Here is a 55,834-nt window from a genome sequence, read left to right on the forward strand (position 1 = left end):
GCCTTCCACGACGTTGCAGCGTGGTACCGGCATCCCCGCCCGTCTCGGGAATGCGTCTGCCTGTTGTTATGCGGCGGTGACCTGCCGTCGCTCGATGGCGGCCAATACCTCCCACGTGCGCGGGTCCACCTCGCTCCCCCGAGCGACATCGACAGATACGCGTCGATGGCATCGATAAAGCCCTTCACGAAGGCCTGCGGATACGCGTGTTCCGAGAAGTACGTGAGCTGCTCGCGCAGCATGCCGGGCCGACACTGACCGTGCGTGCGCATATCGGTGCGCGTGCGGCACAGAAACGCGCGTGCCGAGATCGCGCCGTCCAGATAGAGGCGGTTGTTGGTCAAAGACATGCGGCACCTCCCCGTTGCGTGGGATGCATGCAGCGCCAAGGTGGAGGGGAAGGATAAGACGCGGGGCGATGCCCGCTGAGTGCGGTAGCCATGTGGCCTCCTGGAGTGGATTGGAGGAGACCCGGTCCTCGCTGCGAACGAGGGTGGCGGGCCTGACGACAGGGTTCGCAGACCGGCCCACTCCAGCTCGCCGGCAGACCCGAAGGTCTCCCGCCCGGCCCGCCGCAAAAAACATAGGCGTGCGCAAGCACCGGACATGAAAACGCCGCTCGGAAGCGGCTGTCCGTCTGGAGGGAAATGGGCTGCGAAACCCGGTCACCGCAAAGGCGGTGACGGTGGGGATTATAGGTGCCGAAGTTCAACTGTGGCGCCCCAAAGCGTCCAGTCGAGGCCGATTCCTATAGTGACCGTCTACAGCAGCGGCTAAGTTCATGTCCGATTTCTGCTCGGCTGGCCTATGGAGATTGGAATGACTAAAACGCGATTCAAGAGCGACGCATCTGAGGCTATTTACAGCACAGCATCCGATTTACATCGCGCCGGTCTCATCGATGGAAAGACCCTGCGCGAATACCATGAGCTGTGTGTCGGGCCCGTACGGAAGCCCACTGACAATGCGGATGACTCGTCACCGCCGGACTGCGAAACCCCCGCTAAGAGCGATTGATTTTGCAAATCCGGTTTCGGAGAATGTGTGCGATTTCTCTTTGGCGTTTCAATAGAGTTCCCCCCACCAAAAGCGGCACGATGCTGAAAGCAATCTGGACAATGCTGCCCCGCAAGCGGGTTACGACAACGGCCGAAGCACCGGAGAACAACCATGTTCGGCACGTGGCAGCGGCCTTCCATAACCGCGAGGAATTTCAGCGACGGGCTGCGGCGGCCGCATTGGTACTTGGCAGCAATACGATTGACACGCTCGTTGGTCTATTGCGCAGTGAACATACGCCCCCTGATGCACTGGCACCTCAATTCGCTGGGCTTGGTGCTTGGCTAACCGCGCGTCAGTTCGCCATCTTCGAGGTTTTCTACCACTTCGGTGCGCCTGCCGTTCCTACCCTGCTGAGTGTTATCCGCGGGGGGTACGACTGGACGCAGGGCAACGCCATCGAAATACTGTGCAGGCTCTATGCAAAGGGCGCTGCACCGGCATCAGCGTTTGAATTGCTGAAGGAAACGATTCCGTCGATGCGCGAGGAGGCGTTGATTTATGCCGCCGGCCCGCTGCACATGCTCCGGCAGCAGGACACAACGCTCAGCGACGTTCTGGAAGAGCTTTGGAGATACCCCAGTTTTCCGACGCGTACCAATACAGGGTGACGGGCACGTGGCCATCGGCTGAGTAGCACCAAAAAACAAAACCCGCCAACCGGCGGGGTCCCCAAATCCTTTTGAGCCTGCAAGCAATCAGCCTGCGGCGCTGCCCCATCTTTCGGAGCGGCCTCGGCGCCATCAGCCTTGGCTTCGTCCTTCTTTTCCAGCATCTCTTCCAGCGCGCCCGCGCCCTTGAAACCGGCAACGGCGGCGACAGCCTTGGTCAGCAGGCCGGCATCCGGATCGACTTTCTCGGCGGCTTCAACGGCGGCGACGGCGCCGGCGATCTTGCCCACTTCATCCAACAGTCCCATGGTCACCTCCGCGTGATTGAACGGGAGAGCCATCTTGCTCCCGGCACGGGGCGCAAGTGCAAGCAAAGTTAAAAATTTTCTGCGGGCGTTCGTTTGCGTACGCCGTGCATCACTCCGCTTCTGCGCCGGCAGGGGCTGCGGTGAGCGCAGCCAGGCGCTGGCGAGCGCTGTCGGTAATCGGACTCGACTGGCGCGTCGCCACGTCGATCTGCACGATCACCGATTGCGATGTCGCGGCGCATTGGCCGTTCTGGAAGATGGCCTGCTCGAGCTTGACCGAGCTGCGCCCGACGCTCGCCACACGCGTGCCGATCTGCACGGAGCCCGGCCAGAGAATTTCGTTGCGGAAGTCGAGCACGAGCTGCGCGATGACGAACTCGCAGCCGGGCGCGGCCAGCGGGTTGTCGGGCGTGAAGAGCATTTCCACGCGGCCGGTCTCCAGATACGTGGCGAAGACGGCGTTGTTGATGTGGCCCTGGCGGTCGGTGTCGCCGTAGCGAAGCTTGTCGGTCGAGTGCAGGGGGTAATCGGAAAGGGATGGCGTGATCGTCATGTGGGGCGCGCAGTCTGGATCAATCTGCGCATTCTGCCTGCCTTCCTGTGCAGGTGCTGACAGCGCGACCGCACCATGGCGTTTCCGTTGACTCGTATCAACGCGCAGGTTTCAGCAGCGCTTACGGTGGAAGCAGATACCGGCCGCGCACAACGTGCGGCCGCAGACATGGCAAGGAGGCCACATGAAGACCCTGGTACTGGCGACGGACGGATCGACCTATTCCGATGCGGCAGCGCGGTGCATTGCCGACAAGACCCTCTTCGGCAGCGATGTGACGGTGCACGTTGTGCATTGCATGCCGGACCTGTCTGGCGACATCAAGTCGCTCGTCGGCAAGGCAGAGGTGGACGCGTGGTACGCAGAAGAAAGCACCGGCGCCATGGCGTCGGTCTGTTCGATCCTGGGTGCCGCCGGCGTGCCGTTCGAGCAGCACGCACTGGTGGGTTTTCCACCGGATCGCATCGTGCACCACGCGCAAAGTGCGGGGGCGGCGGCCATCGTCATGGGCTCGCACGGGCGCGGCGTATTCGTCGAGGCGTTGATGGGCTGGTGGCAGGCCGGGTGCTTGCCCATGCCGAATGCCCCGTGGTGCTGGTGAAGGCGCCCAAGGCTTGATGGTGGCGGGGCGGCTGCAGCGACGCTCCGCTGCCCGCCGCTACCCCAGGGCCCGCACCGACGTGCTGATGGCCCGCGCGCATTGCAGCGCGGGGCCCAGCTTCGCTTCCATCTCTTCCGCCGTCCATCGGCCGGTGGGCGCAACAAGGTGGATGGCGCCCAGCGGCCGCCCATTGCTGCTGACGACCGGCGCGGCAATCGTCATGTCGCCGAGGAACAGTTCTTCGCAGTTGGTGGCGTAGCCGCGCTGGCGCGCCTGGCGCAGCGTTTCCATGATGTCCGCCACGTCGGTGCGCGTGTGCATGGTGTGCGCCACGCGCTGCGAACTTTCGACGATGGCCTGCGCTTCGGGCATCGGCAACGCGCTCAGGTAAGCGCGGCCAGACGCGGTGCAATACATCGGGATGCGGGCGCCGATGGGCATGTGCACCGGCACGAAATGCGCGCTCACGAAGCGTGCGACATACACCATCTCGTCCTGATCGGGCTCCGTTAGGCACGAGGTTTCGGTGGTCATCTTGGTGAGTTCGGCCAGGAACGGATTGGCCACGTCGATCAGCGTGTCGGCGGCCAGGTAATTGAAGCCGATCTTCATCACCGCGGGGTGAGCTGGTAGCGCCGCGTCTGGGGATGCTTGCGCAGGTAACCGAGCTGCTCCAGCGTGTAGACCATACGCTGCGCCGAGCTTTTGTTGATGCCGGCGGCGGCGGCCACGTCGGCAATCGTCATCGTGCGGCGCTGCGCGTTGAAGGCGCCGAGCACGGCCAGCCCTTTCTCCAGCGACTGGTTGAACAGCAGGTCGGGGGCGTCGGCAGGTTCAGCGGCGTCGGTCATGACAAGTGGCGGCTCGGTGGCAAATCAACGAACAAAGAATCGCATATCGATTCATCTGCGTCGATTAGTGGTTTTCCATAGTTATTTATCGATTCGTTACGTTCGAATATTGGCACAACCATTGCATTACGTTGAGCCAGTCCCCGTGCATGCGCGTTCGGGGTGCGTCTTTTTCCGTTGCCTGGAGGATTGCCATGTCTGTTGTCACCACCTTCCGTCGCGCTGCACTGGCGTTGTGCATGCTCGGCACCGCATCGTTTGCCTGGGCGCAGGGTGCGCCGGCCACCTACAACGTCGGCGCCACGGCCACGGGCGTGCCGTTCACGTTTCTGGACGTCAAGACAAATTCCATCCAGGGGATGATGGTCGACACCGTGACGGCCGTGGGCAAGGCCGGCGGCTTCAACGTGAACGTGCAGCAGACGGTGTTCTCGGCGCTGATTCCGTCGCTCACGTCGAACAAGATCGACATCATCTCGGCGGCGATGCTCAAGACGCCGGCCCGTGCGCAGGTGGTGGATTTTTCCGACCCGGTCTACTCGTACGGCGAAGGCCTGATCGTCAAGGCTGACGATGCCAAGAACTACGCCACGCTTGATGATCTGAAAGGCGAGGTGGTGGGCGCGCAGGTCGGCACGGTGTTCCTCGACATGCTCAACAAGAAGGGCATCTTCAAGGAAGTGCGCAGCTACGACTCGGTGGCCGACATGACGCGCGACCTGGCGCTGGGCCGCATCAAGGCCGGCCTGGGCGACCAGCCGATCATCGCGTATCAGATTCGCCAGAACGCCTTCCAGGGCGTGAAGCTGGCTGCCGGCTACAAACCCGCCAACGTGGGCGATGTATGCCTGGTGGTGCGCAAGGGCGATACCGAAACGCTCAACCGCCTCAACAAGGCCATCGCCAAGATCAAGGCCGACGGCACGCTCGATGCCATCGTGAAGAAGTGGGGCATCTGATTCCCGACGGGTGATGCGCCATGAGTGTTGCAACGTTTCTTGAGAACGCGCAGGACTTCCTGCCGATCCTGCTGAAGGGGCGGTGGTCACGGTGGAGGTGACCGTGCTGTCGTTCCTGCTTAGCAGCGTGATCGGGCTGGGGCTCGCGCTGATGCGCCTGTCGCCCGTCAAGGCCGTGTCTGCGGCCGGGGCGACGATCGTCAACATCATTCGCGGGCTGCCGATCATCGTGCAGCTCTTCTACATCTACTTCGTGTTGCCGGACATCGGCATTCAGCTCACCGCGTTTCAGGCGGGCGTGATCGGGCTGGGCATTGCGTATTCGGCGTATCAGGCCGAGAACTTCCGCGCCGGCATCGAAGCGGTCGACCCCGGCCAGCGTGAAGCGGCGCAGGCCATGGGCATGCGCGGCGCGCTGATCATGCGGCGCGTGATCCTGCCGCAGGCGTTTCGCATTGCGCTGCCGCCGTACGGCAACACGCTGGTGATGATGCTCAAGGATTCGTCGCTGGTTTCCACCATCACGGTGGCGGAAATGACGCGCGCGGGGCAGCTCATCGCCTCGTCCACGTTCCAGAACATGACGGTCTACACGCTGGTCGCGCTGCTCTATCTGGTGATGAGCCTGCCGCTGGTGTTCGGCCTGCGCAAGCTCGAACACCGCATGGGCGCGGGGAGGGCCAAACGATGAGCATGATCGAAATCCGCGATCTGCAGAAACACTTTGGCGACCATCACGTGCTGCGCGGCGTGAGCCTGCACGTGAACAAGGGCGAGGTCGTCTGCCTGATCGGCCCGTCGGGCTCGGGCAAATCGACGGTCCTGCGCTGCATCAACGGGCTGGAGTCGTACGACGGCGGCGAGATCCGCGCCTTTGGCGAACGCGTCGATCAACACAGCAAAACCATCCACACACTGCGCAGCCGCATGGGTATGGTGTTCCAGCGCTTCAACCTGTTCCCGCATCGCAGCGTGCTCGAAAACGTGATGGAAGGCCCCGTCTACGTAAAGGGAGAACGCCCCGAAGCCGCACGTGCCAAGGCGATGGCGCTGCTGGAAAAAGTGGGCCTGGCCGCCAAGGCAGAGGCGTATCCGGCGCAGCTTTCCGGCGGCCAGCAGCAGCGCGTGGCGATTGCCCGCGCGCTGGCGATGGAGCCCGAGGCGATGCTGTTTGACGAGCCCACGTCTGCGCTCGACCCGGAACTCGTCGGCGACGTACTGGAGGTGATGCGCGCCCTCGCCCGCGAAGGCATGACGATGATCGTCGTCACGCACGAGATGGGTTTTGCGCGCGAGGTGGCCGACCGCGTGTGCTTTCTGCACAGCGGCACCATCGTCGAAGAAGGCCCAGCCGCGCAGGTCCTGGGTGCCCCGCGACAACCGCGTACGCAGGACTTTCTACGCCGCGTGCTGCACAAGCCCGCCGATGCTCCCGCCGGAGACCTCGCGCCATGACGCAGCCGCAACTCGACATGGCTGCAAGCGGCGAGCCGCTGCCGCCGCCACGGCGCCTGCTGCACCGCCTACACCTGCGTTGATGGAATCGATCACCACCGATGTGCTCGTCATCGGCGGCGGTTACACCGGGCTGTCCACCGCGCTGCATCTGGCCGAACGCGGCACGCAGGTCACCGTGCTCGAAGCCAACGATCCGGGCTGGGGCGCTTCCGGGCGCAACGGCGGGCAGGTCAACCCGACGCTCAAGCACGACCCCGATGAACTGGTGAGCCTGCTGGGCGCCGCGCGCGCCGAACCGTTGATCGACACCGTCTCGCGCTCCGCCGATCTGGTGTTCGACCTGATCGACCGGCACCGCATCGACTGCCAGCCCGTGCGTGCCGGGTGGCTGCAGCTTTCCTATTCGGACAAGGCTGTGCCCGCGCTGCACGCCCGCGCACGGCAATGGGAAAAGCGCGGCGTGCCGGTGGAAATGCTGGACCGCGCCGCCGTCGCACAACGTGTCGGCACCGAGGCGTTTGCCGGCGCATGGCTCGACGGCCGCGCAGGCGCCATCCAGCCGATGGCGTATGCACGTGGCATGGCGCGTGCCGCGCAAAACGCTGGCGCCTCCGTGCATGGCCGCACCGCCGTCACCGCACTCGAGCGACAGGGCACGCAGTGGATCGCCACCACCAGCACGGGCGCAACGGTGCGTGCGCAGCGCGTGGTGATCGCCACGAACGGCTACACCGGCCCGCTGTGGCCCGGCCTGGCGCAGACGGTGCTTTCGGCCAACAGCTTCATCGTCGCCACCAAGCCGCTCAAGACGGCTGAAGCCGAGCGCATTCTGGCGCGCGGCGAAACGGCTTCCACATCGCAACGGCTGCTGCTGTATTTCCGCAAAGACGCAGCCGGGCGCCTGCTGATGGGTGGACGCGGCTTCTTTCCGAGCCGCGTGACGCGCAGGATTTTGCACACCTCGAACGCTCACTGGAGCTGCTCTTTCCACAACTCGGCCCGCTGGAATACGAATACCGCTGGGCCGGCCGCATCGCCATCACGCGCGATTTCATGCCGCACATTCACGAGCCGGCACCGGGCATCACGATGGCGCTGGGTTGCAATGGGCGCGGCATCGCGTTGTGTACGAGCCTCGGCCAGCACATTGCCGCGCGGCTGGCGGGCAGTGGCGAGGCGTTTCCGTACCCCGTATCGCCCATCACGCCGATCCCGCTGCATGGCCTGCAGCGCTTCTACATTGCGGCGGGCGTGGCGTGGTACAGCCTGCTCGACAAGCTGGGCGGCTGAGCAGGCAGCGGCACCGCAGGCCGGTGCGGCATGGTCTAGGATGAAGACTCCTTTTCGTCACATCCTGGGGGATCCATGTCGCATCGCCGCCGTCTTGCGCTCGCTTTTGCGGGCGCCGCGCTGTTTGCTGCCGCCACGCCGTCGTTCGCCTATTTCCGCAACGTACTGGCCAGCACCATCATCGGCTCGATGAGCCCGACGGAGTTGAAGTCGTTCACCAAGGCCATCGGCGATGCGCTCAAGAGCACCGCCGACAACACGCCGGCGCAATGGACCTCGCCGGCCAGAGGCAAGCAGGCCGCCGTCGACGCGACCATCACCCCGCTGGAAACCAAGACCGACGCCGGCCAGCCGTGCCGCCGCCTGCAGAGCGAACTCACGCGCGGCAGCAGCAAGGAACAGTGGACGGCGTGGCTGTGCAAGCAGCCGAGCGGGGAATGGAAGTTGCGGCAGCTGGCGCAGTAAGGCAACGGCCACCGGGCGGTTTGTAGCGGGAGCGAGCCGCCCAGATCCAGCGGCTCGCCCGGCGGCGGCGCTCAGCGGATCGCCCGAAACGCCACCGCCAACCCCAGCAAAATCATCGCCATGCCCGCCATCGCAACAAGCGCCAAGCGATGCCCCAGCACAAGCTCATCCAGCAGCGCCGTCACCACCGGCACGAGGTAGAACAGGCTCGTCACGTTGACGAGGTTGCCGCGCTGCATAAGCCGGTAGAACAGCAACTGCGCTCCCACCGATATCACCACGCCCATCCACAACAAGGCGGCGATGCCGGGCAGGCTTGGCGCGCGCGCCAGCGATTGCGCAGGCAGCGCGAAAGCAAACCCCGCACACAGCACAAGGCTCACCGCGTTCTGCAGCGGCAGCGTATCGATGGGCGACTGGTTCAGCCGCTTCTGGCCGATGGCGCCGACCGTCATGCACAACAGCGTGGCCAGCGCATAGCCGAGACCGGCCATCGGCACTTGATGCGCATCGGCGCCGCCCACCACCAGCGAAAGGCCGCCCAGCGCGAGGACGAGGCCGGCCATCCGCGGTGCGGACCAGGTACGTTCAGTCACGAGCAGCGTCAGCAGCGGCTGCACGCCGAGCACCGTGGCCAACAGCCCGGGCGTGAGGCCGCGGTCCAGCGCGAGCAGATAGCAGATCGAATAGCCGCCGGTCAGCAAGGCACCGGTGGCGGCGACCTTCAGCCGTGAGCCCCGCGCCGGCCACCACCGCCCGCGCCGCAGGCCGAGGCCCGCCAGCACCAAAGACGCGAGCGCAAAGCGCCCGACCAGAAACGCGAATGCCGGGACATGCTGCACCCCGATCTCCGCAAAGATTGCACCGCTGCTCCACAGCAGCACGAATAGAACCGTCGCGCCGGACCCTGCCAGCGCGGCTTGCATGGAACGCATTCCACTCACCTGTCGAAAAGAGATGTCGGGTTCCGACGCGCAGGCAAGCGCCTGCCTCGGGCGTGTGCCCGAGCCTGGTTCAGGTCAACCGGAAACGAAGCGGCTGGAAATCAGCCGAGAGCGGGCGGAGGCGGCGGCGGCTGTGCAGCGACCGCGTCGTAGCCCAGGAGACGACAGGAGGCGGGAAAGGCCCAGGCTGCACGCACACGTCATCCACGCGGGCGCGATGGCCGGCGGCGAGGAGGGTGGCGTGAAGTCGGGACATGAAGACGAAGATTCAGAGAATCAAAGAGGCGATAAATCGGAATTGGCCGATGGCGTCTGAGCAGACTATCGGGATCGCGCTGGGCGCAAGGGCGGCGCGTTACGGTTACTTCAGGTACGACTTGATCACCTGCATCACCGCATCGAGGTCTTCCTGACGTTGCGCCTCGGCAGGTTCCTTCACGACGTGATCGGTCAAGTGACCCTCGATGACCGCTGCCATCAGTCCGTTGACCGCACCGCGAATCGCCGCGATCTGCTGCAGGACGGCCGTGCAATCGCCCTCGTCGGCGAGTTGTTTTTCCAGCGCAGCGGCCTGCCCCTGGATGCGCCGCACGCGCGCCAGCAGCTTGGCTTTGTCGCGGATGGTATGAGCCATGGGTCGGGTATCGAGGTGAGGTGAACGACGCGCGAGAGTAGCATCACTATACTCGGGGGAGTATATTTCGCGTACCCCAAATTCACTGCCTTCCCCATGACCGCGTTCACCACCCTGCTGCAGCAAGGCAACGCCTGGCTGTTCGTTCCCAGCGCGATCCTGCTCGGTGCGCTGCATGGCCTGGAGCCCGGGCATTCCAAGACGATGATGGCGGCGTTCATCGTTGCGATCCGCGGCACGCTCACGCAGGCGGTGTTGCTTGGGCTGTCGGCCACGGTGTCGCATACGGCGGTGGTGTGGGCGGTGGCCATGGCCGGCCTCTACTTCGGCCGCAACTGGAACGCAGAAACGACCGAGCCGTATTTTCAGATGGTGTCGGCCGTGCTGATCGTGGCCGTGGCAGCGTGGATGATGTGGCGCACCTGGCGCAGCACGCACGCGGCGCACGACCACGATCATCATCACCACGATCACGGCCATGACGAGATCCAGCGCATCGACACCGGCCACGGCGTCGTGCAACTCGCCATCTTCGAAGATGGCGTGCCGCCGCGCTTCCGGCTGACGCGCGAGGGCACGCGCGGCACCGCATGGTCGGCCGATCAGGTGCAAGTCGTGACCGAGCGGCCCGACGGCAGTCGGCAAACCTTCCGCTTCGTCCAGCGCGACGGCTTTCTGGAATCGGAGCACGTCATTCCCGAGCCGCATGCTTTCGTAGCGCGCCTGTCGCTCGGGCACGAACACCATCGGCATGACTATGACGTCACGTTCACCGAGCATGACCATGATCACGACCATCATCACCACCCCGGGCTCGATGTGTCGTCTGCCGAATACCAGGACGCCCACGAACGCGCGCACGCCAACGACATCCGCCGCCGCTTCACCAACCGTGAAGTCACCACCGGCCAGATCATCGTATTCGGGCTCACGGGCGGGCTGATTCCGTGCCCGGCGTCGATCACCGTGTTGTTGCTTTGCCTGCAGCTCAAGAAGATCACCCTGGGCGCGGCGCTCGTGCTGTGCTTCAGCATCGGGCTGGCCCTCACGCTGGTGGCCTCCGGCGCGCTCGCCGCGCTGAGCGTGAAGCACGTCTCCCGGCGCTGGGGCGGCTTTGGTGAATTTGCACGCAAGGCGCCGTACCTGTCAGGCGTGCTGATTGCCCTCGTGGGGTTGTACGTGGGGTGGCAGGGCGTGCACGGGTTGATGCAACTGCCGTAGCAACGTCTGCGTGTTTGGTGTGACAAGGCTGCATCCATTGCCGCGCGGCCTGCGTATCTGCAGGTACAGGCTGAGGCTGGTGCGGCATGTTTTTCGTCGATGCAGTGTCAGGTTTGCATGCGCACCGCGACCAACCTGTGGGATCCGGCGGCCACGCGCCGCTAGCGATCCAATGGATGCCGCCTCCGGCGGCACGTTCACCGCACGAGGAGTTCATCATGCACACCCGCCGCCTTACCCTGGCCTTGCTTGCTACGCTTTCCGCTTCCGCCGCGCTGTTCATCGCCCAACCGGCTTCGGCCGCGCAGGCCAAGTACGACCCGTACACGCAAGGTGCCGTGGACAAGACGGACCCGTTCACGCAGGGCGCTGACCGCCAGGCCGACACCTATGGCTATCTGTCGTGGAAGTACGATCGTTTCGACCCGTATGCGCAAGGTTCGGATCGTCAAGCCAGCGCACACGACGTGCTGGCGTGGCGCGGAGATACGAGCTACCCGGGCAGCACGGACGGCGCACGCGCGTGAAGGGCCGGCATGGCGTGAGAGGGACCGTGTAAGCGCGGCCCTCCACGCGAGCCTCACTTCACCGAGGTTGCCCCGTCGACGATCCGGTCATACAGCGCACGCGCTGCAGGCGACAGCTGCGCTGCCTTGCGCGTGACGAGCACCAGCGTGCGCGACACTTCGGGCTCGACCAGCTCCACCGTACGAATCATCGGATACGCGTTCTTCTGCATCGCCAGCCGCGGCACCACCGCTGCGCCCAGGCCTTCGGCCACCAGCCCGAGCGCCGTTGAACTGCGCTGCACTTCATAGAACGAATGCAGCGTCACGCCGCTTGCCTTGAGTGCGCCGTCGAGCAGGCTGCGGTTGCCGCTCACCTCGCCGGCAAAGATGAGCGGGTGGGGCTGCAGGGCCTGCCACCGGATGCGGCGGCGCTTGGCGAGCGGATGATCGTCGCGGCAGACGAGGACGTACGGATCGCTGGTCAGCGGCACGCTCACGAGTTCCGGATGCTGGTCGCCCGCAATGCTGATACCGAACTCGGCCTCACGACGCAGCACCGCCTGCAGCACCGACGCCGAGGCGTGGTCGAGAATCTTCACCCGATCGTGCGGGCGGTGCTCGGAGAACGCGCGCAGGATGCGCGGCAGGTAGTGCACGCCCACCGTCGGCACGCAGGCGATCGTGATGTCGCCGCGCTGGCTCAGGCCGGTCTCGCGTATCTCCGTGAGCGCATCGGACAACTCATTGAGCAGCCGACGCGCCTGCGGCAGAAAGCGCTGACCGATTTCCGTTAGCTCGGTCCGGCGCGTGGTGCGCTCCACCAGCGCGACGCCAAGAAACGCCTCCAGCTTGCGCAGGCGCTGCGTGATGGCGGTCTGCGTCACGTGCAGCGTATCGGCGGCTTGCGTAAAGCTGCCGCTCTCCGCAATCGCCACGAATGCCTGCACGCCGAGCGTATCGATTTTCATCAGATAAATGAATGAATTCCAGCAATGAATTCATTTTACTGATCTCCCGCCGCGCCACAGAATGCCCGTGTTCGATCGCAACCCCGGCAAGGAGAACCAGCATGACCACGCAGCACGATTGGAGCGCAGATCAGTACGTCCGGTTTGAAGAAGAACGCACGCGGCCTGCCCGGGACTTGCTGGCCGCCGTGCCGCAAACGGCCATCCGCAGTGCCGTCGACATCGGCTGCGGGCCAGGCAATTCCACCGAGGCACTGATGGCGCGCGCGCCCGGCGCGGCCGCCCGCGGGTTCGATACTTCGGCCGACATGATCGAGGCCGCGCGCAAGCGCCTGCCGCACGTGGATTTCGAGATCGCCGACGTTGCCACGTGGAACCCGCCCGAACCGTTCGATCTGATCCTGGCCAACGCCGTGCTGCAATGGTTGCCCGATCACGGCACGCTGTTCCCGAAATTGATCGGCAAACTGACGCAGGGCGGCCACCTGGCGGTACAGATGCCCGACAACCTGGATGAGCCGACGCACCGCCTGATGCGCGAGGTGGCTGCCGACGGCCCGTGGGCCGGCAAGCTCAAGGGCGTCGAACGCACGGAGCGGTTTGACCCACGCCGCTACTACGCCATGCTGTCACCACTGTGCAGTCGGGTGGACGTATGGCGCACCACGTATTACCACCCTCTGCGCGGTGGCGCGGATGCGGTGGTGGAATGGCTGAAGGGAACCGGCCTGCGCCCCTTCCTCGCAGCGTTGAACGAAGCCGAACAGCCCGCATTTCTCGCGCGCTACCGCGATGCCATCGCCGCCGCCTATCCGGCACTCGACGACGGCACGGTGCTGCTGCCGTTTCCGCGCCTGTTCATCGTGGCGACGCGCAAGTAGGCGCAATCGCAGAAGCAGAAGCGCCGCCATGAAAAAAGCCCGACGGCAAATACCGGCGGGCTTTTTTATCCGACCTCTGCGTCGCTTAACGCGACGGGTTCAGGGTCAGGTTCATGTGACGGTTCACATCCTTGTACAGCAGGTAACGGAAGCGGCCAGGGCCACCCGAATAGCACGCCTGCGGACAGAACGCGCGCAGCCACATGAAGTCGCCGGCTTCCACTTCGACCCAGTCCTGATTGAGGCGATAGACGGCCTTGCCTTCGAGCACGTACAGGCCGTGTTCCATCACGTGGGTTTCGGCGAACGGAATCACGCCGCCTGGCTCGAACGTGACGATGTTGACGTGCATGTCGTGGCGCATGTCGCTCATGTCGACAAAGCGCGTCGTCACCCACGCGCCATTGGTGCCCGGCATCGGGATCGGCTCGACGTCCTGCTCGTTCGTCACGAAGGCTTCCGGCAGGGGAATGCCATCGACGACCTGGTAGTGCTTGCGGATCCAGTGGAAGCGCACCGCGGCATCGCTGACGTTGTGCAGCGTCCAGTCGGCGCCCGGCGGAATGAACGCGTAGCCGCCCGGCGTGAGCGTGTGCTTCTTGCCCTGCAGCGTCAGCTCGGCTTCGCCTTCAACGACGAACAGCACGGCCTCGGCGTTCTTGTCCTGCTCGGGCTTGTCGCTGCCGCCGCCCGGGTTCACTTCAACGATGTACTGCGAGAAGGTCTCGGCAAAACCCGACAGCGGGCGGGCGATCACCCACAGGCGCGTCTGGGTCCAGAACGGCAGCCAGCTCGTGACGATGTCGCGCATCACCCCCTTGGGGATCACCGCGTACGCCTCGGTGAACATCGCACGATCGGTCAGCAGATCCGTCTGCGGCGGATGGCCGCCATGCGGCGCGTAATACGTGGTCTTAGACATGTTGCATTCAGGCAATGGGTTGGTCCGGCCCCGAGCGCAAACAGCAACAGGCGGTTCGTACGCGGGCGGCGTTGACGATAGCGAAGTCGCCCACAATCGACCAATTAAATGTTCCGATAACTTCCATTCGATTTCCCACTACCGCGCCAGCATCAGATCAAGGTTCTGGACCGCCGCGCCTGAAGCGCCTTTGCCGAGGTTGTCGAACACCGCGGTGAGCAGGACCTGGCCGTGGTCATTGGCGAACACGCCCAGCCGCATGTCGTTGGTGCCGTTGAGCGCCTGCGGGTCGAGATGCGGCACGGCGGACGGCGCCTGCAGCGGCATCACGTCCACATGCTGCGCGCCGGCGTAGTGGTCAGCCAGACATGCATGCAGCGCAGCTGCGTCAACGCCGGCGTTGAGCAGACGCAGCTCCAGCGGCACCGTCAGCACAATGCCCTGGCGATACGCGCCGTAGGCCGGGACGAACATCGGCCGCTGCGTGAGCCCGGCATGCAGCTGGATCTCCGGCGTGTGCTTGTGCGCCAGACCCAGCCCGTACACCTGGAACGGCAGGGCGTTTGCCACCTCCGGCCCCTCGTAGGTTTCCACCGCGGCGCGGCCGCCGCCCGAATAGCCGGACACGGCATGAATGCTGATCGGGTAATCCGCCGGCACAAGGCCCGCCTGCACGAGCGGGCGCAGCAGCCCGATCGCGCCGGTCGGGTAGCAGCCCGGGTTGGTCACGCGCGACGCGCCCGCAACACGTTGAGCTTGCTCCTCGCTCATCTCCGGAAAGCCGTAGACCCAGCCCGGCGTGGTGCGATGCGCGGAGCTGGCGTCGATCACGCGCACGCCCGCGTTGACGATGGCCGCGACCGCCTCGCGCGCGGCCGCGTCAGGCAGGCACAGGATGGCGATATCGCAGGCGTTGATGGCCTCGGCACGGCGTTGCGCGTCCTTGCGGGCGTCGGCGGGAAGCGTCAGCAGTTTCAGGTCTTGCCGCTCAACGCGGCCGCGCAGACGCTCGTGGATTTGCAGGCCGGTGGTGCCTTGGTCGCCGTCGATGAAGACGAGGGGCGTGGACATGGCGGGGCGCTCCAATGGAAAGAAGATGGTGGTGAATGCAAGCCCCCATCTTCGAGCGCGACCTAGAATATGAAAAGTTGAATTTCACAACCGTCACATTCAGCTTTTCTGAATCATGCGAGAGATTAGCCTGGACCGCCTGCGCACGCTCGTCGAAGTTGCCCAGCGCGGTTCGTTTGCCGACGCGGCGCGGGCGCTGCATCTGGCGGCGCCCACCGTCAGCCTGCACATTGCCGAACTGGAAGATCGCGTGGGCGCGCAGTTGCTCTCTCGCAAGCGCGGGCAGGTGCAGCCCACCGCCATCGGCGAGGTGATGGTGGAGCGCGCGCGCAAGCTGCTCGCCGATGCCGAGCAGGCGCTGGACGACATCCAACGGCAGGTGCAAGGCCTGAGCGGGCGCGTACGGCTGGGCGCCTCCACCGGCGCCATCGCCCACTTGCCGCCGCAGGCGCTGGAGGTGCTGCGGCAAGACCACCCCGGCATCGACGTGCAGGTGGCGGTGCTCACGTCGCAGGAAACGCTGGCGGGGCTCGCCGATGGCGCGCTCGACATTGGCCTCGGCGCTGCCGCAATCGCAGGTGGCCGGCCTCGCCATCAAGCCGTGGCGGCGCGATCCGGTGATGGCGTTCCTGCCGGCGCACTGGACGAGCCCAGCGCGCATCACGCCGGCTTGGCTGAGCGCGCAGCCGTTGATCCTCAACGACGCCACCACGCGTCTGTCGCGCCAGACGACAGAGTGGTTCGCCACGGACGGTTATCACCCCGTGCCGCGCATCCAGCTCAACTACAACGATGCCATCAAAAGCCTCGTTGCCGCCGGTTATGGCGCCACGCTGCTCCCGCACGAGGCGTCCGCCGCGCCGTCCGACGCGCGCATCACCATGCGACCGCTGCGGCCTGCGTTGTGGCGCGAACTTGGCATCGCGCACCGGGCCGGCCACGTCGAGCGATCGACCCAGCATGTGCTCGACGTGCTTTGGATGCTGCGCGCGAAATAGCGCATTGCGCGCCTTGGCACCGTGACGAGGCGGAGAATCCGCTGAATAAGGTTTGACTTCTTGTGTCGCGACAACTATCGTAAGATATGTTTTTCGACACAACCCGGCGCGCTTGGCTGCCCCTTCCGAGCCGCGCGCGCCGCCCCCTCCCTTTCTTTCTTCGCCCTCATGCCTCTACTTGATCCCTCGCGCGAGCGCAGGTTGCTCTGGCTGCTCGCGCTCACGCAGTTCACCGTCATCATGGATTTCATGGTGATGATGCCGCTTGGTCCGCAGATCATGCATACGTTTGGCATCGGGCCGGCGGCGTTCGCCACGGCCGTGTCGGTGTATTCACTGTGCTCGGGTGCCTCCGGCCTGCTGGCCGCCACCTATATCGACCGCTTTGACCGGCGCCGGCTGCTGCTGGCCGTCTACGGCCTTTTCACGCTCGCCAACCTGGCCTGCGCGCTATCGGGCAGCTACGGCATGCTGCTGTTTGCACGCGCGTTTGCGGGCGTTACGGGCGGCGTGCTGGGGTCGATCATCATGGCTGTCTTGTCGGACGTGGTTCCGCCTGCGCGGCGCGGCGCGGCCACCGGCGTGGTGATGTCGTCATTTGCGCTCGCGGCCATGGCCGGCGTGCCGGTCGGCATTGCCATTGGCGCGCACTTCGGCTGGTCGGCGCCGTTCTTCCTGCTGACGGCGCTCACGGTGCTGATCTGGCTGGGCGCGCGGCAAACGGTTCCGCCGCTGGCCGAGCATCTGGCCGGCAATCGTAGCCAGACGCTGGGCGAGGTGCTCTCCGGCCTGTGGCGGTTGCTCACCAACCCGCGCCATCTGCGTGCCTTCGTGCTGACCTTCGTGATGATGGGTTCGCACATGCTGGTGATTCCGTTCATCTCGCCGGTGCTGGTGGCCAACCACGGCGTGGCGCCTGAAAACCTCTCGTGGCTGTATGTGGCGGGCGGTGCGGCGTCGTTCTTCAGCTCGCGCGCCGTGGGCAAGCTGGCCGACCGCTACGGCCGTCGCCGCGTGTTCGTGGGCGCGGCACTGCTGGCGTTCATTCCGGTGCTGCTCATGACGCATCTGCCCGACTGGCCCTTCATCGGCATGCTGCTGTTCTTCCCGTTCTTCATGGTGATCCTCTCCAGCCGCATGGTCCCGATGCAGGCATTGATGACGACGGTGCCCGCCCCGCAGGTGCGTGGCGCGTTCCTGTCGGCCAACAGCGCGGTGATGTCGGTGGGGACCGGCGTGGGTGCGTGGCTGGGCGGGCTGCTGCTGTCCAGCGGTGCCGGCGGCCGCATCGAGGGCTATGGCCTCAACGGCTGGCTGGCCGTGGCGGCGGGGCTGTTCTGCGTGTTCTGGGTGAGCCAGGTGAAAGGCTCGGATGCGCAAGGCGATCCGTCGCTGGCGGCATCGCCTGCAGCACCGGCATCTGGTGCACCTGCCGGCGCGTCGGGTCCGCAAACGGTGCCGCAAGCACCGCGGGCGGAAAAGGCCTGAGCGGTTATTCGGCTTCCAGCACCGTCTTCAGCTTCACCAGGTCGCGCTGCACCCATTCGGCATCGGCGTCGAACTGCGCATCGTCCATGTTCGGCTGCTGAAACAGCGTGAGGGAGACGGTGGTGCCGGCGCCGTTGCGCACCACGCGCAGCGGCACGTACACGATCGATCCGTCCGGCAGGCGCACCCAGTGATCGGCGATGCCAAATTCATTCGGCGGGCTGAAGCGGATGAACACGGTGCCTTCGTCGCTGTTGGGCGCGGCCTTGGCGATCCACTCGTCGGGTGCGGCGCCCGAACCCTGCGTACCGGGCGCGAGCCCTTCCGACAGGCCGGTCGCCCAGATCGGAAAGTTCAGCGGCTCGGCCAGGAACATGGCCACGTCATCGAAGTGACGCTCGACATTCACGCTCAGGGTGCGGACGTTGTGCAGCATGGGGCCTCCGTGTGCGGCGTTCGCCGTGCGAGGCAGTATATGCGGCGCTCAGGCGGGCAGCTTGCGAAAGCTGATGGCCAGGCGGTTCCACGTGTTGATGGTGCTCACCAGCAGCGTCAGGTCGACCAGCTCGGCATCGGAGAACTGCGCGCGCACGGCCTGCCAGACCTCGTCGGGCACGTGCGTTTCTGCGACGAGGGTGACGGCTTCCGTCCAGGCCAGCGCGGCGCGTTCGCGGTCGGTGAAGAAGGGCGTTTCATGCCAGACCGAGACGGTGGCCAAGCGGCGGTCGTCTTCGCCGCCCTTGCGTGCATCGGCGGTGTGCAGGTCGACGCAATAGGCACAGCCGTTGATTTGCGAGGCGCGCAGACGCACGAGTTCAGTCAGCGGTTTTTCCAGCGTGCTTTTGCCCAGCGCTTTTTCGAGGCCCATGACCGCCTGGATGGCGGCGGGGTTGCTTTGATAGAAGTCGAGGCGGGGTTCCATGAGAGGCTCCTGTATTCGCTGTATTGAAAACTGGAGCCAGTCTAGGCGTGCAGGTGGCACCTTGAAATTGCCAATCCCCGCGAATATCAGGTAGCCACCTTGGCCAGCGCCTCCGCGAGCTTGTCGAGGCCCGCGTCGATCTCGGCAACGTTCACGTGGCCGTAGCCGATCAGCAGTCCGGGCTGCGGCGGCCGCGCCACATACATCCGGGCGGTGCCGTACAGCCCGACGCCCACGCTTTCCGCCAGCTTCACCAGCTCGGCTTCGGGCAACGGCGCGTGCACCTGCGCTGCCATATGAATGCCCGCCGCCGACGGCACGGGCGCCAACCACGGCGCAAGCGGGCCACGCAGATGCCGCAGCAGCGCATTGCGGCGCGCTGCGTATTCCTTGTGCATGCGGCGCAGATACTTGGCGAAATCGCCGTCGAGCATGAACTTGGCCAGCGCCGCCTGCATGAGCGATTCACTGTGCCAGTCGGCCACCTGCTTGGCGTGCCGCAGCGGCGCCACGAGCGAGGCCGGCGGCACCACGTAGCCGATGCGCAGCTCCGGAAAGATCGTCTTGGAAAACGTACCCACATAAGCGACGCAACCCGCAGCGTCCAGGCTCTTGAGCGATTCCATCGGGCGGCCGTCGAAGCGGAATTCGCTGTCGTAATCGTCTTCGATGATGAGCGCGTCATGACGTTGCGCCCAGTCGAGCAGTTGCGCGCGGCGCGCGAGGCTCATCGGCATGCCGAGCGGAAACTGGTGCGACGGTGTCACGTAGACGAGCTTGGCGTGCTCGGGCAGCGCATCGACGACGAGGCCTTCGGCATCGACCGGCACCGGCACGACATTCGCGCCGAGGGCCTGCAGCGCAATGCGCGCGGGCGGATAGCCAGGATCTTCGATGGCGACGGTGTCGCCCGGGCGCACCAGCACACGCGCAATCAGGTCGATGGCCTGCTGCGCGCCATGCGTGACGACAATATCGGCCCAGGCACACACCACCGCGCGGCTGAACGCGAGATAGCGCGAGATGGCCAGGCGCAGCGCCTGGTCGCCCGCCGGATCGTGATAGCCGCTGCGCCCGCGCGCCTGCTGGCGCAACGCGTGCGCAACACAGCGGCGCCACACCTCAAACGGGAACAAACGCTTCTCGGTCACGCCTCCCACAAAGTCGTAAACGATATTCGCGCGCGGCATGGGGAGCACCGCCGGCATGTTGTTCCAGGGTGTGTCGAAAGTGCGTGCGACCGGCGCAGGCGACGCCAATTGCGCCGCGGGCGAGGCCGTCGGCGTGCGTGCGCGCAATCCTCCGGTGGCCTCAGCGACGAAGGTGCCGGAACCGGCGCGTGGTCGCAGATAGCCCTCGGCGATGAGGCGTTCGAACACGTCAAGCGTGGTCTTGCGCGACACACCAATCTGCAGCGCCAGGTCCCGCGTGGAAGGCAGACGCTCGCCCGGCACGAGCCGGCCATCCAGGATGGCGGTGCGGAGTTGTCGATAGAGCTGGCCGGCAAGGTCATGCCGGCCGTGGATCGTCAAATGGACATCCATCGTGGGCGCAGTGTGCAGAGGGGCTGCGCCATTCTACGGAAGCTGCCGGCCAGGACGAACGGCCGACGCTGAAGCTCAGCCCTCCCGGCCGTCGGCGCGCGGCGCCATCAGCCAAGGCGTGTAGCGCCACAGGTACGCCACGAACGCCGCCACCCACAGCACGCTCGCCCCGCCGATCCACACCTCGCGCGGCAGCAGCGCGGGGCCTGCCACGCGCACGACTGCAGCCAGCGCGATGGCGGCGTAGGCGAAATTCTCTGCCCGCCCCGTGCGCAGCATCCGGCCGGTGTGGCCGAGCGCGGTGCGCGTGATCATCGCGATGATGGCGCCGCCGATGGCTCCGGCCGTGAGCGCATGCAGCGCGGTGGAACGGTCGCCCCAGCCGAGTGCAGCCGCTGCCAACATGGCAAAGCCGACGGGCAGGAAGGCATACGCCACATGCAGGATGGAGACGATGGGCGTGCGCAGCGTGCGGCGTGTGTCCCAGCCTGCCCAGCGGACAGCCTGCACGACTGCTGCCGCCGCAAACACGGTGGCAGGAACGATGCCTTGCAGCGGCGTCGCCAACATGACGACTGCGAGCGCCGTTGCCGGCACGATTGCGCGCTCGGCCCAAACCACACGGCGGACATGCACGCCCGGAACCGCGTTGGACGTGAACATCGGGATGACGCGCCCGCCGATGACCGTGACGAACAGGCAGACCAGCCCGGCGGCCGCATCCAGGCAACGCAGTGCGGCCAGCGGCGCCTCCAGCGCCAACGCGGCATGGAACGCTGCGTTGACGGCACCGAGCACCAGCAGCGCGATCGCCAAGCCATAGTTGCGTGCGCTCTTCGCGCGCCGCAAGACGCGCAGGAACGCCACGCCGCACGCCGGCAGGAACGCCACGTCCGCAGCCACAGCCAGCGGCACGGGCCCGCCCCACATCAGCACACGTGCCGCCAACCACAGCGCAGCCAGCGCCGCGAGCTGCGTGCCTTGCGGCGTCTGCAGGCCGGTCCAGTTCTTTCCCGCTGTGAAAAGGAAACCGACCACCACCGCCGCCGCAAAACCGAACACCATCTCGTGCGCGTGCCAGAACAGCGGCGCCATCGTGGCCGGACCTTGGGCCGAGGGCAGGACACCCAGCAGCAACGCCGCCCACAACGCCATGCCCAGCGCGGCAAACGCTGCAGCGAGAAGGTAGAACGGCCGGAAGCCGAGCGCGAAGACGGCCCGCCCCGCGTAAGGCACGCGGCTTGCCGGGTCGGGCTTGCCGATGGTGAGCAACGGGGCTTGGCGGGGCATGGTGATTTCCGTGGTTCAGGTCAGAGAGTCAGAGAATGTCGTCCAGCAGGTCGGGGCCGAACACTTCGCGGTGGATACGCTCCGACGGCACGCCGCTGGCGAGCAGCGCAGCACGCTGTGCCTGCATGAACGGCAGCGGGCCGCAGAGATAGAAGTCCGCTTCCGTCGCGTTGTCGCGGACGAACGTGTCCACCGTCATCCGGCCGGGCCGCGCGGGGCGCGATGCGAACTCAGCGGCTTCGCCCGATTCCAGGAACACATGCGCCTCGAATGCCGGCAGCGCCTGAGCCGCACGCTCCAGATCGTCGACGTGGGCAACATGTGAGGCGGCGCGCGCGGCGTGGCTGAACACGATCTTGCGTGCGCTGTTCTCCTGCGCGAGCGTGTTGAGCGCCGAGATCATGGGCGTGATGCCAACACCCGCCGACATCAGCACGATCGGGTTGTCGGTCGCCAGTTGCGGCACAAAGTCGCCGTAGGGCTGGCTGACCAGCAGGACGTCGCCTTCGCGCGCATTGGCATGCAGCCAGCTCGACACGGTGCCCGCCGGGCGGTCAACGTCACCCGCATCACGCTTGACCGAGATGCGCCACGTGCGGCCATTCGGCGCGTCCGACAGGCTGTACTGGCGCTGCTGCAGCGCGCCCGGCGCCAGCTCCACCTGCACCGAGATGTATTGACCCGGCAGGAAATCGGCCAGCGGCGCATCACCCACGGCTTCCAGCGTGAGCGACACCACGTCTTCGGCCTGCTGACGACGGCTCACAATGCGCACCGGCTGACGATGGTCGGGGCCGCTGCCGGTGTGCTGGTACAGGCGCGCTTCAGCGGCGATCAGCTCGGCGGCGAGCAGCCAGTAGGCTTCGTCCCAGGCGGCAAGCAGGTCGGGCGTGGCAGCATCGCCCAGCACTTCGGCAATGGCACCCAGCAGGTGGCGCGCGACGATCGGATAGTGGCTCGGCTTGATACCGACAGCGGCGTGCTTATGCACGATACGGTTGACCACAGGTGCCAGCGCCGCGTTGTTGCCATGGTTGGCGGCATACGCAAACACCGCCGAAGCCAGCGACTGCTGCTGCGACCCGTTGGCCTGATTGCCCATGTTGAACACGTTCGTCAGCTCGGGGTGGCTGGCGAACATGTTGCGATAGAAGGTCTGCGTGATGGTCAAGCCATGCTCGCGCAGCACGGGAACGCTGGCATCGATATAGGGCTTGGACTTGTCGGACAGCATGCTGGACTCCAAATATGCGTGAAATATGCAACAAATAAGACGGGGGGCGCCGTCACGCTTTGTTTTGGATGGCCTGGTGCTCAGGCAACCGCTTGCATTGGATTCTATTAAACGTATATTTGCGATGCAACAAATTGACCTGCGGCAAACCGGCGCATCTTGTGCGCAACTTCCCGATAAGATGTGCCTCTTATGAATGTTTCTACCTGCGGCAACGCCGCACGCCCGCCATGCGACTGACCGACTACACCGACTACGCCCTGCGCACGCTGATCTACGTGGCCGTGCACCCGGACGAGCTCGTCACGATCCAGCGCATTGCGGATGCCTTCGACATTCCCAAGAACCACCTCATCAAGATCGTCCAGCAGCTTGGCCAGGACGGCTTCCTGCATACCGTGCGAGGGCGCTCGGGCGGCATCACGCTGGGCCGCCCGGCGGCCGAAATCAACCTCGGCGACGTGGTGCGCGCCACCGAACCCGACTTCCGCATGGTCGAGTGCTTCCACGGCGACGACAACCATTGCGTCATCACGCGCGTGCGGCCTGCGCGGCGTTCTGCACGCGGCGTTGCGGGCGTACTTCGAGGTGCTCGATGGCTACACGCTGCAGGATCTGGTCGACAAACCCAACGCGGTCAGTCGCGCATTGGGGGAGGCGCCGCTGCCAATGCCGCGTGCGGCCCGGCGCAAAAGCGTTGCAGCCTAGGCGCTCGCCAGAGTTGCCGTAGCACGCACTGAAGCAGGATGTCGGGCCTACGTAACTAAGCTGTCGCCCACTCACTCCGCTCCCCCGACCACCGCCCGCAGGCATGTTCGCTGCTGCAAAACGGTCGTGGGCCGCGCCATTTCCGGCAGCGGCCCGATTAACCCGACCAGCGGAGGTGTCATGAAACCCACTCGCGACAAGAGCAAGCACGCGTCGCATTCGAAATCGACGTCGCAGAGCAAACGCAGCAGCGCATCGGCCAAGGAGCGTGGCGGACACGCCAGCCAGGGCAGCGCAGGCAAGTCGTCCGAACGTGCCGGTGCCAAGTCGCACGAGCGCGGCGCGCATGGCGGGGCAGCAGCGGCGAACACGCAACGCATTCGCCGATCGGCATCCAGAAGGCCCTGAAGGGCGCGTCGTACCCCGCCAAGAAGCAAGAGCTGCTGAAAACCGCGCAGGCCAACGGCGCGGATGACAGCACGCTGAAAACGTTGCGCGACATGCCCGACGACGAGTACGACACGCCGGCCGCGGTTTCGAAGGCCGTCAGCAACGAAAAGTGATGCGCACTCGCGCAGGAGGATCACCCATGAACAGATCGACACAGCATATCGGTGCACGGCGCGTCGCCGCGTTGTTCTTGGCAGGGGCGCTGGGCTTTGGCGGAGCGATCGGCGTGGCACGGGCAGCAGCGGACAAGTCCGACACGACGTTCGTTACCAAGGCCGCGGCCTCGGGCATGCTCGAAGTGCAGGCCAGCCAGGTTGCGATTACGCGCGCGAGCAACCCCGACGTGCGCGCCTTCGCACAACGGATGGTGAAGGACCACACCACCGCAGGCGACGAACTCAAGACCCTGGCCGGCAAGAAGGGCATTACGGTGCCCGATAGCCTGCCCGCAGACGAACGCGCCAAGGTCGACAAGCTCAGTGCGCTTGAAGGCGCGAAGTTCGACAAGGCCTACGCCGACGAGGTGGGGGTGAAGGCGCACAAGGAGGCAGTTTCCTTGTTCGACAAGGCCTCGAAGGATGCGAAGGACCCCGACATCAAGGCGTTCTTCTCACACAACCTGCCGGCGCTGCGCGAGCACTTGCAGATGGCGGAACAGCTGAAACCCGCGGTGAAATAACGCGGCCGCCGCAACATCACTGACAGAGGTGACCATGAATAGCCGACACCAGAAGGGCGCCGGGCACGCCTCCGGCGACGATACGTTTCTGACCGATGTGTCGGAAACCGATGCCGAAGGCACGACGGTGCGCGAAGCGGAAGTCCGCGAGCGCGACATGTCAGAGGTCGGCGGGCGCAAATCGCACCACCAGCCCGCCGGCGAGGAAGAGCGCGATACGTCCGCCAAGGACGCCCCTTGACGCCAAACCCGCAGCCCGTTGAACGCGGCCCCTTTTTAGGGGCCGTTTTCTTTGCGCACTGTTTGCGTCCGGCGCCGGCTCGCTTAGGGCCGATCAGCTTCTGTTTTCACACCGGTTCGTCACTAAAACGTCATGGTTTGTCGCCAAGATTCGGCCGCGCAAACGTTTTAGTTCTGCATGAGCCGCCCACACGCATGGGTGGCCGGAGGCGTTTGCCCGACCTCATCGAATCGACAGGAAACCACAATGCTTTCGACCAAGAAGACGCTGCTCGCCATTGCAGTACCGGCATGCCTGACCCTCGGCCTGTACGCGTGCGGCGGCAGTGACGACCCCGCGCCCACGGGCACCGCAGGTACCTCGCCGGCACCGACAACCCCCACCACACCGACAGAGCCAGCCAAGCCGCAAGGCATGTGGACCACGGGCGACCTGCACGTGCACACGGCGGAGTCCGTCGATGCCGTCACGCCCCTGTCGACGGTGCTCGACCACGCGTTCGACCTGAGCGGCCTCGACTGGATGGCCGTATCGAACCACCTGCGTCCGTCGCCGCGCGACGCCACCGGCGCCACGCTGGTCGGCGGCTCCATTGCGGCATCGGCCGGCATCGCCAAGTACGAGATGCCCGCCATTGCGCAGGCGCAGGCGGCAGGCAAGTACGCGGGCAAGCTGATCTTCTCCGCCGCCGAGTGGGACATGCCGACGCACGACCACCTGAACGTGGGCATCTTCGAAGGCACCGACAAGCTGCAGACGTCGGCCAAGGGCCTGAACAAGTTCGAGTACTTCTTCACGCAGCAGTCCGCATCGCTGTTCGACCCGAACGATGTGACCGCATGGCAGCAGGAAGGCCCGCGCGCCGGCACGACACACACCGACGTGGTCAACGCCTTCAAGTGGCTCAAGACGAATTACCCGAACACCAGCTACGGCCTGATCAACCACCCGTCGCGCAACCCGGGCAAGTACACGGTGGCGGATTTCCGCGAGTTCAACGACACGGCGCCCGACATCATGTTCGGCATCGAAGGCATGGTCGGCAACCAGATGGAACCCGATCGCGGCGGCTATACCAGCGCCTATATCGACGCCAACCTGAAGAACCGCACCTACGGCGGCGTCGACTACGTGGTCGCGCAAGTCGGCGGCGTCTGGGATGCGCTGCTCGGCGAGGGCCGCCGCATCTGGAACTTTGCCGATTCCGACCACCACTTTGAAGTGGACGCCACGCAGCAGTTCAGCAGCGGCTACTACCCCGGCGAATACGCCAAGACCTATATCTGGCTGCCGGGCACCAGCCCCGACCTGAAGACGCTGCTGGCCGCCATGCGCTCGGGCAAATCGTTCGCCGTGTTCGGCGACCTCATCAACGCGCTGGACTTCCGTGCTGGCACCGCGGCCACATCTGCCGACATGGGTGGCACGCTCACGGCCAAGGCCGGCGACAAGGTGACGATCACCATCCGCTTCAAGAGCCCCGATCACAACAACTATGAGTACCCGCTCGGCAGCGGCTTCAAGGTCAACATGCGGCCGGTGGTCGATCATGTCGACCTGATTGCCGGCGACGTGACCGGCAAGGCCGCGTCGGGCACACCGGCCTATGCAAAGGACACCAACGACTCCACCAAGGTCATCGCCACGTTCACCAAGGCCGACTGGAAGGTCGACGCCGACGGCTACAACACCGTCACGTACACCTACACGGCCGCCAAGAACCAGTACTTCGCCTGCGCGGCACCAACCTCGGCATGAACGTGTCGGGCGAGACCAGCAACGGCAATCCGCTCCCCGACCAGAAGACCGTGGTGACGGAAAACGCCGCGCGCTTCAACGCCATCAACGATCGCAACTACAACGATCTGTGGTTCTACTCGAACCCGGTGTTCGTGTCGGTGCAACAAGCGCCGCAGCCGTCAGGCAGGCGCGGTGACTGACGCTGCGGCGGGTGCGCTGGTGCGCCGCAGCCACACCGTCACCGCCCGCCCGAAGCTGCCTGGGTCTGCGTGCCTTCCAGGCGCGTGAAGCGCTCCAACACGCGTGTGTACGCCTCGGGCGGAATGCCGGGGCCGTTGTCGATGCGTATCGAGAATCGCCAGCGGCGTGCGCATCTGGTGCGCGGCATGGGCAATGAAGCGCTTCTGCGTGAGCGCGTTGTCGGCAATGCGCCGCTGGTACTGGTTGAACGCGCCGGCAATCGGCTGCAGTTCGTGCTGCCGGCCGTCGGGGTCGAGCGGCGCAAGGTCGGTGGGCGCGCGCGCAAACACATTGCCGGCCAGCCGTAAGAGCGGCCGCAGTTCCACCGGCAGGGTCTACCCGCATTGGGACGTGTGCAGGGGCGGGGGTTGTTGCGCTGGGCAATGCAACGTATTGCAGCCCTGGCAATCGGCCTCGCGGTAGAGTGTCGAGTCGCCCCATCTCAACTCCACCGATCCCTCCCATGCATCCGTCCCAAATGACCGGCCTGCAATTGCTGCAGGCCATGTCGCACGGCGAGCTGCCGCGCGCGTCCATCAGCGAAACCATCCCGATGACGATGGATTCCATCGAAGCGGGCACCGTGCACTTCACCGCCCAGGCCGACAAGCGCCACCTCAATCCGCTCGGCGGCGTGCACGGCGGCTTTGCGGCGACGGTGCTCGATTCCGTAACAGGCTGCGCCGTGCATTCGATGCTGGAAGCGGGCGTCGGCTACGGCACGGTCGACCTGAACGTGAAGATGGTGAAGGCCGTGCCGGTGGATACACCGCTGGTGGCCCTTGGGCGCGTGCTGCATGTCTCGCGCACGATCGGCGTGTCGGAGGGCACGCTCAAGACGCAGGACGGCACATTGCTGGCGCATGCCACGGCAACGTGCGTCATCCGCCGTCCGTAAATCGAATTGACCTGGAGCACTGATGTCTGAACCGCTGCAAACCCTCTCTGCCCTGTCTGCGAAGACCACCGCGCTGGTGCTGATCGACCTGCAACGCGGCATCCTGCCGTTCGCGCAAGGGCCGCATACGGCCGAGCAGGTATTGGGCGCGTCCGCCAGGCTCGCCAGGCGCTTTCGCGAGCTGGGGGCGCCCGTGGTGCTGGTGCGCGTAGGTTGGGCGGCCGACTACGCCGACGCGCCGCGCCAGCCCGTCGACCGCCCCACGCCCACACAGCCCGGCGGCCTGCCGGCGCAATGGTGGGAACAGCCCGCCGAGCTGGAAGTCGCAGCCACCGATATCCAGATCACCAAGCGCCAGTGGGGCGCGTTCTACGGCACCGAACTGGATCTGCAGCTGCGCCGTCGCGGCATCACCACAATCGTGCTGGGCGGCATCTCGACGCATGTGGGCGTGGAATCGACCGCGCGCGCCGCGTGGGAGCACGGCTACGCGCTGGTGCTGGCCGAAGATGCGATGAGTTCGAACGATGCGGCGATGCATCGTTCGTCGGTGGAAAACGTGTTCCCGCGACTGGGCCGTGTGCGCGACACCGACACCATCCTGGCGGCGCTGACGGCCTGAACGCTGACGGCCTGAACGTTCAAGCGCCGTCCTCGACCGGCACGTACAGCACCATGCGCAGGCGCGGGTCTTCCATCACCGGCAGGCCGATGTAGTCGTAGCGGACGACCTTGCCGCCGGGCGTGCGGATCAGCTTGTGCTCCGCGCGCTGGGCGCGCACTTCGTGCTGGCGCCACCAGGTATCGAACTCGCGGCTGCTGGTGCGCAGCCGGTCGACCAGCGCCACGAGCACCGGGTCGTCTGCGTGCGGGTCGTACACCGCGCGAAACTTTGCCAGCATGCGGCGCGCCTCGTTTTCCCACTCGACAAAACGCTCGCGCGCATTGGCGTACAGAAACATGTAGACCAGGGAGTTGCGGTCTTCCGCCGGCATCGTGCCGAAATCCATGAAGAGCTGCGAGGTCGCCTCGTTCCAGCACAGCAGCTCGGTGCGGTAGCTGCGCACGTGAGCGGGCAGGACCATGCCGGCAACGGCGCGGCGCAAGACGTCGGGCACCGCTTCGGCGGGTGGGCGCCCCGCCGGTCCAGCTGCGGCGCCCGTCAAGACCGATTCCGCGCGCGCCAGACCACGCATGTGCGCGCGTTCATCCGCAGACAGCTTCAGCGCCCGCCCGATCGCTTCGATGGTCGCCACCGAGGGCCGCACGTCGCGCCCCTGCTCGATGCGCACATACCAATCGATGCTGATGTTGGCGAGCTGCGCGACTTCTTCCCGGCGCAGCCCGGCGGTGCGGCGGCGCCCGCTGCCCTCGGGCAGCCCCACATCCTGCGGACGCAGATGGCTGCGGCGGCTGCGCAGGAATTCGCCCAGCTCGTTGCGCGGCGCGGCAGGGAAGGGGGCAAGGTCGGCGGTGAAATCGTCCATGGCGGTATTACACACGCTGGCATGTGCAAGTGGGAGGGACAAGCTAATCCTAGGTTAATCCTAGCTCTGCATCGAATCGGCTCGCGCACCTACGCTGCGTTCATCCCTCTTTCCGGAGCCGATCGTGACCCACGTTTCTTCTGCTTCTTCCGTATCCGAACCGCGCCGCTGGCTCGCCTTCGGTGTGATGGTGACGGCGCAATTCATGTTCATCGTCGATGCGTTCATCGCCAATGTGGCAATCCCGAGCATCCGCACGAGCCTGCATGCCACGCCCGCACAACTGGAGGCCGTGCTGGCGGTGTACCAGCTTGGCTACGCGATTCTGCTCATTACCGGCGGCCGCCTGGGCGACCTGTTCGGGCGCAGGCGCGTGTTCCTGCTGGGCCTCGTCGCCTTTACCGCCACTTCGGCCGGCTGCGGGCTGGCGGGCAGTGCTGCGGCGCTGATTGCATGGCGTTTTGCGCAAGGCCTGTCGGCCGCGATGATGGTGCCCCAAGTGCTGGCGAGCGTGCAGGCGCTCTTTGCCGGCGCGGAGCGTGACCGCGCGCTATCGATCTTCGGCCTGGTGATGGGCACCGGCGGTGCGGCCGGGCTGCTGGTAGGCGGCGCGCTCACCAGCGCGGATATCGCCGGACTCGGCTGGCGCTCGGCCTTCCTGATCAACGTGCCGGTCGGGTTGACCGCCGCGCTGCTCGGCTGGCGCTGGATTCCACGCCCGAGCGCCGACGCAGCGAAGGTACATCTCGATACCGCCGGCGTGGCGTGGATGGCCGTCAGCGTGGCGGCCGTGCTCGTGCCGCTGCTGTTCGGCCGTGAACTGCACTGGCCGGTGTGGACGCTGGCACTGCTTGCCGTGGGCGTACTGGGCATGGCGACATTCCAGCAGCTTGAAGCGCGGGTCGACCGCGCCGGTGGTACGCCGCTGCTGCCGCCCACCTTGCTGCAGCATCGCGCCTTCATGACGGGGATGACCGCGTCAGCGCTGCACTACATCGGGATGATGGCGTTCTTCCTCGTGCTGACGCTGTATCTGCAAAACGGGCGGCAGCTGTCTGCGGTGCGCATGGGCGTTGCCATCCTGCCGCTGGCCATCACCTTTCTCATCACGTCGCGGGTGGCGAATGCGCTGGTGCGGCGCCATGGCGTCCGCGCGTTGTTGTCGGGCCTTGGGCTGATGGCGCTGGGGCTGGTGGCGCTGCTGTCGGGTTTCGGCACGGCGTGGGCGCACCCCGCCACGCCAAGCATGATGCGCATCGGCATTGCGGTGGCGCTGTACGGCGCCGGGCAAGGCCTGGTCGTCGTCCCGCTGATCGGCCTGGTGCTGACCGGCGTGGCACGTACGCAGGCCGGCGCAGCGGCTGGGCTGCTGATTACGGCGCAGCAATTGGCGGGCGCCCTGGGCGTCGCCTGCATCGGCGGGCTGTATTTCACCTTGCCGCTGGCGGCGGTGCCATCGGCATGGCGCACGGCACGATGGCCGGATGCATCGCCATGTTGGCGGCGCTCGGCGCGGCTGCGGTGGGTTTCGCGCGGCTCGGGGCGCAGCAACGGCAACTGGCGTCCGCCGGCGCGGCCAGCCCGGCCTGAGCAGCACCCTCACATCACTTCCACGATTCGATACCCGGGCGCGCGACACAAGCGCGCCCGGGTGCATTGATCGGCCCCGGCGGACATTCCACACTCCCGCGCGATGCGCTTGGCATCGCCCGCCTTCTTTCCGCATGGCCACTGTTTCCCACCTTCGCACCGCGGCCTCGGCCCCGTCCGCCGCTCCATCGCTGGCCCGCCGCATCGTCGCGGAGGCGCTCGGTACGGCCTTGCTGATTGCGGTGGTCATCGGCACGGGCATCCACGCAAGCCGGCTCTCCGGTGGCGATGCCACGTGGACGCTGCTGGCGCAGTCGCTCGCTGGCGGCGCCGGTCTGCTGGCGCTGCTGACGGTGTTCGCGCCAGTGTCGGGGCGCACCTGAACCCGGCGGTCACGCTGTCGGCGTTGCTGCGGGGCGGTCTGCGGGGGCATGAGGCGCTGGCCTATCTGGCTGCACAGGCCATGGGCGCCGTGCTCGGTGTGGCCGCCGCGCACGCCATGTTCGGCATGCCGGCGTGGGCGCCGGGCACGCATGCCGCCACCGGGCCCGCATTGTGGTGGAGCGAAGCACTGGCAACGTTCGGGCTGATCGGCGCGGGCATCGCATGCGGGCGTCACGCGCCGAAGCAATTGCCGCTGGTGGTGGCTGCCTATATCGCGGCGGGGTACTGGTTCACGTCGTCGTCATCGGTGGCCAATCCGGCGCTGGCCCTTGCCTGCGCGCTGACCGACGGCCCCTCCGGCATCCGCCCCGGCGATGTCCCTGGCTACATGCTGGCGCAGCTGGTCGGCGCGCTGCTGGCAACGCCGTTGTTCAACTGGCTGATGGGTGTGGACCCGGCACCCGCGCAGGCATCCGGCACCGCCATCGCAACGGCGCAAGCCGTGCCGATGCAGCGCCCGGCCAGCTGAGGCTGGCGCTCAGCCGCGCGCGATCAGCCCGCTGGCGCGGGCGTATTGAAAGAGGTCGATCTCGCGCGCCAAGCCCAGCTTGCGCAGCGCCATGGCCTTCTGCGTGCTGACAGTCTTCACGCTCGAACCGAGCATGAGCGCAATGTCGGACACGGCCGTGCCAGCCGCATACAGGCGAAGCACTTCGCGCTCGCGTGCGCTCAGCCGCTCGGACGCATCCCGTTCGTTGGACCCGAGACCCGTGTCTTCCAGGATGCGCGGGCTGTCATAGCGCACGCCGCGCGCGGCCGCCATGACGGCGTGCCCGGCATGCACGAAATCATCGTTCTTGCTGACGATGCCTGCCACGCCAATCTGCCGCATGGCGCGCAGCAGCGCCGGGTTGTGGACCATCGTGCAGACGACGATGCCGCACTTGGGATGCTGCTTGCGCAGGCGCGCCAGCAGTTGCATGCCGTCGAAGGCCGGTTCGCCACCGAGGTTGTAGTCCGTCACGATGACGTTGCAGTCGACGGACGTAAGCACCTGCATCAGCTCGCGCCCATCGTGTGCCTGTGCGACGACCTGCTGCTGTGGAAACTGCCCAATGGCCGCCGCCAGCCCCATGAGGATCACCGGATGATCGTCCGCCAGCACGATCGAGAGGACAGGGCACATGTGCACGCCGTCAGGCCAGGCGCGTCACCGGGGAGGACTTGGCCGGCGTGACGAGCAACAGGATGGGAGAGATCGGAGCCGTCATGGAAGTCAGGAGCGCCGCGGAAAGGAGCCGGTACCTTACTCACCGGATATGCCCTTCGGGATCAGACTTTTCTTACTTTGGCGCCGCGTAACCTTTCGGGGCAGAAGCTGCTTCTATCTGGGTTGAGAGAAACTGAATGACCCTGCAGCGTTCGCGCTTACGCAGCCGCCTGCACGTGCGCAAGAAACGCGGTGACAGACAGCGGGGCCGCCCACAGATAGCCCTGCCCGGTGGTACAACCCAGCGCGCGCAGCGTCTGGCGCTGCGGTTCAGTTTCCACCCCTTCGGCAATGCACTCGAGATGCAGCGTGCGCGCCAGCTCGATCATCGTGCGGCAGATCACGCCGCGCTGGCTGGTCTGGTCTACCGCGGCTGTAAATGACCGGTCGATTTTCAGAATGGTGAAGGGCAGATCGGCCAGCAGCTTGAGCGTGGCAATGCCCACGCCAAAATCGTCGATGGCCAGCGGATGGCCCAGCAGGCGCAAGCGGTTGAGCGCGATGGTGAGCTGCGCCGCGTCGTGCACCGGCGAGTCTTCCGTCAGCTCGATCGCGATGGCGGCGGGCGCAATGCGCGCCTCGCGCACGATGGCTTCGATACGGTCGACGGTGCCGGCCCGGCTCAGCGTCTGCGCAGACGCATTCACACCAATCGAAACGGGATACGCATGCGCGGCCAGCGCGTGCTGCACGCGCACACAATGCTCCAGCACATGGAAGAACAGGCCATCAGCCAACCCGAGCGCCTCCAGGCGGGGCACGAACGCGGCAGGCGACACGCGCCCATGCACCGGGTGCATCCAGCGGCAGAGCGCCTCGGCGCCCGCAATCTGGTTGCTGGCCAGATCGTGCTGGGGTTGGAAGACGACTTCGATCTGCTCGGGCGTTTCGTGGATGAGCGCGGCCAGCTCGTCGTCGGAAAACTGCGGAAAGCCAGCCGTTGCGGCAGGCGGCCGGTCTCGCTCCCGGGCGGCGGCTTCTTCGAGCAGCGGCAGCACGTGTGCCGGGCGCAGCGGCTTCTGCACGCCGTGGGTGCGCGTCAGCCCGATCGCATCGGCCAGGCTGACGTGCGACTCCACGATCGGCGCATCCAACCCGCTGACCCACGCCCACACGGGCGCCTGCCGCGGAAAGACGCGGCCGCCGCGCAGGTGCATCTGCTCCATCAGTTCGGGGCCGTTCATGCCGGGCATGTCGATGTCGCACAGCACGAGATCGACGTGGCAGAGCTGAAGGAGGTAGAGCGCCTCGCGGCCGTCGCAGGCCGTCAGGATCTGCTGCACGCCCAGCGTATGGAGCAGTTGCCGGGCCGCGGCCCGTTGCACCGGATGGTCGTCCACCACCAGCACGGCGAGTTGCGCGAAACCTTCCATCGGCCAATCCTTGTTGTTGTAGGGATGGGGGCGAGGCGCATCGCTTGCGCTGTGTGACGCCGCCGTCAGCCGCCATTGAAGCACCGGCCGGCGGCCTTGTCAGGCGAAGTCCGTGCGCGGCGTCGGAAAACAAAGCCCGCGCAGCTTTTCAACTGCGCGGGCCTTGAGCGATTCCCCCAACCTTTTGAGCTTCCGGCGCCGGTGTCGACGGCGTCGGGATGGAGGAAATCGTGCCCGAAAAAAATGAAGCCCGCAACAGGGGCGGGCTCAAAAGGGGGAGTGCTCTCTAAAGAGAGAGCAAGGTGAAGTTTAGTGAAGGGAGGGCAGTCAGACTGTCCGGGGTTGGCCGAAAGGCTTGTAGGACAAAAACTGACGATATTTCGCGATGTTAGCCACACAAAGCAGGCGGTTGCGCGCACATTCGCGGCGGCGGCGTGATTCAAACAGCGCTTCGGTTCTTTTCCGCCGACATGCGCGTCAGTCGTTGAAGTGAGACTCGAAGCGCACGATTGAAAATTCCTCGCTCGTTGCTAGCGGGCAACGCCGCCGAGCAAAACGCGCAGAAAAATTGAGAATTCAGGGTAGCCGGAACCGGCTGAGATGCAAGGCGACCAGAAGAACAGAAAAAGCCGCGCGCCAAAGAAAAAAGCCCGAGCACCAGGTGCTCGGGCCACAATCCACCAAGGAGGGTGGAGGAGACAGTTCCTACTATAGCGAATCGTTTGTTGCGTTGCAATAACGTAGAACTACTTAATGTAACGAGAGGCTACAAGCGTTGCCGCGGCGCCACGTGTGACGAAAACGATTGCATCTGTCACACGATGACGCATCGCAACAAAACGCTGTGGCACAGCGGAAACCCGCTCCGGCTTCCGAGATGCCACACTTCAACATCGACGCATCCGCGAAAGTAACCGCTGACTTAGCGTCCGCTGCTTAAAACGCCGGCAGGATCGCGCCCTTGAACTGCGTGTCGATGAACTTGCGCACGTCTTCCGATTGATAGGCGTGCACCAGCGTCTTCACCCACGGCTGGTTCTTGTCTTTTTCACGCACGGCGATCAGGTTGGCGTAGGGCCCCTGGCGATCTTCCAGTGCGATGGCGTCCTTGGCCGGTGTCAGGCCGTTCTTGACCGCGTAGTCGGTGTTGATCGAAGCGGCGTCCAGATCATCCAGCGAGCGCGGCAGCTGCGCTGAATCCAGCTCGATCAGCTTGATCTTCTTCGGGTTCTCCACCACGTCACGCGGTGTCGCATTGTTGCCGTTCGTGCCGGCGCCCGCCTTGAGCTTGATCACGCCCGCCTTCTGCAGCAGAAGCAGCGCACGGTTGCCGTTGGACGGATCGTTCTGGATGCCGACCTTGGCGCCTTCCTTGAGCTGCGCGAGCGACTTGATCTTCTTGGAGTAAAAACCCATCGGCGCCACGTAGGTCAGGCCCACGTTGACGATCTTGTAGCCGCGCGCCTTGATCTGGCTGTCGAGGAAGGGCTGATGCTGGAAACCGTTGGCGTCCAGGTCACCCGAATCGAGCGCGGGGTTGGGCTGGGCGTAGTCGTTGAACTCGATGATCTTGACGTCCAGGCCGTCCTTCTTGGCGACCTTCTGAACGACTTCCCAGATTTGCGCATCGGGGCCGCTCATGGTGCCGAGCTTGATCTGCTTGGTGTCGGCGTTGGCGGCAGTGGCAACGGCAAAGGCGATGGCCGGTACGGCCACGCGCGCAAGGCGGGAGAACAGAGACATGGAGAAACCTCGTGGATCTTGTCGTGAATGAAATCGCCCGCGGGTAGCGGGCGTGTGACGATCCTGTCATAGCGGCGACCGTAACCGAACGACTTTTTCGGCATGTCCATATGCCCAAGAACGGTGCAACCAGGCGATGGGCTCGGCGTCCTCCACAGGCGGCGGCTCGGCGGCGGGCAGGGCGACGACGAAGCACGCGCCGCCATCGGCCGGCGCCTCCACCCAGATGCGGCCGTGATGCGCGCTGACGATCGCCTCGCACACCGCCAGGCCCAGGCCGACGCCGGTGGTGGCCGATTCCTTTTCGCCGCGGGTGAACTTCTCGAAGATGGTGCGCACCGAACCGGCGGGCACACCCGGCCCGTGGTCGCGCACCCGCAGGCGCAGTTCGTTGCCGCGTGCTTCGTCATGGACAAGTTCGCCCGAGACGCGGACCTCGGTACCGGCCGGCGCAAACTTGCCGGCGTTCTCCAGCAGGTTCGACAGCACGCGCTCCATCAACGGCCCATCGCAGCGGATGAGCGGCAAGGCTGCGAGGTGATCCACCACCACACGATGATCGGGTAGCGGGTTCGCCTGCAGCGCGGCGCCCACCAGCTCCTCGATCGATTGCCACTCGAGCCGCAGCTTGACGTCCTGGTTCTGCAGGCGCGCCATGTCGAGCAGGTTGGTGACCATCGTGCGCATGCGCTGCGCCTGCTGGCCGATGGCGGCTGCAGCTTCGGCCTGCAGCGGGGCAAGGGCGGCTGCGCGCGCAGCAGCGTCTCGGCCATCCCCACCAGGCCCGTGAGCGGCGTGCGCAAGTCGTGCGACACGGCGGCCAGCAGCGAATTGCGCAGCCGCTCCGATTCAATCCGCACCAGCGCATCGCGGGCCACTTCCACGTAATGCACACGCTCGATGGCGATGGCGATGAGCGTGGCGCAGGCGTCGATCTGGCGGCGGTTGTCGGGCTGGGCGAGCACCTGGAAGGTTTCGGGCTCCACGGCGAGCACACCGCGAATCGCCATCGGCGCCTTCAGGGGCAGATACAGCACCGAGCCCGACGGCAGCGTATGCGTGCCCGTACCGGCAGGCTGGCCATGCTGATACGTCCAATCGGCCAGCACGCGGTCAAGGTTGGGCATGCCGGACGGCGCATCGGTGCTGCCTTCCGGCTTGGCAATCTGCGGCGCGCCCAGCCGCCCATCGAGCCCGACGAAGAAGAACGCACAGCGCCCGCCAAACGTTGCGTTGACGAAGCGCCCGCCGATGCTGACGATCTGGTCCAGCGTGAGCGCGGCAGACAACTCCCGTGCGGCCTCATACAGCGCATGTGCCGACGCCTCGCGCTGCACCGCGACCTGGGCTTGTTCACGCAGGCCGGCCGTCAACTGGCCCACCAGCATGCCCACGGCCAGCATCACCGCAAACGTCAGCAGATACTGCACGTCGCTCACGGCAAAGGAAAAACGTGGCGGCACGAAAAAGAAATCGAACAGCGCCACCGACAGCACCGACGCCAGCGCCGCCGGCCCGCGCCCATGGCGCATCGCCACCGCCACCACAGCCGCCAGGAAGACCATGACGATGTTGGCCAGATCGAACACCGGCCGCACAAGGCTGGACAGCGCCGTCGCCACGCCCACATACACACACGCGGCCACGTACGCCGGCTTGATCCAGCCGGCCTGTGCATCGGCCGCACGCTGCGCCTCGCTGCGCACGTCGGCACGGCCAATGTCTGCTGCGCGCGGCGGCAGCTGGATATGCGCCGGGTCCGCCGCCGTGCGGATCACGTCGACCTCGGGGCAGTGCCGTGCCAACGCTTCAGCAAAGTCGCCGCTGGGCAACCGGCGCTCCAGCCCGATCGCCAACCGCAGCGCCACGACGATGGCCCGCGCCGATCGCCAGCGCTTCTCCGGCGGCCGCCCGATCACCGCCTTGGTGATGTTGTGGCGGCGGATATAACCGGTGATCGCCTCGACGGCGTTGGTGCCGGCCAGCGTCTCCACGCGCGCGCCTGCGTCTTCGGCCAGCTTGAGCAACGCATGCAGACGTTCGGCGCGTGCATCGGCGGCGCGCAGATGCGGCATCACCACGGCCACGGCATGCCAGTCGCACTCCAGCTGCGCGGCCAGGCGTGCAGCGCTGCGGATGACCTGTTCGCCATCGCCCTGCGGGTCCAGGCACGCGACGACGGTTTCGCGCGTGCGCCAGACGTTTTCAATACGACGCGCGCGGCGATAGGCCTGCACGTCATCGTCGACGCGATCGGCGGTGCGGCGCAGGGCGAGTTCGCGCAGCGCAATGAGGTTGCCCTTGCGGAAGAAATTGCGCGCGGCGTGCTGCGCCTGCTCCGGCATGTAGACCTTGCCCTCGGCCAGGCGGCGCAGCAGTTCATCGGCGGGCAGGTCGACGAGGATGACTTCGTTGGCCGCATCGAACACCGCATCCGGCACGGTTTCCCACACGCGGATGCCGGTGATGCTGCCGACGGCCTCGTTCAGGCTGTCGAGATGCTGGACGTTGACGGTGGTCCAGACGTCGATGCCGGCGGCAAGCAGGTCTTCAATGTCCTGCCAGCGCTTGGGGTGGCGCGAGCCTGCCACGTTGGAGTGGGCAAGCTCGTCGACGAGGATCAGCACGGGCCGGCGCGCCAGTGCGGCATCCAGATCGAACTCGGGCAACGTGCGGCCTTTGTATTCGACTTGGCGGGTGGGGAGGTGCTCAAGGTCTGCGACCAGCGCGGCGGTTTCGGCGCGGCCGTGGGTTTCGACCAGGCCGATGATGGCGTCGATGCCGGCGGCGCGGGCGGCCTTTGCTGCGGCCAGCATCGCGTAGGTTTTGCCTACGCCGGCCGAGGCGCCGAAATAGATGCGGAGTTTGCCGCGGGCGGACTGCTCTTGGCCGGATTGGAGTTCGGCTAGGAGTTGGTCGGGGTTCGGGCGCGCGGCTTCTTGCATGTTGTGTATTTTGGGTTTTTGGGACTTGGTGGTCTATCCCCTGTTTCATCCCCTGCCGGGGCTGACTCACTTTCTTTGTCTTGCCAAAGAAAGTAAGCAAAGAAAGGCGCGCCCGAGATGGCAACCCTCCTTGAATTTATGTCGCAGGGAGGGGAAGGGAAAAACTCGCTTCGCTCAGACAGTTTCCCTTCCTTTTTCCTCCCTGCAACAGAAATTCAAGGCGCCATCTAGGGCAGGGTACGGCCACACCGTCGAAGCACAAGCGCAGTAGTGGGAGCACAGCAAGGCGCAAGGCAAGGCAGTAAGACCCGGTGGAGATAGCGAGCGAAGCGAAGCAGCACACCGCAACAAACGAAATGCCGACAGGACCCGCACACCACTGGTTTGGCCTTTGACGTTCCTGCCCTTGATGGCGCCTTGAATTTCTGTAAGCGGGCGGATAAAGGAAGGAGGCCTGTCTGAGCGAAGCGAGTTTGCCTCCTTCCCCGCACGGTTACAGAAATTCAAGGAGGGGGTCGCCATCTCGGGCGCGCCTTTCTTTTGCTTACTTTTCTTTGGCAAGACAAAGAAAAGTGAGTCGGTCCCGGCAGGGAACGAAAGGGGGATGGACCACCAACATCAAACCCAGCAGTCCACAAAACCCCAACCCCTCACTTCAAATCATCCAACGCCAAATTCAGCTCCAACACATTGACGGTAGGCTCGCCAAACACCCCAAGCACCGGCCCCTTGGTGTTCTCAGCCACAGCCTTCTTCACCAGGTCAGCGGAGAGATGCCGCGCCCGCGCCACGCGCTCCACCTGATACGCCGCAGCCGCCGGACTGATCTCCGGGTCCAGCCCACTCGCAGAAGCCGTGACAAGATCAGCAGGAATCGGCGCGGCATTCCCAGGGTCCGCTTCCTTCAGGGCAGCAATGCGCGCCTTCGCCGCCTCCGTCAACGCAGGGTTGCTCGGCCCAAGGTTGGAGCCACCCGAAGCCTGCGCGTTATACGGATTCGGCGCAGTCGCCGAGATCCGCCCCCAGAAATACTCCGGGGTATCAAAGTTCTGCCCGATCAACGAAGACCCGACCGCCTTGCCGCCACGCTCGATGATCGAGCCCCCGGCCTGCGCCGGAAACAGCGCCTTGCCCACGCCCGTCACCACCACCGGATACAGCACCCCCGTAATGAGCGACAGCCCGACGAACACCACCAGCGCCGCACGCAGCAGCCCACCTTGTTGCGGCACATCGGCCTGAACAGGTTGACGCGCTTGAGTTGTGGTTGCCATGAATGCACTCCTTCCTTAAACCCAGCCCATCGCGGCCAGGAACATGTCGATGATCTTGATGCCCGGGAAGGGCAGCAGCAGGCCGCCCAGGCCGTAGATCAAGAGATTGCGGCGCAGCAGCGCGGCGGCTCCCAGCGCGCGGTACTTCACGCCTTTCAATGCCAGCGGAATCAGGAACACGATGATCAGCGCGTTGAAGATCACGGCGCTCATCACGGCTGATGCCGGCGTTGCCAGGTGCATCACGTTCAGCGCGGCCAACTGCGGATACGTCGTCGCAAACGCCGCCGGGATGATGGCGAAGTACTTCGCCACATCGTTGGCGATCGAGAACGTGGTGAGCGAGCCGCGCGTCATCAGCATCTGCTTGCCGATCTCGACAATCTGGATCAGCTTGGTCGGGCTGGAATCCAGGTCGACCATGTTGCCGGCCTCCTTGGCGGCCTGCGTGCCGCTGTTCATGGCGACGGCCACGTCGGCCTGTGCCAGCGCGGGGCATCGTTGGTGCCGTCGCCGGTCATGGCAACGAGGCGGCCCTGCGCCTGCTGTTCGCGGATCAGCGCCAGCTTGGTCTCGGGCGTGGCTTCGGCAATGAAGTCGTCGACGCCGGCTTCAGCGGCGATGGACGCAGCGGTCAGGCGGTTGTCGCCGGTGATCATCACCGTCTTGATGCCCATTTGGCGCAGCTCGGCAAAGCGCTCGCGGATGCCGGCCTTCACGATGTCCTTCAGTTCCACCACGCCGAGCACGCGGTCGTTGTCGGACACCACCAGCGGCGTACCGCCCTGGCGCGCAACATCATCGACCGCCGTCGACACGGCATCGGGAAACTTGCCGGCCAACAGCGTCACATGCGTGCGAATCGCATCGGCCGCGCCCTTGCGGATCTGGCGGGCGTCGGCTGCATGGGCGACGTTGATACCGCTCATGCGCGTTTGCGCAGAGAAGGCAACGTACACCGGCTGCGTCTTCGCCAGCGCGGCTTCATCGATGGACGCCTCGCCCAGGTTGCGCGCGAGCGTGACGATGCTGCGGCCCTCGGGCGTTTCATCGGCCAGCGACGACAGCCATGCGGCCTCGGCCAACTGCTTGGCCGTCACACCCGGCGCGGGAATGAAGCGCGACGCCTGGCGGTTGCCGTGCGTGATCGTGCCGGTCTTGTCGAGCAGCAGCACATCCACGTCACCGGCCGCTTCCACGGCGCGGCCCGAGGTGGCGATCACGTTGGCCTGCATCATGCGGCTCATGCCCGCCACGCCAATGGCGGAGAGCAGTCCGCCGATGGTGGTCGGGATCAGACACACCAGCAGCGCGACAAGCACGGTGATCGTGATCGGCGAGCCGGCCTTCATCGCGTCCACCGAGAAGATCGAGTACGGCAGCAGCGTGACGGTCGCCAACATCAGGATGATGGTCAGGCTCACCAGCAGGATCGTCAGCGCCAGCTCGTTGGGCGTCTTCTGGCGCTTGGCGCCTTCCACCATCGAGATCATCCGATCGAGGAAGCTCTCGCCGGGGTTGGCGGTGATGCGCACGATGATCCAGTCCGACAGCACGCGCGTGCCGCCCGTCACGGACGAGAAATCCCCGCCCGATTCGCGGATGACCGGCGCCGATTCGCCCGTGATGGCGCTTTCGTCCACCGAGGCCACGCCTTCGATGACCTCGCCGTCGCCGGGCACCATGTCGCCGGCTTCGATGAGCACGATGTCGCCACGGCGCAGCGCGGTTGCGGCGCGTGCTTCGACGCGGTCTCTGCGATGCGGGTCTGCCAGCACCTTGGCCTGCACCGTGGTCTTGATGCCGCGCAGCGATGCGGCCTGCTGCTTGCTGCGGCCCTCGGCCAGCGCTTCGGCAAAGTTGGCGAACAACACCGTGAACCACAGCCACACCGACACGGCGAGGATGAAGCCCGCCGGCGCTTCGGCCTGGCCGCGCAGCGCCATCCCCCACAGGATCGTGGTGAGGATGCTGCCGACGTAGACGACAAACATCACCGGGTTCTTGGCCTGCGCGCGCGGCGACAGCTTGCGGAAGCTGTCGACAATGGCGGGCTTGACCAGCGCCGACGAGAACATCGACAGCTTGCGCACATCCTTGGCGGACAGCGTGGTGTGCGTCGTATGCGTGCTGCGCCTGCGGCTCGGCCGCTGCAGCAGTACCAGTACCGGCGCTCGGCTCAAGCTTGTGCTTGACCGTACGTACAGCCGGTTCGGATTCGGGATAACGGATAGCCATAAGGCACCTGTTGATATTGAGTGGACTACGCGCCGTGGAACCTGCTCATGGTCCGTAGCGAGCGGCCCGAGGTTGACGCGAGAAGCGCAGCCGTACAGGTGTACGGCGAGCATCGCAGGGCCAAGATCGGGACGCGCAGTAGGAACATGGGCAGGTTCTTAGCGTGTGAGGTGTTCTGCGATGGGACCGAGCGCCAGCGCCGGGATGTACGTGAGCGCGCCCACCAGCAGCACCGAGCCGATCAGCAGCACCACAAACAGCGGGCCGTGCGTGGGCAGCGTGCCGGCCGTCACGGGCAGGCGCTTCTTGGCGGCAAACGTGCCTGCCATCGCCAGCACCGGCACGATGATCCAGAAGCGGCCCAGCCACATCGCAATGCCCAGTGCCACGTTGTAGAAGGGCGTGTTGGCAGACAGGCCCGCAAACGCGCTGCCGTTGTTGTTGGCGGCGGACGAGAAGGCGTACAGCACTTCAGAGAAGCCATGCGTGCCGGGGTTGAAGATGCCCGCCTTGCCCTGCGTAACCACCACGGCGATGGCCGTGCCCACCAGCACCAGCAGCGGCGTGACGAGGATGGCGATCGACGTCATCTTCATCTCGAACACCTCGATCTTCTTGCCGAGGTATTCCGGCGTGCGGCCGATCATCAGGCCCGCAATGAACACGGCCAGGATGGCGTACACCAGCATGCCGTACAGGCCCGAACCCACACCGCCAAACACCACTTCGCCCAGCTGCATCAGGAACATCGGCACGAAGCCGCCCAGCGCCGTCAGCGAGTCATGCATGGCGTTCACCGCCCCGCACGACGCTGCCGTGGTGATGGTGGCAAACAGTGACGAAGCCACGATGCCGAAGCGCGTTTCCTTGCCTTCCATGTTGCCCACGGCCTGGTCGATGCCGAGGTTCGCAAGCATCGGGTTGCCATGCAGTTCAGCCCATGCCAGGAAGACGGCGAGCACGGCAAACAGCACCGTCATCGCCGCCAGCACGGCCCAGCCTTGCCGGCCATCGCCCACCATGCCGCCAAACGTAAAGCACAGCGCCGCCGGGATGATGAAGATCGCCAGCATCTGCACGAAGTTGGTCAGCGCGTTGGGGTTCTCGTACGGGTGGGCGGAGTTGGCGTTGAAGAAGCCGCCACCGTTCGTGCCGAGCATCTTGATCGCCTCTTGCGAGGCGACCGGGCCCATCGGCAGGGTCTGCGTTTGCGTGGTGGCTTTCTCGGTGACGGCGTTGCCCTGCGCATCCTTGAGCGGGTTGCCCTGCGCGTCCATCTTCGGGTTGTCGTACGTGGTGGCGGTGACGGTGGTCACTTCCTTGTAGCCATCGAAGTTCTGGATCACGCCCTGGCTCACGAAGAACACCGACACCAGAATCGACAGCGGCAGCAGCACGTAGACCGTGGCACGCGTGAAGTCGACCCAGAAGTTGCCGATGGTGTTGGCCGAGTGGCGCGCAAAGCCGCGGATGAGCGCAATCACCACCGCAATGCCGGTCGCCGCAGACAGGAAGTTCTGCACCGCCAGGCCGAGCATCTGCGTGAGATAGCTCATCGTGCTTTCGCCCGAATAGCCTTGCCAGTTGGTGTTGCTCACAAAGCTGATGGCCGTGTTGAAGGATGAATCCGGCGTGATGGCGCCAAAGCCCTGCGGGTTGAGCGGCAGCCACTGCTGCGCGCGCTGCAGCGCATACACCGCCAGCGCGCCCAGCACGTTGACGACGATGACGGCCAGCGCATAGCGCTTCCAGCCCATCTCGGCCTGCGGGTTGACGCCGGCCACGCGATAGAACAGCCGCTCGACGGGGCCGAGCCAGTGCGCGCGCGACGGTTTGTCGCCAAACACGCCAGTCATATACGCGCCCAGCGGTTTGGCCAGAACCAGCAGCACGACCAGATAGATCGCCAGCTGGAGGAGGAACGCATTCATGGTGTGCCTCACAGTGTTGTTAGAAGCGTTCGGGCCACAGCAGGGCCACGAACAGATAGATCAACAAGGCCAACGTGATAGCCCCGGACAGCACATAGAGCCAGGTCATTGCTGTTTCTCCATCGCGTGCGTGGTCGGTTGGTCTTTGGTGGCAAGCCGGCCGGAGAGGGCGAGCAAGCCGCCCACTGCCAGGGCCAGCACCGCAAGGCCGGCGAGATAAACGAGGTCCATATGCGCTCCCCTTTCCTTCAGGTCGTGATGGTCAGAACGTCTTGGTCACGGCCAGCAGCGCGGTGGCCTTGCCCATGTAGTTGCCGCGCGTGTTGGTGTACGCGGCGCGCGCAGCGTTGGTGTCGATGTACGCAAGCGATGCCGTCCAACCGCTGCCGAAGTCTTTCGTCACGCCCACCTTCCAGTCGGCGTACGAGGTGCGCACTACCTGGTGCGGCACCTGCTGATAGCCCACGTGCAGGTTCAGCGTCAGGCCCCAGAAGCCGGTGTCGAAGTTGCCCGACAGATCGAAGTACTGGCTGTGGTGGCTATCTGCAAACCGAACAGGTTGGAGAACGCGTACGAGTACTTGAACGAGACCGGCCCGTAGCCGATCTGCGCATAGCCCTCGGTGGTGTGCGGGCGGGTGTAGGCGCTTGGGTAGCTGCCCGGGTAGTAGTACTGCAGCACGCCCACATCAATGGGCACGTCCTTCATCAGCTCGGTCTTGTAGCCGCCGTAGAAATCCATCTCGATGGGGGCGGAGACGTTGGGGTTGGAATCCCCCAGCCAGCTGATCGAAGAGTTCCAGTTGCCCACATAGAAACCGTTGGGCAGCGCGTAATCCACACCGCCCTGAATGGCGGGCTTGTTGTTGGTCTGCATGAGACCGCGATAGCGGTACTGGCTGGCCAGCGTGACGTTGGCCGTCAACGGGCTGGCGGGGGCGGCCGGAGTGGCAACGGGTGCCGGCGCAGCGTCGGTGGACTGCGCAAAAGCGGTCGCGCTGGACAGTGCTGCGGCACAGAAGACAACGCCACCCATGACGGTGGCGTGCAAAGAAACCTTGGCTTGCATGGACCTTTCCCTTGTTGTTTTAGGTGCCGCCCGGCCCGGCGCAGATGCGCTTCAACGGGGCCGGATGCGGCGTGCAGGCAGGCTCCCGTCACAGGGCCTGCGTGCAGTGCAACAGTAGGGAAAGGGGGTAAAACGGGGTAAAGGTTGGGGGAGGGGTGTAAACGCCGTGTAAAAACCGGCTTGCTACATGCGAGGCGCTTGACGGGGCAGCGAGGTGTTGTAGGTCCAACCCCGCGCCTCTGTCAGATGCTGATCGTATTGCTCCTGCCGTGCTACCAACTGCATGCTCAGCGCCGCCATGGCCATAAATTCGAGCACGCGCCAATTGCCATCGTCACCTTTCACGAACACCGCTTCAATGGCATCTAGGGCCAGCTCGAGTTCGTTGTGATCTAGATACTCATCAAACTGTGCAATTTCGTCTGCACAGACGCCTTCCGCTGCCTCCGATAGGTTGGCTCTTGCTTCCCGGAGGTATTTCGACGTCTGGTTCCAGTTTGATGTGAGGTCGCGGTCCTCTGGCATTTAGCTGGGCCTCAGTGGCCGGTTAGTAGCAACACTTCTGCAAGACGAGCTGCCCTAGCGCGGCTCGTTGTCTTACTCATGGCGCTCACACTTGGGACACGAAATTGGCAAAGGCTGCTTCGCTGTGTAGAAGGAACAAGCCTTCACCACCAACGATTTAGCTCGGTGAACCGATTTCTAACGTACGCCAAATCGTCTAGGTCAATGGGTGACTGGTAGGTAAGCGTGCAAACAGGGCCGGGTAAACCAACGTCTTTGAAGCGCCAAGAGATCATCGGCGTTCCAGATTCAACGCAAAGTCGCAAGACGAAGCGATCGTCCATATCGATGAGTTCGGTCGCTTTCTCTTCGATATTGGTTAAGCCCGAGACAAACGCCTCCCATATGGCACAGTCAAACCATAGGTTCCCCTTATAGTCGAATCGATTCCCCAACCGCTGCACCTCGGCTACGACACGCATGCGCATTGAGGGCACACGCTCGTCGACCTCGTAGACATCAAGATGTAGTCGAAACGGCTTTTCTAGCTTGAGTTCCATTTTTCTCGTGTCTGTGGGTGGATGGCATCCGAGCATCTGGATTTGATTGGGGGCTATCCAGCATTGCCGTCTTGCACACGCCGTATGGCGATTTTTAGGGCGTCAAGAATAGGCAAAATCGGACAAAACGCGACGATGCGGGAAGTCGGATACCAAGAGCTCTGCACGCCGATCAGCCAGTATCGCAACCCATCGTCGACTTCTTTGATACCGAATACAGGTGCGCCGCTCATACCATCAATATCGTCGACAGAAGCACCATCGAGGTCCGGCTGTTCTACAAGCGCTCCGAACACTTTTGCTGCCGTATTTGTCGATGCCGAAGTGACGGGTGCAGCCGAAGGCAGAAGCGGCATGATCGTGAGTTTCACGATGTGTTTGTTGCCGACCTTGCTATACGTTTCCGAAGGAATGCCTGCAAGCAACCAGGGTCTATATAGGTCAAGAGGCGGAGGACCCCAAGCAGTCTCTTCAATTGCCTTGACACCACCTGCGCGAAGGTTGTCGACTAACAACGCAGAGAGCTGAGTCGCCGCAAAATCTACGCCAATAGCATCGTCGTCGATCACCATCCAATCTTCAGCGTTGAAAGGGTATGGAACACCAAACGGATGGTCGTTGCCCGCAAGCTTGTCCTGCAAGCTGAACTCTGTGAGTGTGATGCCGCTTGCCAGCGCTGCCTTAAGTCCATTGACTACGTGACCGGCAGTACAGAGAAACCAATGCTCGTCGATTTTCACGACAAAGCATGATGCGAAATGAACGCTAGGCGCCTGGCCGGGACGAGCCGCTTTGTAGCTGAGACACAGGAAGTGTTTCGCCGCGTTGTCACGAAGGAAGGCGCTACTGATGTTCTCTTCCAACATTTGCGATCTCCGGCGCAAGGAGTTATGGGTACATGGACGCACTCAGAGAATAGCTTGTTTGATTTCGCCGCTGTAGGCGCAGACGGCACCTCGCTCGGTGACTTTCTCCCCATTCGCCTCCATGTCGCACACCGCTTCGGCAACAACCTTGCGAATACCGGCAAGCGCACCTTCCGGCGTGGCAGCCAGCCACGAGAGCGACGGGAATTCCGCACAGAGACCAACGTATTCCCCATCTTCAGAGGACCACGTCGTTCGGTAAGTGCAATGATCTTGGGTCATGACTGCGCTCCAGAATCAAAAGAGCCGCACGAGGCGGCTCCCTATGTCAGTTACCCGGTGATGAATAGGGCAGCATGTCATCGACCTTGATGATCTTCCAACCATCATGTCGTTTGGTGAAAAACACGAGAACGGTGACCTCGCTACGCGAGCCAAAACTCACAGGCACGACAACAGCCTCGCTGAACGTGAGCGGCCGACCTGGCTTGATATGAGCGAGCCAATCACGTTCGTCGTAATCCTGCGCCTTCAGAAAGTAGTCCGCACCGCCAGGAAGTTGGTCTCGCCTGTAGTCTCTGCGCAGGCTCTCAACCGTAGACGCGTCAACGTAGCGACCAATCTCGCGATCTGAAGCGGGAACACCTGGTTCACCTGCTTGTTGATGTACCAGACATAGAACTGTTTCGCTTGCAGACCAAGAGAAGTCAGCGTCAGCATAGGACGCGCACGAGAATGCCATTAGAAAACCGGCAAGCCAAAATGACAGTGTTTTTTTCATCCTTGCCTCAATGACGTCGATACAGTTTGTACGGCGGCTTTTGCGTTCGATACGCTTGGCCGGGATAAAACCCATTGTTCTGGACAAAGTCTGATACCCAGCTTGATCCGTCAAACATGGCCATATGGCCGTGGGGGTGCCCGGGGATGGGTTGGATCACGATCACATCTCCTCGACGAGGCGACGAAGCGTCGTCCAGTTCGATGAACCCGGCCTGACGCAAGGGAAACCCATAGTCCTTTGCCGAACGTGTTGGCGTCACACTGACTCCTCCTGCTTCAATCGCCTTTCGAACATACTTTGCACAGTTCCCAGTGCTTTGGCTTTGTGCATGCTGTCGAACGTGATTGGCCGCTGCATTACTGTCCCACATAGTTTCCTCGCATTCAGTTGATTGGAAATATCTTTCCCAAGATATATCCGAGAATGCTAGGTCTTAAAGCGTAGTTTAATGATTGAGATTTGTTTCTTATTTATTGGAAGATGTGTTATTCCAATTCAGCGGACTTTCTTCACATCGGACTCGTACCAAGCCCCTCCGCATCATCCAAGCACGTCTACGATAATTCCGCCTGCTGCTCCTCATCCGACGATCTTTCATCAGCTCTGCCAGCTTCGTCGTCCTTTCGCTTTGCTCCCCGACTAAACCGCACCGCCAGCGCCTTGCGCGCCGCGTCCAACCCTTCTCCCTGACCCGCCACCTTGAGGAACGCATACCCCTCCAACGTGGCGCTCATCACATCGCTGCCCAGCGCCAACTGCGAATCCGCCATGCGTTCGTGAATGCGCGCCACGCGCATGAGGCGGCTGCGTAGCTGATCGAAGCCCGCCAGATCGCGGCGCAGTTCGGCAAGGTCGAAATTGCCAGGTAGCAGGTTGGGATTGGTGTTCAGCACCTCCACGGCCTTGCGTGCGAAGGCTTCGGACTTGTCGCCCATCTTCACCAGCGTTCGGCGCTGCAACGGGGTGAGGTCGATCAGGCTGGCGAGCCGGTCTTCCAGCGTCTTCAGCGCGCCGTCCACGGCGGCCAGATCGGCCGAGGTGAGCTGATACGAAATCAAGTTCTGCGGCATTTCACTCCTCGCAAATCAATTGGCAGTGCCGTGCCATCTAGGGCACGAGGGCGGGAGATTGGCCGCTGCAGCGCAGCTCCGCAATGCCAGAAGGCAGTTTTGGACGAAGAATCAGAGTGATCTGATGCGGCCTTCACAACTCGACACATCGAGAGGCGTTCTCGACGGCCCGAGCTCTGAGCTCGACGCGCGAGGCTTTGCTCGGCCGTCCGAGCTCGGTGCTCGACGTGTGAGGCTTTTCTCGGCCGTCCGAGCTCGGAGCTCGACACGTGAGGCTTTTTGCTCGGCTGCCCGAGCTCGGAGCTCGGCGTGTGAGGCTTTTTGCTCGGCCGTCCGAGTTCGGAGCTCGACGTGTGAGGCTTTTTGCTCGGCTGCCCGAGCTCGGAGCTCCGCGTGTGAGGCTTTTGGCTCGGCTGCCCGAGTTCGGAGCTCGGCGTACGAAAATCAGAATCCGGTGTGTACCCCCATCGCTATAATTCCCCCGCTGCCGCACCAACGGCAGCCGGGCGTAGCAACCCGCATAGCATCCTTAGAGAGACTGTCGCGCAGGCGACGGTCCGCCTTCGTTCGCTTGCGTTTTTCATGGCGGGCCGGGCGGGGAGACCTTCGGGTCTGCCGGTCGTTCTCTAAGGGCCGGTTTGCTACCCCGCCGTCAGGCCCGCCACCCCGTGTAGCAACGAGATGGCGAGCCTCCGATGCAACTTAGAGAGGCCGACATGCCATCTGTCAAAAGCGGGTACCGCCCCGCGTCTTATCCATCTCCACCACCCACCGACGCGCCCACATCGTCCAACGCAGGCGGACTCACCAAAAACCGCGTCTACCTGAACGGCGCGCTCGAAGCGCGGGCGTATCTCAAGCGCATCCGCACTGCCATGTGTACGCACGGCCAATGTCGGCCGGGCATGCTGCTGGAACAACTGCAGTTGTTTTCCGCGCAGTCATTCCCACCGCCGTTCGTTAAGGGCTTTGTGGATGCAATTGATGCCTACGTATCGATGTCGCTCGGGGGCCGCGACGTTGATCCGCAGACGTGGGACGTGTTAGCCGCCATAGAGCGGCGTGGCTACAACAGCCAATAACAACGGATTGACGCATTCCCGTGACGGGCGGGAATGCCGATGCTGGCGGGGCGTAGTGGAGGTGGCTGTCTTCAAAGGACAGAGCCAGGCCGTCCACCATGCGAGCGTTAATTCAAGACAACAACGCTATGGCAACTCCGGGGCGGCTGAATCGAATACGGCAGTGATGGCCCGAGCAAGAAGAGGGCCGTTGATTGTCGTATCGCACAAGGGGAAGTCATTGGATCGTGTTGATCCGGGTCAACTCCTCTTTCTGCATCACGCCAATACTAGAGACGTAGCTTGGTGAGCCCATTGCTCTGGCCGGAGGCGGATATGGAGAACCATGAACCCGGGCAACAACGTGACGACGCTGCGCCAGCCATCACGCGATCGAAGCTTGTACTGATCGGCTTTCTGCTGGTTGTTGCGTACTTCCTATGGACCGAGCATCAGGCGCACGTGATCCAGTTCCTGCCGTTTCTGCTGCTTGCGGCATGTCCTTTGATGCATGTGTTCATGCATGGTGGTCATGGCCATCGGCATCACGGGCACCCACCCGCCAACGCTGACCGCGCCGACGCCCCGGGAGAACAGTGATGCAACACGACAGCACATTCGGGTACGGCCTGTGGTCACTGGTGTTCATCAACTCCGCCGTCTTCATCATCTTTGCCTTCAGCTTTACGAAGCCTCAAACCTCGCGGGACTGGCGTTCGTTCGGTGCGTTCTCGGCGTTCATCGTTGCGCTGTTCACCGAAATGTATGGGATACCGCTGACGATTTATCTGCTGTATCCATGGCTCACAGCAAAGTTTCCTGGCGTCGACTTTCTTTCGCATGACTCAGGGCATCTGCTGGAAGTCATGTTTGGCTGGCGAGCCAACCCCCACTTTGGCCTGTTCCATATCGTGAGCAACGTGCTGATCTTTGGCGGCTTCATCCTGCTCGCGGCGGCATGGCGCGTGCTCTACGTTGCGCAAAGCGCTCACCGGCTTGCGACCACGGGTATCTACGCCCGGTTGCGGCACCCTCAGTATGTGGCGTTCATCCTCATCATGGCCGGCTTTTTGTTCCAGTGGCCCACGCTGCTGACACTGGGCATGTTCCCGATCCTTGTATGGATGTATGTGCGCCTGGCAAAGGCAGAAGAAGCCCAAGCCCTGGCCGAGTTCGGGCGCGAATATGAAACTTATCGGGACCAGACACCCGCGTTCTTTCCCCGCTTTGGCGAAGGTGCCCGCAACGACAAGGTGCACAGGAAGCTCTGATGTACCGATGCTGAATCAGGAGGCTGCCATGAAGCCGCTCAGAACTGGAGCCACGTTCGCCTTTACGGTGATGCTGTTCTACGCACTGTGTGCGATGGTCTGGTACGCATTTCCAGAGCCGTTCATGCAGTTCATGACGGCGCTGTTCCATGGCATCGACTTCCACACACTGCAAAGCGGAAAAGCAACGCTCGGGAGCACGGCCTATGCCGATGTCATCCTTGGGGTCTGGGCGTTTGTTGCGGCAACGTTTTTCGCTTGGCTGAGCGCAAAGCTTCCGCCAGAGAATTGAATCGCCGGCTTGGCGCGGCAGCGTGGAAACTGCTGCCGGGTCAGATGTTTAGCCGACGCAGACGCAGAGCATTCGATACCACCGAAACTGAACTCAGGCTCATCGCCAGCGCTGCGATCATGGGTGACAGCAGCAACCCGGTTGCGCTGTAGAGAACACCAGCGGCAAGCGGCACGCCCAGGGCGTTGTAGACAAACGCAAACCCAAGGTTTTGCTTCATGTTGGCGATTGTTGCCTCGGACAGGTTCCGAGCGCGTGCGATGCCGCGCAGGTCCCCTTTCACAAGCGTGACCTGCGCGCTATTCATGGCGACATCCGTGCCCGTACCCATGGCAACACCGACATCGGCCTTTGCCAACGCGGGCGCATCGTTGATCCCGTCACCTGCCATGGCGACTGTCCGGCCTTCGCTTTGCAGCTTCGTCACAAGCGCCAATTTATCCGCGGGCCTGACTTCTCCATGAAACTCGGCGATGCCCAGCGACTCAGCGACCGCTCTTGCCGTGACCGTGCCATCGCCGGTGGCCATCACCACACGAATGCCTGCGTCCTTCAACTGCGCCAACGCTTCCGCCGTTGTCGATTTAACGGGATCTGACACGGCAAGCAGACCGGCAAGCCTGCCGTCTGCGGCCAGGTACATCACGCTCGCGCCTTGGGCGCGTAGCGCGTCTGCGGCGTGGGCCAGCGGAGCTGCATCGATGCGTTCTTGTTCCATCAACACCGTATTACCCAGCGCCAGCTTCTTGCCGGCGACAGCGCCGCGTACGCCGATACCGCTGCTGGATTCGAAGTTATCCGCCTTGTGCAGAGACAGTCCGCGCGCTCTGGCAGCCTCCACAATCGCCGCAGCCAAGGGGTGTTCGCTGCCTTGATCCAGACTGGCCGCCAAGCGCAGCACTTCCACGTCATCAAAACCGTTGGCGCCCACACTGCGTTCAAACGCAGGCTTGCCTTCGGTGAGCGTTCCGGTCTTGTCGACCACGAGGGTGTCAACCTTGCGCAGGTTCTCGATGGCGGCGGCATCGCGAAACAAGATGCCGTTCGACGCGCCCTTGCCGCTCGCCACCATGATCGACATCGGTGTGGCAAGACCCAGCGCACATGGACAGGCGATGATCAGCACGGCGACCGCGTTGATGAGGCCATACACCCAGCTTGGCTGCGGCCCAAAGAAGCCCCAGGCGAAGAAGGTCAGCACGGCAATGGCCACCACAGCGACAACGAAACCGCCCGCGACCTTGTCCGCCATGCGCTGCATGGGCGCCTTGGAGCGCTGGGCCTGCGCAACCATCTGAACGATCTGCGAAAGGACGGTTTGGGAACCGACTTTCTCAGATTCGATGATCAAGCTGCCTGCGGTGTTCATCGTCGCGCCAATCACGTGATCGCCCACCCGCTTTGTCACGGGGATGGGCTCGCCGGTAATCATGGATTCGTCAAGCGAGCTGGTGCCTTCGACCACGATACCGTCGGTGGGCACCTTCTCGCCCGGCCGCACGCGCAGCCGGTCACCAACGTGTACATGGGTCAGCGGTATATCGGCTTCGGTGCCGTCCGCGTTGACGCGCCGGGCCGTCTTGGGGGCCAGACCCAGCAGTGATTTGATGGCGGCAGAAGTTTGCGATCGCGCCTTCAGCTCCAACAGTTGGCCCACCAGCGTGAGGGAGATGATGACCGCCGCCGCCTCGAAGTAGACGCCGATCCGGCCGTGCTCGGTAAACGTCTGGGGAAACAACCCTGGCGCGACGGTGGCGATCACGCTGTACAGATACGCGGCGCCCGTGCCGAGGCCGATCAGCGTCCACATGTTCGGGCTACGGTGCACGAACGACTGTGCGCACCGCTGGAAGAAGGGATAACCCGCCCACAGCACCACGGGTGTCGACAGGACCAGCTCGACCCAGCTTTGTTGCGAAGCATCCATCCAGCCGTATCGGTGTCCGAACATCGCGAGGATGAACGCTGCAATGGTGAGCGGCAGCGTCCACCAAAAGCGGCGCTGGAAGTCGATGAGTTCCGGGTTCTCTTCTTCGTCCAACTCCGGAATGACGGGCTCCAGCGTCATGCCGCAGATCGGGCAATTCCCTGGGCGGTCCTGCCGGATTTCAGGATGCATTGGGCACGTGTAGATGGTGCCTGCTTGGGATTCGGCGGGGGCTGTTGCGGCCCGGCCGTGTTCGTGCACTGCACCGTGTGCTTCAAGGCGATGACCGGCGTGCTGATCATGCGAGTGAGTGTGATCGTGCTCGGCTGCGTGGATGTGGCGGTGCTCTTCCATGGACATCGGCTCCTATCAGTTCGCCTACTGCCGGACGCACTCACTTTGGGAAGCATCGTGCGTTTTCTCATGCTCAAGAAACGATGAACCCTCCCATTTGGGAGGGTCAACGGTGAGCGTTGCGCCAGCGCCGCACTGCGCGACTCGGCTATCCACCTACTTAGACATCATGCCGCCCATTCCGCCACCCATGCCCATGCCTTGGCCATCCATCATCATCTGCATCATTTCCTGCATCATGGCCGTGTGCCGTTCCATCATCCCCTGACACATCGCCATCTGGCTGGCCTGACTCTTTCCCTTCATTGGCTTCATGTCGCCCGTCTGCCGCATGCCAGCCATCATGTCTTGCATCACTTTCATGCGCTCGTCCATCAACGCTTGACGTTGTTCAGGCGTCTTGGCGGATGCCAAGCGTTCCCTGATGGCACGGAGATGAGCAATTTGGGCATCAAAGTCGGCATTGCTTTGCTGCACAGCCGTTGCAGCCGGTGCTGCGGCTTTCTTCTCTGCGTGAGTATGGTCATGCTCGGCGCTGCTCGAAGGGCCCGCAGCGAGCGCCAGAGAAGTCCACACGCACACGAGCGTGGTCGAGACGGTTGCGATAAGGGTGCGTCGAGTGTTTGCCATGATGACCATCCTTGAGTGTCATTTGCTCCAGATATCACTGCCAATGTAGAAGACGGGTGCGATGCGCCATTGATGCATGTCAAGCCGTCACTGCATACGCCTGCGTGGAGCGCGCGCGAGCGGTCGTTTGTTGCGCTAGCGCCCTGGAATGGGCCTGACGTCAACGCACAGAATCGGAAGTTGGAACGGGCCCCCATCGCTACAATTCGCCCGCTGCTGCAGCAATGGCAGCCGGGTGTAGCAGCCCGTCTCTTTCTCATAGGACGGATAGCCGCTGCCACGCGGCTTTTTTGTCCGGAGCTTGTGCGCGCCTATTGCTTTTACGGCGCGCCGGGCAGGGAGATCTTCGGGTCTACCGGTTTCCTGTGAGGCCGGTCTGCTACCCCTGTCGTCAGGCCCCGCCTCCCTCGCTTAGCGACAAAAGCCGGCCTTTCACCGGCTCTGAGGCGCCTTATGTCTAGCGGTGAACAGGCGGCGCAGTCTCCGGACGGTAGGGAAGCCGCCCCGCGCTATCACTCAACGCGCTCCTCAAACTCACTGAGCCGCCTCATGACAGCGGGGTTGTCTTTGTACCGCCGCTTCAACGCAGCAAGACGCTTGTCTGTGCCAGCGCAGTAGATGTCGAAGCTGTCGAGCAGCCTTTCTCGACGCGCAACCTGCTCCGGACTGTCTTCCTCAATCACCTGCCGACGGATGTAGTCGCAGGTCTTCCGTTCCTCAATGAACGTTGTAACTTCCGATGGCGGGCGCGGCGGCGTAAGCGCGCTCGCGTGCAAACACGCGGCCAGGAGGACTAGGCAGCCAGCAAACCTCAATGTGGCGCTCATATACCTCAAACCTTCCCCACCGGCTTCAACTCCCACATCGGCAGGTAGTTCATGATCGGCCGCTCAAACGTGCCGCCCTTGTCGATAAAGGGCTTGCCCGAGTCCAGCATCGGCCGGAACGTATCGAGTTGCTTGGCCGCGTCCAGATCAGTCCACAGGCTTACGTTCGACAGCGACGATGTCGACTCGTCCTCGCCCACATAAAACGCGACCAACCCGCGCATCGCTTCAATACCGGGCCGGAGCACGGCTTCGAGGTCGTTCATCATCTGCCGCATCTCGGCGAACTTGTCTGGCGGACACCGAAGAATCGAGACTCGGACGACTGGCTGCATTGGAAACTCCTTTCGCTGAGCTGCGTGAAACACCAATGAAGAAAATGCAGAAGACCGACGCTACTGCGCCAAAAACTTAACCACCGCACCCACCGTAGCCTGCGTCTGCTCCTCCATCAACCAATGCCCCGCATCCGGAATCACCAGCTCCTGCACGTTGGTGGCGGCGTTGCGCATGACGATGGCTTCGTTCTCGCCGAACGACTTGGCGCCGCCGATGGCGAGCACCGGCATGGGCAGCTTGGTAGCGATGGATTTCTGGTTGTCCTCCGCGTCTTGCGGGATCGACAGGAACTGCGCAAACGCTGAATGC

49 protein-coding genes and 15 pseudogenes (1 of these 64 cut by a window edge) are annotated in these 55,834 nt (G+C 64.1%); 28 read left to right on the top strand and 36 right to left on the bottom strand.

All coding sequences use genetic code 11. The features are described 5' to 3' along the window. Window positions 1-66: 66 nt before the first annotated feature. A pseudogene (locus tag OWR21_RS04760) lies at window positions 67-442 on the bottom strand (hypothetical protein). A 377-nt stretch (window positions 443-819) separates the two neighbouring features. On the opposite strand from OWR21_RS04760, the pseudogene OWR21_RS04765 reads away from it, so the two are divergent. Then, window positions 820-939, top strand: a pseudogene (locus OWR21_RS04765) (helix-turn-helix domain-containing protein); the annotation flags it as partial. A 158-nt stretch (window positions 940-1,097) separates the two neighbouring features. Further along, a complete protein-coding gene (locus OWR21_RS04770; protein ID WP_332394697.1) occupies window positions 1,098-1,670 on the top strand; it encodes a hypothetical protein in 573 nt (190 codons plus the stop codon). An 89-nt stretch (window positions 1,671-1,759) separates the two neighbouring features. Here OWR21_RS04770 and OWR21_RS04775 read toward each other — a convergent pair. Together OWR21_RS04775 and OWR21_RS04780 are read right to left on the bottom strand one after the other, a co-directional pair. After that, a pseudogene (locus tag OWR21_RS04775) lies at window positions 1,760-1,978 on the bottom strand (hypothetical protein); the annotation flags it as partial. Between the two features lie 109 nt (window positions 1,979-2,087). Then, complete coding sequence (locus OWR21_RS04780; protein WP_147218713.1) at window positions 2,088-2,531, bottom strand: acyl-CoA thioesterase; 444 nt, start codon at window positions 2,529-2,531, stop codon at window positions 2,088-2,090. A gap of 184 nt (window positions 2,532-2,715) precedes the next feature. Here OWR21_RS04780 and OWR21_RS04785 point away from each other — a divergent pair. Continuing rightward, a pseudogene (locus OWR21_RS04785) lies at window positions 2,716-3,149 on the top strand (universal stress protein). Window positions 3,150-3,189: 40 nt separating this feature from the next. On the opposite strand, the pseudogene OWR21_RS04790 reads toward OWR21_RS04785, so the two are convergent. Continuing rightward, a pseudogene (locus OWR21_RS04790) lies at window positions 3,190-3,983 on the bottom strand (IclR family transcriptional regulator). A 194-nt stretch (window positions 3,984-4,177) separates the two neighbouring features. Between OWR21_RS04790 and OWR21_RS04795 the strand changes: the two are divergent. The 5 genes and pseudogenes from OWR21_RS04795 (at window position 4,178) to OWR21_RS04815 (ending at window position 8,155) form a co-directional block, all read left to right on the top strand. Continuing rightward, on the top strand, window positions 4,178-4,942 hold the full coding sequence (locus OWR21_RS04795) for an ABC transporter substrate-binding protein (RefSeq protein ID WP_147218707.1): 765 nt from the start codon (window positions 4,178-4,180) through the stop codon (window positions 4,940-4,942). Window positions 4,943-4,962: 20 nt separating this feature from the next. After that, window positions 4,963-5,633: pseudogene (locus tag OWR21_RS04800) on the top strand (amino acid ABC transporter permease). A 2-nt stretch (window positions 5,634-5,635) separates the two neighbouring features. Then, window positions 5,636-6,397, top strand: coding sequence for an amino acid ABC transporter ATP-binding protein (locus OWR21_RS04805; RefSeq protein ID WP_316900871.1), 762 nt, complete (start codon window positions 5,636-5,638; stop codon window positions 6,395-6,397). A gap of 103 nt (window positions 6,398-6,500) precedes the next feature. Beyond that, window positions 6,501-7,690, top strand: a pseudogene (locus OWR21_RS04810) (NAD(P)/FAD-dependent oxidoreductase). 75 nt (window positions 7,691-7,765) lie between these two features. Continuing rightward, on the top strand, window positions 7,766-8,155 hold the full coding sequence (locus OWR21_RS04815) for a hypothetical protein (protein WP_332394698.1): 390 nt from the start codon (window positions 7,766-7,768) through the stop codon (window positions 8,153-8,155). Window positions 8,156-8,226: 71 nt separating this feature from the next. Here OWR21_RS04815 and OWR21_RS04820 read toward each other — a convergent pair whose 3' ends face one another. Together OWR21_RS04820 and OWR21_RS04825 are read right to left on the bottom strand one after the other, a co-directional pair. Further along, window positions 8,227-9,090 carry a DMT family transporter gene (locus tag OWR21_RS04820; protein WP_332394699.1) on the bottom strand — a complete coding sequence of 288 codons (864 nt, stop codon included), beginning with the start codon at window positions 9,088-9,090 and terminating at the stop codon, window positions 8,227-8,229. 370 nt (window positions 9,091-9,460) lie between these two features. Beyond that, complete coding sequence (locus tag OWR21_RS04825; RefSeq protein WP_027678743.1) at window positions 9,461-9,733, bottom strand: metal/formaldehyde-sensitive transcriptional repressor; 273 nt, start codon at window positions 9,731-9,733, stop codon at window positions 9,461-9,463. Between the two features lie 96 nt (window positions 9,734-9,829). Between OWR21_RS04825 and OWR21_RS04830 the strand changes: the two genes are divergently transcribed. Both OWR21_RS04830 and OWR21_RS04835 read left to right on the top strand, forming a co-directional pair. Continuing rightward, entirely contained in the window at window positions 9,830-10,954 is a 1,125-nt protein-coding gene (locus OWR21_RS04830) for a nickel/cobalt efflux protein RcnA (protein WP_316900686.1), read from the top strand. Between the two features lie 218 nt (window positions 10,955-11,172). Next, complete coding sequence (locus OWR21_RS04835) at window positions 11,173-11,481, top strand: hypothetical protein (RefSeq protein ID WP_316875259.1); 309 nt, start codon at window positions 11,173-11,175, stop codon at window positions 11,479-11,481. A gap of 53 nt (window positions 11,482-11,534) precedes the next feature. Here the strand turns inward: OWR21_RS04835 and OWR21_RS04840 are convergent, their stop codons facing one another. Continuing rightward, window positions 11,535-12,431 carry a LysR family transcriptional regulator gene (locus OWR21_RS04840; protein ID WP_045785360.1) on the bottom strand — a complete coding sequence of 299 codons (897 nt, stop codon included), beginning with the start codon at window positions 12,429-12,431 and terminating at the stop codon, window positions 11,535-11,537. A gap of 101 nt (window positions 12,432-12,532) precedes the next feature. On the opposite strand from OWR21_RS04840, the gene tam reads away from it, so the two are divergent. After that, window positions 12,533-13,312: a trans-aconitate 2-methyltransferase gene (gene tam / locus OWR21_RS04845; protein ID WP_332394700.1), complete on the top strand. Its 780-nt coding sequence runs from the start codon at window positions 12,533-12,535 to the stop codon at window positions 13,310-13,312. Window positions 13,313-13,397: 85 nt separating this feature from the next. On the opposite strand, the gene OWR21_RS04850 is transcribed toward tam, so the two are convergent. Both OWR21_RS04850 and argC read right to left on the bottom strand, forming a co-directional pair. Beyond that, a complete protein-coding gene (locus tag OWR21_RS04850; protein WP_027678748.1) occupies window positions 13,398-14,234 on the bottom strand; it encodes a bifunctional allantoicase/(S)-ureidoglycine aminohydrolase in 837 nt (278 codons plus the stop codon). Between the two features lie 138 nt (window positions 14,235-14,372). Continuing rightward, window positions 14,373-15,305, bottom strand: coding sequence for an N-acetyl-gamma-glutamyl-phosphate reductase (gene argC / locus OWR21_RS04855; RefSeq protein ID WP_332394701.1), 933 nt, complete (start codon window positions 15,303-15,305; stop codon window positions 14,373-14,375). Window positions 15,306-15,420: 115 nt separating this feature from the next. On the opposite strand from argC, the pseudogene OWR21_RS04860 reads away from it, so the two are divergent. Further along, window positions 15,421-16,303, top strand: a pseudogene (locus OWR21_RS04860) (LysR family transcriptional regulator). Window positions 16,304-16,471: 168 nt separating this feature from the next. Further along, window positions 16,472-17,791: an MFS transporter gene (locus OWR21_RS04865; RefSeq protein WP_332394702.1), complete on the top strand. Its 1,320-nt coding sequence runs from the start codon at window positions 16,472-16,474 to the stop codon at window positions 17,789-17,791. Between the two features lie 4 nt (window positions 17,792-17,795). Here the strand turns inward: OWR21_RS04865 and OWR21_RS04870 are convergent, their stop codons facing one another. The 5 genes from OWR21_RS04870 to OWR21_RS04890 form a co-directional block, all read right to left on the bottom strand. Continuing rightward, window positions 17,796-18,227 (bottom strand): SRPBCC family protein, encoded by a 432-nt coding sequence (locus OWR21_RS04870; protein ID WP_316875265.1) that lies wholly within the window; start codon window positions 18,225-18,227, stop codon window positions 17,796-17,798. A gap of 48 nt (window positions 18,228-18,275) precedes the next feature. Next, window positions 18,276-18,713, bottom strand: a complete 438-nt coding sequence (locus OWR21_RS04875; RefSeq protein ID WP_332394703.1) for a carboxymuconolactone decarboxylase family protein — start codon at window positions 18,711-18,713, stop codon at window positions 18,276-18,278. An 86-nt stretch (window positions 18,714-18,799) separates the two neighbouring features. Then, on the bottom strand, window positions 18,800-20,257 hold the full coding sequence (gene pdxR, locus OWR21_RS04880) for a MocR-like pyridoxine biosynthesis transcription factor PdxR (protein ID WP_332394704.1): 1,458 nt from the start codon (window positions 20,255-20,257) through the stop codon (window positions 18,800-18,802). A 75-nt stretch (window positions 20,258-20,332) separates the two neighbouring features. Continuing rightward, window positions 20,333-21,547 carry an NnrS family protein gene (locus OWR21_RS04885; protein WP_332394705.1) on the bottom strand — a complete coding sequence of 405 codons (1,215 nt, stop codon included), beginning with the start codon at window positions 21,545-21,547 and terminating at the stop codon, window positions 20,333-20,335. 28 nt (window positions 21,548-21,575) lie between these two features. Beyond that, window positions 21,576-22,781, bottom strand: a complete 1,206-nt coding sequence (locus tag OWR21_RS04890; RefSeq protein ID WP_147218672.1) for a globin domain-containing protein — start codon at window positions 22,779-22,781, stop codon at window positions 21,576-21,578. 230 nt (window positions 22,782-23,011) lie between these two features. Between OWR21_RS04890 and OWR21_RS04895 the strand changes: the two are divergent. The 7 genes and pseudogenes from OWR21_RS04895 to OWR21_RS04925 all read left to right on the top strand — a co-directional run bounded on the left by OWR21_RS04895 (window position 23,012) and on the right by OWR21_RS04925 (window position 26,799). After that, window positions 23,012-23,489 (top strand): annotated as a pseudogene (locus OWR21_RS04895) (RrF2 family transcriptional regulator). A 180-nt stretch (window positions 23,490-23,669) separates the two neighbouring features. Next, the gene (locus OWR21_RS04900; protein ID WP_332394706.1) at window positions 23,670-23,897 is read left to right on the top strand and encodes a hypothetical protein; all 228 of its coding nucleotides are present in this window, start codon (window positions 23,670-23,672) and stop codon (window positions 23,895-23,897) included. Window positions 23,898-23,929: 32 nt separating this feature from the next. Beyond that, entirely contained in the window at window positions 23,930-24,052 is a 123-nt protein-coding gene (locus OWR21_RS04905; RefSeq protein ID WP_442968599.1) for a DUF2795 domain-containing protein, read from the top strand. Between the two features lie 26 nt (window positions 24,053-24,078). Further along, a complete protein-coding gene (locus OWR21_RS04910) occupies window positions 24,079-24,618 on the top strand; it encodes a DUF4142 domain-containing protein (RefSeq protein ID WP_332394707.1) in 540 nt (179 codons plus the stop codon). Window positions 24,619-24,652: 34 nt separating this feature from the next. Then, window positions 24,653-24,859, top strand: coding sequence for a hypothetical protein (locus OWR21_RS04915; protein ID WP_147218680.1), 207 nt, complete (start codon window positions 24,653-24,655; stop codon window positions 24,857-24,859). A 246-nt stretch (window positions 24,860-25,105) separates the two neighbouring features. Then, window positions 25,106-26,617 carry an S-layer protein gene (locus OWR21_RS04920; RefSeq protein ID WP_332394708.1) on the top strand — a complete coding sequence of 504 codons (1,512 nt, stop codon included), beginning with the start codon at window positions 25,106-25,108 and terminating at the stop codon, window positions 26,615-26,617. After that, on the top strand, window positions 26,614-26,799 hold the full coding sequence (locus OWR21_RS04925; RefSeq protein ID WP_332394709.1) for a hypothetical protein: 186 nt from the start codon (window positions 26,614-26,616) through the stop codon (window positions 26,797-26,799). The genes OWR21_RS04920 and OWR21_RS04925 overlap by 4 nt, the downstream gene beginning before the upstream one ends. A 135-nt stretch (window positions 26,800-26,934) precedes the next feature. Here the strand turns inward: OWR21_RS04925 and OWR21_RS12570 are convergent. Next, window positions 26,935-27,171, bottom strand: a pseudogene (locus tag OWR21_RS12570) (sensor histidine kinase); the annotation flags it as partial. Between the two features lie 131 nt (window positions 27,172-27,302). On the opposite strand from OWR21_RS12570, the gene OWR21_RS04935 reads away from it, so the two are divergent. Next, window positions 27,303-27,737: a PaaI family thioesterase gene (locus OWR21_RS04935; protein ID WP_316900711.1), complete on the top strand. Its 435-nt coding sequence runs from the start codon at window positions 27,303-27,305 to the stop codon at window positions 27,735-27,737. Between the two features lie 22 nt (window positions 27,738-27,759). Beyond that, window positions 27,760-28,359, top strand: coding sequence for a hydrolase (locus OWR21_RS04940; RefSeq protein WP_316900713.1), 600 nt, complete (start codon window positions 27,760-27,762; stop codon window positions 28,357-28,359). 19 nt (window positions 28,360-28,378) lie between these two features. On the opposite strand, the gene OWR21_RS04945 is transcribed toward OWR21_RS04940, so the two are convergent. After that, window positions 28,379-29,224 (bottom strand): helix-turn-helix transcriptional regulator, encoded by an 846-nt coding sequence (locus OWR21_RS04945; RefSeq protein ID WP_316875274.1) that lies wholly within the window; start codon window positions 29,222-29,224, stop codon window positions 28,379-28,381. 124 nt (window positions 29,225-29,348) lie between these two features. Between OWR21_RS04945 and OWR21_RS04950 the strand changes: the two genes are divergently transcribed. Together OWR21_RS04950 and OWR21_RS04955 are read left to right on the top strand one after the other, a co-directional pair. After that, the gene (locus OWR21_RS04950) at window positions 29,349-30,884 is read left to right on the top strand and encodes an MFS transporter (protein ID WP_332394711.1); all 1,536 of its coding nucleotides are present in this window, start codon (window positions 29,349-29,351) and stop codon (window positions 30,882-30,884) included. 64 nt (window positions 30,885-30,948) lie between these two features. Continuing rightward, window positions 30,949-31,727 (top strand): annotated as a pseudogene (locus OWR21_RS04955) (aquaporin). Window positions 31,728-31,736: 9 nt separating this feature from the next. Here the strand turns inward: OWR21_RS04955 and OWR21_RS04960 are convergent. From OWR21_RS04960 to OWR21_RS05035, 16 genes and pseudogenes are all read right to left on the bottom strand, one after another. Then, complete coding sequence (locus OWR21_RS04960) at window positions 31,737-32,384, bottom strand: response regulator transcription factor (protein WP_332394712.1); 648 nt, start codon at window positions 32,382-32,384, stop codon at window positions 31,737-31,739. Between the two features lie 242 nt (window positions 32,385-32,626). Further along, window positions 32,627-33,841, bottom strand: coding sequence for an EAL domain-containing response regulator (locus tag OWR21_RS04965; protein WP_332394713.1), 1,215 nt, complete (start codon window positions 33,839-33,841; stop codon window positions 32,627-32,629). Between the two features lie 936 nt (window positions 33,842-34,777). Continuing rightward, the gene (locus OWR21_RS04970; protein WP_316889058.1) at window positions 34,778-35,584 is read right to left on the bottom strand and encodes a MetQ/NlpA family ABC transporter substrate-binding protein; all 807 of its coding nucleotides are present in this window, start codon (window positions 35,582-35,584) and stop codon (window positions 34,778-34,780) included. Between the two features lie 66 nt (window positions 35,585-35,650). Next, window positions 35,651-38,529: pseudogene (locus OWR21_RS04975) on the bottom strand (DUF4118 domain-containing protein). A gap of 650 nt (window positions 38,530-39,179) precedes the next feature. After that, on the bottom strand, window positions 39,180-39,803 hold the full coding sequence (gene kdpC / locus OWR21_RS04980; RefSeq protein ID WP_102064076.1) for a potassium-transporting ATPase subunit KdpC: 624 nt from the start codon (window positions 39,801-39,803) through the stop codon (window positions 39,180-39,182). 15 nt (window positions 39,804-39,818) lie between these two features. Beyond that, a pseudogene (gene kdpB / locus OWR21_RS04985) lies at window positions 39,819-42,041 on the bottom strand (potassium-transporting ATPase subunit KdpB). Window positions 42,042-42,199: 158 nt separating this feature from the next. Then, the gene (gene kdpA / locus OWR21_RS04990) at window positions 42,200-43,972 is read right to left on the bottom strand and encodes a potassium-transporting ATPase subunit KdpA (protein WP_332394714.1); all 1,773 of its coding nucleotides are present in this window, start codon (window positions 43,970-43,972) and stop codon (window positions 42,200-42,202) included. A 19-nt stretch (window positions 43,973-43,991) separates the two neighbouring features. Continuing rightward, on the bottom strand, window positions 43,992-44,081 hold the full coding sequence (gene kdpF / locus OWR21_RS04995) for a K(+)-transporting ATPase subunit F (protein WP_332394715.1): 90 nt from the start codon (window positions 44,079-44,081) through the stop codon (window positions 43,992-43,994). Further along, window positions 44,078-44,203 (bottom strand): hypothetical protein, encoded by a 126-nt coding sequence (locus OWR21_RS05000; RefSeq protein ID WP_004628489.1) that lies wholly within the window; start codon window positions 44,201-44,203, stop codon window positions 44,078-44,080. The genes kdpF and OWR21_RS05000 overlap by 4 nt, the downstream gene beginning before the upstream one ends. A gap of 31 nt (window positions 44,204-44,234) precedes the next feature. Beyond that, a pseudogene (locus OWR21_RS05005) lies at window positions 44,235-45,040 on the bottom strand (TorF family putative porin). Between the two features lie 183 nt (window positions 45,041-45,223). Continuing rightward, window positions 45,224-45,565: a hypothetical protein gene (locus OWR21_RS05010; protein WP_332394716.1), complete on the bottom strand. Its 342-nt coding sequence runs from the start codon at window positions 45,563-45,565 to the stop codon at window positions 45,224-45,226. 143 nt (window positions 45,566-45,708) lie between these two features. After that, window positions 45,709-46,104, bottom strand: a complete 396-nt coding sequence (locus tag OWR21_RS05015; RefSeq protein ID WP_332394717.1) for a hypothetical protein — start codon at window positions 46,102-46,104, stop codon at window positions 45,709-45,711. 53 nt (window positions 46,105-46,157) lie between these two features. Further along, entirely contained in the window at window positions 46,158-46,970 is an 813-nt protein-coding gene (locus OWR21_RS05020) for a hypothetical protein (protein ID WP_332394718.1), read from the bottom strand. A 48-nt stretch (window positions 46,971-47,018) separates the two neighbouring features. Continuing rightward, window positions 47,019-47,252, bottom strand: a pseudogene (locus tag OWR21_RS05025) (toxin-antitoxin system HicB family antitoxin); the annotation flags it as partial. A gap of 46 nt (window positions 47,253-47,298) precedes the next feature. Further along, window positions 47,299-47,865 (bottom strand): hypothetical protein, encoded by a 567-nt coding sequence (locus OWR21_RS05030; protein WP_332394719.1) that lies wholly within the window; start codon window positions 47,863-47,865, stop codon window positions 47,299-47,301. Between the two features lie 443 nt (window positions 47,866-48,308). Next, the gene (locus tag OWR21_RS05035; protein WP_332394720.1) at window positions 48,309-48,824 is read right to left on the bottom strand and encodes a hypothetical protein; all 516 of its coding nucleotides are present in this window, start codon (window positions 48,822-48,824) and stop codon (window positions 48,309-48,311) included. Window positions 48,825-49,540: 716 nt separating this feature from the next. Between OWR21_RS05035 and OWR21_RS05040 the strand changes: the two genes are divergently transcribed. The 4 genes from OWR21_RS05040 (at window position 49,541) to OWR21_RS05055 (ending at window position 51,448) form a co-directional block, all read left to right on the top strand. Next, complete coding sequence (locus OWR21_RS05040; RefSeq protein ID WP_332394721.1) at window positions 49,541-49,906, top strand: hypothetical protein; 366 nt, start codon at window positions 49,541-49,543, stop codon at window positions 49,904-49,906. 315 nt (window positions 49,907-50,221) lie between these two features. Further along, window positions 50,222-50,485, top strand: a complete 264-nt coding sequence (locus tag OWR21_RS05045; protein ID WP_332394722.1) for a DUF2933 domain-containing protein — start codon at window positions 50,222-50,224, stop codon at window positions 50,483-50,485. Further along, entirely contained in the window at window positions 50,485-51,156 is a 672-nt protein-coding gene (locus tag OWR21_RS05050) for a methyltransferase family protein (protein ID WP_316889078.1), read from the top strand. Before OWR21_RS05045 ends, OWR21_RS05050 begins: the two co-directional genes overlap by 1 nt. Before the next feature lie 28 nt (window positions 51,157-51,184). Next, window positions 51,185-51,448: a DUF5676 family membrane protein gene (locus tag OWR21_RS05055; RefSeq protein ID WP_316889080.1), complete on the top strand. Its 264-nt coding sequence runs from the start codon at window positions 51,185-51,187 to the stop codon at window positions 51,446-51,448. 40 nt (window positions 51,449-51,488) lie between these two features. Here OWR21_RS05055 and OWR21_RS05060 read toward each other — a convergent pair whose 3' ends face one another. The 4 genes from OWR21_RS05060 to OWR21_RS05075 form a co-directional block, all read right to left on the bottom strand. After that, the gene (locus OWR21_RS05060) at window positions 51,489-53,729 is read right to left on the bottom strand and encodes a copper-transporting P-type ATPase (protein WP_442968597.1); all 2,241 of its coding nucleotides are present in this window, start codon (window positions 53,727-53,729) and stop codon (window positions 51,489-51,491) included. A 156-nt stretch (window positions 53,730-53,885) separates the two neighbouring features. Beyond that, window positions 53,886-54,359, bottom strand: coding sequence for a hypothetical protein (locus OWR21_RS05065; RefSeq protein WP_316889084.1), 474 nt, complete (start codon window positions 54,357-54,359; stop codon window positions 53,886-53,888). Between the two features lie 832 nt (window positions 54,360-55,191). After that, the gene (locus OWR21_RS05070; protein WP_332394723.1) at window positions 55,192-55,521 is read right to left on the bottom strand and encodes a hypothetical protein; all 330 of its coding nucleotides are present in this window, start codon (window positions 55,519-55,521) and stop codon (window positions 55,192-55,194) included. Between the two features lie 140 nt (window positions 55,522-55,661). Beyond that, window positions 55,662-55,834: the final stretch of an alpha/beta fold hydrolase gene (locus tag OWR21_RS05075; protein WP_442968598.1), read on the bottom strand. It continues 655 nt past the right edge of the window; the window shows 173 of its 828 coding nt (coding positions 656-828); its start codon lies off the right edge, out of view; its stop codon occupies window positions 55,662-55,664.

Source organism: Ralstonia sp. 1B3 (assembly GCF_036631435.1).

What these genes read in the sequence shown, in the direction of transcription:
- OWR21_RS05045 (WP_332394722.1), top strand. Translation starts at nt 50,222, where the DNA reads ATGGAGAACCATGAACCCGGGCAACAACGTGACGACGCTGCGCCAGCC.
- OWR21_RS05035 (WP_332394720.1), bottom strand. Translation starts at nt 48,824, where the DNA reads ATGCCGCAGAACTTGATTTCGTATCAGCTCACCTCGGCCGATCTGGCC.
- OWR21_RS05040 (WP_332394721.1), top strand. Translation starts at nt 49,541, where the DNA reads ATGCCATCTGTCAAAAGCGGGTACCGCCCCGCGTCTTATCCATCTCCA.
- OWR21_RS04945 (WP_316875274.1), bottom strand. Translation starts at nt 29,224, where the DNA reads ATGGACGATTTCACCGCCGACCTTGCCCCCTTCCCTGCCGCGCCGCGC.
- OWR21_RS04780 (WP_147218713.1), bottom strand. Translation starts at nt 2,531, where the DNA reads ATGACGATCACGCCATCCCTTTCCGATTACCCCCTGCACTCGACCGAC.
- OWR21_RS04850 (WP_027678748.1), bottom strand. Translation starts at nt 14,234, where the DNA reads ATGTCTAAGACCACGTATTACGCGCCGCATGGCGGCCATCCGCCGCAG.
- kdpC (WP_102064076.1), bottom strand. Translation starts at nt 39,803, where the DNA reads ATGGCAACCACAACTCAAGCGCGTCAACCTGTTCAGGCCGATGTGCCG.
- OWR21_RS04940 (WP_316900713.1), top strand. Translation starts at nt 27,760, where the DNA reads ATGTCTGAACCGCTGCAAACCCTCTCTGCCCTGTCTGCGAAGACCACC.
- OWR21_RS05060 (WP_442968597.1), bottom strand. Translation starts at nt 53,729, where the DNA reads ATGGAAGAGCACCGCCACATCCACGCAGCCGAGCACGATCACACTCAC.
- OWR21_RS04890 (WP_147218672.1), bottom strand. Translation starts at nt 22,781, where the DNA reads ATGCTGTCCGACAAGTCCAAGCCCTATATCGATGCCAGCGTTCCCGTG.
- OWR21_RS05070 (WP_332394723.1), bottom strand. Translation starts at nt 55,521, where the DNA reads ATGCAGCCAGTCGTCCGAGTCTCGATTCTTCGGTGTCCGCCAGACAAG.
- kdpA (WP_332394714.1), bottom strand. Translation starts at nt 43,972, where the DNA reads ATGAATGCGTTCCTCCTCCAGCTGGCGATCTATCTGGTCGTGCTGCTG.
- OWR21_RS04820 (WP_332394699.1), bottom strand. Translation starts at nt 9,090, where the DNA reads ATGCGTTCCATGCAAGCCGCGCTGGCAGGGTCCGGCGCGACGGTTCTA.
- OWR21_RS04805 (WP_316900871.1), top strand. Translation starts at nt 5,636, where the DNA reads ATGATCGAAATCCGCGATCTGCAGAAACACTTTGGCGACCATCACGTG.
- OWR21_RS04960 (WP_332394712.1), bottom strand. Translation starts at nt 32,384, where the DNA reads ATGTGCCCTGTCCTCTCGATCGTGCTGGCGGACGATCATCCGGTGATC.
- OWR21_RS04815 (WP_332394698.1), top strand. Translation starts at nt 7,766, where the DNA reads ATGTCGCATCGCCGCCGTCTTGCGCTCGCTTTTGCGGGCGCCGCGCTG.
- OWR21_RS04870 (WP_316875265.1), bottom strand. Translation starts at nt 18,227, where the DNA reads ATGCTGCACAACGTCCGCACCCTGAGCGTGAATGTCGAGCGTCACTTC.
- OWR21_RS04840 (WP_045785360.1), bottom strand. Translation starts at nt 12,431, where the DNA reads ATGAAAATCGATACGCTCGGCGTGCAGGCATTCGTGGCGATTGCGGAG.
- OWR21_RS04885 (WP_332394705.1), bottom strand. Translation starts at nt 21,547, where the DNA reads ATGCCCCGCCAAGCCCCGTTGCTCACCATCGGCAAGCCCGACCCGGCA.
- OWR21_RS04875 (WP_332394703.1), bottom strand. Translation starts at nt 18,713, where the DNA reads ATGGAACCCCGCCTCGACTTCTATCAAAGCAACCCCGCCGCCATCCAG.
- OWR21_RS04935 (WP_316900711.1), top strand. Translation starts at nt 27,303, where the DNA reads ATGCATCCGTCCCAAATGACCGGCCTGCAATTGCTGCAGGCCATGTCG.
- OWR21_RS05050 (WP_316889078.1), top strand. Translation starts at nt 50,485, where the DNA reads ATGCAACACGACAGCACATTCGGGTACGGCCTGTGGTCACTGGTGTTC.
- OWR21_RS05000 (WP_004628489.1), bottom strand. Translation starts at nt 44,203, where the DNA reads ATGGACCTCGTTTATCTCGCCGGCCTTGCGGTGCTGGCCCTGGCAGTG.
- OWR21_RS04915 (WP_147218680.1), top strand. Translation starts at nt 24,653, where the DNA reads ATGAATAGCCGACACCAGAAGGGCGCCGGGCACGCCTCCGGCGACGAT.
- pdxR (WP_332394704.1), bottom strand. Translation starts at nt 20,257, where the DNA reads ATGGATGTCCATTTGACGATCCACGGCCGGCATGACCTTGCCGGCCAG.
- OWR21_RS04920 (WP_332394708.1), top strand. Translation starts at nt 25,106, where the DNA reads ATGCTTTCGACCAAGAAGACGCTGCTCGCCATTGCAGTACCGGCATGC.
- OWR21_RS05065 (WP_316889084.1), bottom strand. Translation starts at nt 54,359, where the DNA reads ATGGCAAACACTCGACGCACCCTTATCGCAACCGTCTCGACCACGCTC.
- OWR21_RS04770 (WP_332394697.1), top strand. Translation starts at nt 1,098, where the DNA reads ATGCTGAAAGCAATCTGGACAATGCTGCCCCGCAAGCGGGTTACGACA.
- tam (WP_332394700.1), top strand. Translation starts at nt 12,533, where the DNA reads ATGACCACGCAGCACGATTGGAGCGCAGATCAGTACGTCCGGTTTGAA.
- OWR21_RS04825 (WP_027678743.1), bottom strand. Translation starts at nt 9,733, where the DNA reads ATGGCTCATACCATCCGCGACAAAGCCAAGCTGCTGGCGCGCGTGCGG.
- argC (WP_332394701.1), bottom strand. Translation starts at nt 15,305, where the DNA reads ATGTCCACGCCCCTCGTCTTCATCGACGGCGACCAAGGCACCACCGGC.
- OWR21_RS04830 (WP_316900686.1), top strand. Translation starts at nt 9,830, where the DNA reads ATGACCGCGTTCACCACCCTGCTGCAGCAAGGCAACGCCTGGCTGTTC.
- OWR21_RS04910 (WP_332394707.1), top strand. Translation starts at nt 24,079, where the DNA reads ATGAACAGATCGACACAGCATATCGGTGCACGGCGCGTCGCCGCGTTG.
- OWR21_RS04925 (WP_332394709.1), top strand. Translation starts at nt 26,614, where the DNA reads ATGAACGTGTCGGGCGAGACCAGCAACGGCAATCCGCTCCCCGACCAG.
- OWR21_RS04900 (WP_332394706.1), top strand. Translation starts at nt 23,670, where the DNA reads ATGAAACCCACTCGCGACAAGAGCAAGCACGCGTCGCATTCGAAATCG.
- kdpF (WP_332394715.1), bottom strand. Translation starts at nt 44,081, where the DNA reads ATGACCTGGCTCTATGTGCTGTCCGGGGCTATCACGTTGGCCTTGTTG.
- OWR21_RS05010 (WP_332394716.1), bottom strand. Translation starts at nt 45,565, where the DNA reads ATGCCAGAGGACCGCGACCTCACATCAAACTGGAACCAGACGTCGAAA.
- OWR21_RS05020 (WP_332394718.1), bottom strand. Translation starts at nt 46,970, where the DNA reads ATGTTGGAAGAGAACATCAGTAGCGCCTTCCTTCGTGACAACGCGGCG.
- OWR21_RS04865 (WP_332394702.1), top strand. Translation starts at nt 16,472, where the DNA reads ATGCCTCTACTTGATCCCTCGCGCGAGCGCAGGTTGCTCTGGCTGCTC.
- OWR21_RS04795 (WP_147218707.1), top strand. Translation starts at nt 4,178, where the DNA reads ATGTCTGTTGTCACCACCTTCCGTCGCGCTGCACTGGCGTTGTGCATG.
- OWR21_RS04965 (WP_332394713.1), bottom strand. Translation starts at nt 33,841, where the DNA reads ATGGAAGGTTTCGCGCAACTCGCCGTGCTGGTGGTGGACGACCATCCG.
- OWR21_RS05055 (WP_316889080.1), top strand. Translation starts at nt 51,185, where the DNA reads ATGAAGCCGCTCAGAACTGGAGCCACGTTCGCCTTTACGGTGATGCTG.
- OWR21_RS05015 (WP_332394717.1), bottom strand. Translation starts at nt 46,104, where the DNA reads ATGGAACTCAAGCTAGAAAAGCCGTTTCGACTACATCTTGATGTCTAC.
- OWR21_RS04970 (WP_316889058.1), bottom strand. Translation starts at nt 35,584, where the DNA reads ATGTCTCTGTTCTCCCGCCTTGCGCGCGTGGCCGTACCGGCCATCGCC.
- OWR21_RS04835 (WP_316875259.1), top strand. Translation starts at nt 11,173, where the DNA reads ATGCACACCCGCCGCCTTACCCTGGCCTTGCTTGCTACGCTTTCCGCT.